Here is a 44,230-nt window from a genome sequence, read left to right as displayed (position 1 = left end):
TTCCGCAGATCCTCGCGACGAAAGAGCTTGCCGATCCGCCGGCGCCTGTCGCGCGCCATGTCGTTGGCGGTCATCGCCCAGTAGCCCTCGGCATCGGGGAATTCCTGATCGTGCCAGTAGTTGCGTTTGATCTCCCGGGAGATGGTCGCACGGTCCCGGCCGAGGCGTCTGGCGATCTCAGACTGGCTAAACTTCTGATCCAACATCCTGGAAATCGATCGGCGTTCGTCAAAACTCAAATGGGAAAAGGTACGGATCAAACTATGGCCCCCGAAAAGCAGGCAGCTTACGCCTTTGTTGCAGTTCGAGATAGAATGTACCCCTCTTACAGCCATTGATCGGATAAGATAGATTATGGAACCATTGCGTATCTAGATCTGCGAAGGAGCTCATAACTATCAGCCGTACGCCAACATCGCCAAATCGCTTTTTCTTTCGGCGCTTATCGCTGGATGCTGATGTGCCGATTAAATCACTTCGCGCTTTCAGCGCCAGCGAAACAACAAAAACCGCGACACCTCAACAACAGGCAAACTGCGATCATTACGCCGCGCGACATCATGCAGGTCGTCAGCCGCTTTCCAGTTCGACCAGTTCGATATCGAAGCTCATCTGATCATAAGCCGGAACCACATGATCGGGCGTTTCGGCCATGACCGTGTCATAGTCGAGCGGCGTATGCATATGGGTCAGGATCGCCCGTTTCGGCTTCAGGCGCTTAATCCAGTCGAGCGATTGCTCGAGCGACAGATGGCTCGGATGATAGCGATATTGCAAGGCATCGATGATGAGGACGTCGAGCTCTTGAAGTTTTTCGACAGTTTCAGGCGGAAAGTCACTGATATCACTGCAATAAGCGACGTCGCCAACGCGAATGCCAAGCGAGTATATGTCGCCATGCTGCTGCAGGTGCGGTCGGATCGAGATCGTTCCGCCCCCGCCGCTGATCCGCACCGGGACGTCGAGGCTTCCGATGACCTTTGCTTCGACGATCGGCGGATAGTTGCTGCCGGGCGGCGTTTCAAGGCAGTAGCCGAACCCTTGTCGAATGCGGTCCATCGTCTCACGCGTGGCGTGAATCGGAACCCGCTGCTGCGCGCCATAGAAATAGCCACGCAGATCGTCGAGGCCATGGATGTGGTCGGCATGGGCATGAGTATAGAGGACGGCGTCGATGTGAGTGACGCGGGCCGCGATCATCTGCTCGCGAAAATCCGGCCCGGTATCGATGACAACGGTCGTGACGCCGCCGTTGTCATCATATTGCTGGACCATGAACGCCGCGCGGGTGCGGCGATTCTTCGGATTGGTCGGGTCGCAGGCACCCCAATCGCCAGTGATGCGTGGAACGCCGGGCGACGACGAACAGCCGAGAATGGTGAAACGCCGCCTGTAGCCCACGCTGTCAGATCCTCGGCATCTTTGAGAAAATGCGGAATGCGTTTTCGGTGGTGATCCGCGCCATCTCGGCATGGCTGAGGCCGAGCGTCTCGGCCAGAACCTCGGCCGTGTTCACGACATAGGACGGTTCGTTGCGCTTGCCGCGCCAGCGCTTTGGCGCAAGGTAGGGCGCGTCGGTCTCGACAAGAAGCCGATCCTGCGGCACCGTTTTGGCGATATCACGAAGTTCCTCCGACTTCGGGAAGGTCAGGATACCGGAGAAGGACACGTAGCCGCCCAGGTCGACGCCGATCCTTGCGAGTTCAGCGCCAGACGAGAAGCAATGGAGGATAAAGGGAAACGCCCCCTTCCCCATTTCCTCTGTCAGGATCGCAGCCATGTCTCCGTCGGCGCTGCGGCTATGGATTACGAGCGGCAGCTGCGTCTCGCGCGAAGCGTCAATGTGGCGCCGCAGCCCGGTCTGCTGGTCCTCCGGCTTTTGCGTATCGTAGAAATAGTCAAGGCCGGCCTCGCCGATCGCGACAATCTTCTCGTGGGCATTGGCCAGACGCACGAGATCTTCCGTCTGGATATCGAGCTCATCGCCCGCATTATTCGGATGCGTGCCGACGGAACAGAAAACAGACGGATATTTCTCGGTGATGGCCAGCAGCGCGTCCAGCTTGCGCACCCGCGTCGAGATCGTCACCATCTGCTTGACACCCGCGTCGTGGGCGCGCTTGACGATCTCGTCCCGCTGCTCCTCGAAGTCGGCGAAATCCAGATGGCAATGCGTATCGATCAGCATGAGGTCCTCACGCTTCCGGCGCGACGTAGCGCGGGAACACTGGCTTCGGCGCTTCGAGCGCCGTGCCTGCGATGAGGCGGCCGGCTTCGCCGAGCGCCGCGAAGTCGCGCTTGTCGGCAGGAGCCGCAACCAGATCAAGCAGCTTGCCGGCCGATTCAGGCACGAAAGGCTGCAACAGGATGGCAATCTGGCGGACGACCTCGGCCGTGACGTAGAGCACGGTGCCCATGCGTGCCGGATCGGTCTTCTTCAGCGCCCAGGGCTCCTGGCCGGCGAAGTAGCGGTCGGTCTCGGAAACGACAGCGATGATCGACGCGAGCGCGCGATGGATCAGCTGCTTGTTCATGTCGTCACGCGTCGACGCGAGCAGCGCGTCGGCCTGCGCCAGCATGGTCTTGTCCTCGTCCGTCAGCGGACCGCATTCCGGGACCTTGCCGTCGCAGTTCTTGACGATCATCGACAGCGAGCGGCTGGCAAGGTTTCCGATGCCGTTGGCAAGGTCGGAGTTGATGCGCGTGCCGATCGCCTCTTCGCTGTAGCTGCCGTCCTGACCGAAGGAGACTTCGCGGAGGAAGAAATAGCGCACCTGGTCGAGGCCGAAATGGTTCACCAGATTGACGGGATCGACGACGTTGCCGAGCGACTTCGACATCTTCTCGCCCTTGTTGAGCAGGAAGCCGTGCGCGAAGACGCGCTTGGGAAGCGGCAGCTTGGCGGACATCAGGAAGGCCGGCCAGTAGACCGCGTGGAAGCGGATGATGTCCTTGCCGATGATATGAACGTCCGCCGGCCAGTACTTGGCGCGGGGACCGTTGCGATCCTCGATGTACCCGGTCGCCGTAATGTAGTTGGTCAGGGCATCGACCCAGACATACATGACGTGATCAGGGTCGTTCGGCACCTTGATGCCCCAATCGAAGGTCGTGCGTGAAATCGAGAGATCCTTCAGTCCCGACTTGACGAAGGAGATGACCTCGTTGCGCCGCTCGGCAGGCCCGATGAAGTCAGGGTTGGCTTCGTAGTGCGCGAGCAGCTTGTCCTGATATTCGGAAAGCTTGAAGAAGTAGCTGGCCTCTTCTACCCATTCGACAGGCGTGCCTTGCGGTCCGTAGCGCACGCCATCGGCGCGCAGCTCCGTCTCGCTTCCCTGATAGTAGGCTTCGTCGCGAACCGAGTACCAGCCGGCATAAGAATCCTTGTAGATGTCGCCATTGTCAGCCATCAGGTTCCAGATGTTCTGCGACGTCTCGTGGTGACGCTCCTGCGTCGTGCGAATGAAGTCGTCGTTCGAGGCGTTGAGGAGCTGCCCCATCGACTGGAACGCACTGGAATTGCGATCTGCAAGCTCCTGGGCCGACATACCCTCGGCTCGGGCCGTCTGCTGCATCTTCTGGCCGTGCTCGTCGGTACCCGTCAGGAAGAAGACATCCTTGCCGTCGAGGCGCTGGTAGCGCGCCATTGCGTCCGTCGCAATCAGCTCGTAGGCATGGCCGATGTGCGGCTTGCCGTTCGGGTATGAAATCGCGGTGGTGATGTAAAACGGTGTCTTCTCTGTCATGGCGGCCATTCGTGTCCGGCTTACTCTATAAAATTTGTCAGCCGCTCTTAGCGCAAGTCATGGCGAAGCGAAACAGCAAGTTTCGAAAGCAGGCGATTTGCCGTTCGCCGGCGTGCTGCACTTGACTCGATTCTGGGCGCATTCTACCCAAAGAAAATTCAAAGGGCGGGCATCAGCGACGTGACATATTCAGCACTCGGCAGCACCATTCACGCGCAGGGCTCGAGGTCTCCTATTTGACCGACCTTTTCAGCTTCAATCCCCTCTATTCCCTCTCCGGGCTTCTTGTCGGCGCCTTGGTCGGCATTACGGGTGTCGGTGGCGGGTCGCTGATGACGCCGTTGCTGGTACTTCTCTTCGGGGTTCATCCAGCGACAGCCGTCGGAACCGATCTGCTCTACGCAGCTGTGACCAAGACAGCCGGAACAGCAGTTCACGGCATGCATGGCAGGGTGAATTGGCGCATTGTAGGCTGCCTGGCTGCCGGAAGCGTCCCGGCCGCCCTGCTGACGCTCTGGCTGATGGCGGGAGTCGATCGTAGGAGCGTCGAGGTCGCCCACACGATTACAATGGCCCTTGGTTGGTTGCTTGTCATGACCGCGTTTATGCTGGTCTTTCGCAAGCAAGTCCTCGCGCTCGCGCTTCGCTCGATTGGAGAGCGCTCTCCGCCCAAGCCGCTCACGATCGCCATCTGGACAATGGTCCTCGGGCTGGTGCTAGGCACCCTCGTGACGCTGACGTCGGTGGGCGCAGGGGCGCTCGGCGTGACGGTACTGCTGGTCCTCTACCCGCGCCTCGATGTTCGCGAAATTGTTGGCTCCGATATCGTTCACGCCGTCCCGCTGACACTGATCGGCGGGATGGGCTACTGGGTGATAGGCGAGATCAACTGGGGAATGCTGTTTGCCCTGCTGGTCGGCTCGATCCCCGGGATTATCGCGGGCAGCCTGATCGCACCTAAGCTCCACGAACGGACAATCCGCATCGTGCTGGCGCTGACGCTTGCCGTCGTCGCATGGAAGCTGCTGGCAACCTGATCAGGGGCCGGGCTGCTTGATATCTCCAAGGATGCTGAGGATCGTCTGCTTGCGATCCAGATTGTAGGCATCCGAAACGGTCAGCCGCTCGCCAATGTCTGAATGCAGGCGGGCCAGCCTCTCCGCGGCAGCCACCTGCCCTGCCATCGCCGCAGCCCGTGCCTTCTGCATCAAGTCCTCGCCGACGTGGCCGGTGAAAAATTCAAAGATTGTGTCACTGTCCTTCCCGGAAAGCGCATCCGCCAGCCGATGCATAGCCCTGCGGGCAGATGCCCCCTGCGCACCCAATACATCGTTGTAAGCAGCGATGATATCGCTGCCGCCGTAGTTCACCAGCTTCAGCGCCTCGCCTACGCTGCCATTTGCCGCCGCAAGCAAGTCGCGGTTGGCCTCGATACCGAGATGGGCGAGCGCCGCACCGAGAGCACTGTCGTCAAGCGGCGCGAGCTTCAGCGGCAGGCAGCGCGAACGAATGGTTGGAAGCAGCTTGCCGGGCGCATGGGAGATAAGCAGGAACAGTGCGCGTTTCGGCGGCTCCTCGAGGATTTTCAGGATCGCATTCGCGGCATTGCGGTTCATGTCATCGGCAGGATCGATGATGACAATGCGCCAATTGCCGGTGCCCGACGTCTGCGAGAAGAAGCGCCCTGCCCGCCTGACCTCATCGACCGTGATTGCGGATTTCATCTTCCCCGTCTTTTCATCGACGGGCCGCGCCAGGTGCAGCAGGTTATGCGAGGCGCCCGAGGCGATCTGGCGGCTGACAGGAGAGGCCGGATCCGGATCCTCCAACCGATCCGGCGCGCTGGCCGGATCCGGATGCGTCAGGACATGATTGGCGAAGCGGAAGGCAAGCGTTGCCTTGCCGACGCCCGGCGGTCCCTCGATCAGGATCGCATGGTGGCCCTTGCCCGACCGATACGACTGCGCGAGGAAGGCCTCGGCGTCATCATGGCCGAATAGCTTCATGTTTTCGGCTGGCCAGATGGCACCGTCAAGCAATCCCGGTCGTTCATCGTTCATGAGTTGCTTCCGCTAACTTGGTCGCTGTCGCATGCGGCAGTTGCCGCCAGACGGTCTCCAGAACCTCGGCGGCAATGACCTCTTCGGACCGCGTCGCATCGATGACGTGGCAACGGTCAGGCTCCCGGGCGGCGATATCGAGAAACGCTTCTCGGCGCTTCTCGTGGGTTTCGAGCTCCTCCTTCTCGAAACGGTCCGGGGCGACGTCGCCAGCAGCGCCTCGCCTCCGGGCGCGCTCGAGACCCGCCAGCGCCGGCAGATCGAAGACAAGCGTGCAGTCGGGAACGATACCATTGACCGCGACGCGCTGCAGCGCCTCGATGAATTCCGACTCAAGATTCCCGGTCACGCCTTGATAGACCCGCGACGAATCCATGAAGCGATCGCAAAGGACCACCTTGCCGGTCATCAAAGCCGGCCGGATGACTTCCTCGACGTGATCATTGCGTGCCGCTGCGAAGAGGATTGCCTCCATGCGGGTTCCAAAGGCTTCGGCAGCACCCGACAGAAGCACGTGACGCACAGCCTCGGCGCCCGGAGAACCGCCCGGCTCCCGTGTCAAAAGCACGTCATGACCGCGGGCACGGAGAGACTCAGCAAGGCGGCGGATCTGCGTCGACTTGCCCGCGCCCTCCCCGCCTTCAAACGTTACAAACAACCCAGTACCGGATGGCAATGACTAATTCCTGCATTACGGCGGTCACCCGCACCACTGCCGTACATTTAACGGAAGGCAGCGAAAAGCGAAACCGCTCGACGGTAACTCTCACCCTGAATAGCGAATTCGGCGATCAGGTGGGTTCGGGCTTATCCCACAGCCAGGAGAACAACAGCGTCTCGCCGAGTTCCATCAGCGCGTCGACGGCACGGCTGCTCAAAGAGCCAACCTCCACGGTCTCCTTCGTATAAAGGGGTACCTCACGCAACAGGCGACCGCCCGCGAAGATGCGCAGCGTCCCTATTTCATGGCCGGCCTCCACGGGAGCCATCAACGGCCAATGGTAGACGATGCGCGCCGACAGTCGCTCGGGATTGCTGATCGGTACATAGACACTCACGGGCGTCTTTGCGACGAGATCAACGCTTCGCGAGGTTCCACCGTAGACGCTTGCTTCGCCGATCACCTCGGCGTCGGCGAAAATCTGACGGCTTTCGAAGGCGGTCAGCCCCCATTCGAGCACGCGCTTGGCCTCTTCGGTGCGCTCCTTGTCGGAGGCAATGCCGCCCAGGGCCATGAAGAGCCGCCGGCCATCGCGTTCGGCGGAGGCGACGATGGAATAGCCCTCTCCCTCGGCAAAGCCGGTCGCCAGGCCATCAACACCCATGCCGAAACCAAGCAAAGGATTGCGGTTGCGCTGGAAAATCCTGTTCCACTCGAAATCAGGCTGCGCAAAATAGGAATAGAGGTTCGGATAGGACATTTGCAGTTCCGCCGCCAACGTCACCATGTCGAGCGCCGTCGTCCTGCTTTTGCCGTCAGGCAGCCCGGTCGAATTCCCGAAGATGGACCGCTCCATACCGAGCGTTTTAGCACGCCGCGTCATGGCAGCCGCAAAGGCCGGCTCACTGCCGCTCATGCCTTCAGCGAGAACGATGCAGCTGTCGTTGGCGCCCTGAATGGCAATGCCTTTGATCAGATCCTCGACGCGGACGTTCGACTTGAGCGCGGCAAACATCGTTGCCGTGCGCGACGGCGCCCCCCCAGTTCGCCAGGCGTATTCCGAAACCGGATACTGCGTGTCGAGGGTGATCTGGTTCTTCGAAAGGGCGTCGAAGACGAGATCCACCGTCATCAGCTTCGCGAGTGACGCCGGCGAGAAGGTCTGATTCTCGTTCTTGGCAAGAAGCACGGTCCGGGTAGATGCCTCGACCATGTAGGCTTGGGCCGCCTTGGTCACGAATGAAGCGTTGGCATCACCGCTCGCGGCAGCGGCAACCGTTGCGAAAGGCAGAAGGCAAACACAGAGGCCAACGAAACGCTTGAACACCGAAAAACCCCACAGCTCGGTCGAGCTCGACGATGCTAACAACGGACCTGGACCGACGCAATGGCCGCCGTTACTCGCCGCGCGCGGCGGCTGTCTTTTGACGCTTGACGGATGCCAGGATCGAGTCCTGCGTGAGGCCGTCGTTGCGAACCATCACGGCGTCGAAAGCGAGTTCGACGGTAACAGTTTTGGCGCCCTCTTCCTGATACCCCATTGCGAGAGAGCGCTGCCCTCCATAGGGGCGTTCATATGGGAAAGGACCAAATTCCGGGAGGACGATCATCTGAGCGGCCGCCGGCTCCGCCAGCGGCGCGACGCCGCCAAAAGACGGTGACGGCATCGGCGTCGGGACAGGCGCAGCATTGTAGCGCGCGCTCGGAGTCGAGCCGGCATAGGACGTCGCCGAGACCGGCACAGGAACATTCTCCGGCTCGGGCGCGAAACCGCCGAAGCTCTGGAGCTGGTCTGCGGTTATGCGCTTGCTGTTGGAGGCGACCATGACACCGGTGGCAATCTGCCCGCCACCCGGGTTGATGCCCGGAATGCGGCTGCCCTTCGGCACATAGGAGGCCATCAGATAAGGCATATCATGCCCATCCATCCGGGCACGCCCCACATACTGGACGCGGACGTTTCCGGTACCACTGTGCTGCAGGTCAAGCATATCCGCCGTCTTATTGGACAGGTCGATAATGCGCCCTTCGTGATACGGACCACGATCGTTGACACGCACGATAATGGACGCGCCGTTTTCCGTATTCGTCACGCGTGCATAGCTCGGCAGCGGAAACGTTGGATGCGCGGCGGAAAGGTGCATCTGGTCATAGACTTCGCCGTTCGCCGTCAAACGGCCATGAAAGGCCGAGCCGTACCACGACGCAACACCAACCTTGTTGTAGGAGAAATCTTCCTTCGGGTAGTACCACCTCCCCTTCACCACGTAGGGGTCCCCGACCATATAGCGGCCGCCGCCCTTCGGGATGTTGTTGCCGGTGGCAACACGGGGGCTGGCCTTGACGCCGTATTCCTTCTCCGAGAAATACTCCTTGCCGTGAGTGCGCTTTGTGGGCGTAGGCGAGGAACCGCAAGCCGTAACCGTTGCGCAGATCAGCGACAGCCCTACCCATCGCATTCCCGTTGCGAATGACGCCGCCCCGTACTCTCGTTTCATATGTCCCACGCCGCTCAAGACCGTTATGGTTAAGAAATCTGCCCGATCCGGGCAAGACACCCCTAATCCCACCAACCTAACGAGACTTTAATCATGCGGCCTTCATGGCAAATTTGCGAAGCATTTCGCCAAGATAGGGACAATTCTAATTAATATGGTTAATAATTCACTAATTTAAGATTCTGAATAACGCAGTCGGTTCAGCCCGGCTGGGCGTTTCAGCAACGGGGAGCTTCTCCCCTCCGCGGCCCTTCGGGTACCGTACAGAACCAGTTGACGCTGCCGCCGAACGGCTTTAAACGCTGCATAGCCTGAGCTGATGGCGTCAGGCAACCGCAGGTGCGCGGGTTTCGAGCCCGCTTCAAATCAACTGCATGGAAGAGTGTCCGAGTGGTTTAAGGAACCGGTCTTGAAAACCGGCGTGCGGGAGACCGTACCGTGGGTTCGAATCCCACCTCTTCCGCCAAGTTTTTTATTCATAACACTGATATCAGACGAGTTTCATCGATAGCTCGTTCTCGCTTGCTATCTTAGATTGCGCCATGCTGGGAATGAGAGGAGAAACCCATACGGGTGACCGAGGCTCGGCGATCCATAGGAGAATTCAACGCAGTAGCCGCGGATGATCCACAGGACTATCATGTCTTACCGATGAGAAGAAATTACTGCGATGAACCGACGCCGCGCGACTATCTGGGTCCTGTCTGTCATCGTTGCCGTTAGTCTGATGCTCGACGGATCATCCGCCGTTGCTCATTATCAGGCTGACCGCAGGGACAATAGCTTCGTCATCATCGCAAATGAAAGTGTGGTCGACGCTCTCAACGAGCTTCAGGCACATGCTCTGAGCGGCCCGATACTCGCGAGCGTAATCACTGCGAGCCGCGATGAGGCCATCCACAAGGCTTTGCCGATACCTGCACACATTCGCCGTCAGTTGACCGGCTATGCCAGCGAAGACTCAATGAATCGCGTCAGATACAAAATCAATAACGACAGCTCCTTCAGCCTTGCCTACTTGCTGGAGCATGGCGGTTTTGCAGATGCAGTTACCCTAATCGATGTCGTTGTGTTCAGAGACCCGCGTGTAGCCGCGAGTCCCTGTGCGTGGGCCCATGAGTTGACGCATGTCGACCAATTCCGGGAATGGGGGGTGGAGGGTTTTGCCGTCCGATATGCGCGGGATTGGCGGACGGTCGAAAGTCAAGCTTATGCCAAAGGTGACGGCTACGACCGTTGGAAGCATCAACAGAAAGAATTCCCCAGCCTTGATGTCGATCACAAATGCAGCCTGAAATGATCGGAGTCGAGCGCCAGGCAAACGCTGCCCAAGGAGCGAGGCGCTTGGGCTAGCCAGACAAACATTCCACTGATGATCCAACCTCGACCCTCCTGAGAACTCTCTGAATTTCGAGGATCTTGTCCTTCATCAGGACCAGGAAATGGAGTTCATCCAGGCGCGAGCCGCTCTTGGTGCGCACCTAACTCTCGGTAATTCGCCGCTCCTCGTCCAAAGCCACGGCAAGCTGCTTCCAGTCGAGATCCTCCTGCAGTTCAAGATACTGGCTAGGACCGACACGATCCGCGTCGCGCAGTTCGTCGAGGCGTTTGCGTTGCGCCAGTACAGCGGCAAGGGCCAGATCACGACGGCGTGCTGGCAAAGACCCAGGGCCACTCTCGCAGATTTCTCGATAGGCTAGTCTGATGGCCTCGACCTCCGGGCCCTTCTCGCCTTCAAGGCGGCCAAGGGCAGCCTGGGCAAGAGACTTGCGTGCCATGTGGATTTCCTGCCTCGACTTGTCCTCCCTCCCGAGCTTCAGGAGGCGGATCATGGGCGCGAGAGTTGCGCCCTGGATGACCAGTGTTGCGAGCACGACCGAGAAGGCCGTCAAAACCACGAGGTCTCGTTCGGGGAAGTCCGCGGGCAACACGAACGCGGTGGCAAGGGTAACCAGTCCGCGCATACCCGACCACCCAACCAGCAGCGTTTCACCATGTTCAAAGGGTGCGAGTTCATGACCGCGCCGATGCCGATAGCCAACAACCGCGTGAAAAAAGAATGCAATCGCCAAGCGCGACGCAATAACGCCTACGACGACGATCGCAGCGAACCCGATCGCCCTCTCCAGCTCGGCCGCCGACATGGCGCCAACAATGCGGCGGGCCTGCAGTCCCATCAGCAGAAAGGCAACCACGTTCAACAAGAAGACCACGGTCGTCCAGACGGCAAACGAGTGGACCCGCATGCGCGGAGGATCGTCGACCTTGGCAAGGGTAGCGAGTGTCATCGCACTTGCCACTGTTGCCAGCACGGCAGAGAGGTGCAGACGCTCGGCAATCAGCCACGTCGCGAATGCATAGACGAACTGAAGCAGCGTGCCGCCAACCGTATTGTCGGTGACGGGACGAAGTCGTGAAACCAGAAACCCGAAGGCAATTCCGAACAAAACTCCGCCCGGCGCCGCAAAAGCCATCCGCGCTACGGTTTCAGTATCGAACCCACCCCTCGCCTGGATGGTCAAAGCCGCGCTGAACAGCAGCAGCGCCGTAGCATCGTTGAACAGGCTTTCGCCTTTGAGAAGTGCGTCGACCCGGCGGTCGACCGGCAGATTGGACAGGACCGCGGTGGCCGCAGCTGCATCCGGCGGTGCGACGATCGCACCGAGAGTCACTGCCACCGCGATGGGCAACCCGACGGTAAGTGCACTGATCGACACCACGACTCCAACCGTGAACAGCACTGCCACAACCGCGTAGACGAACAGCGGCACCAGCATGCGCCGCGCCGCGCCGAGCGGGAAGTCGTAGGCGGAATCGACAAGTACGGGGGCGATGAACAATGCAAGGGCGGTTGGAGGGTCGATGGGTATATCTGGCGCACCCGGCAACACTGCGACGGCAACGCCGGCTGCGGCGAGGATGCCGGGATACGGCAGCCGCATTCGTCTGGTTACCTGCAATAGCAGGATTGCGACAGCAAGCAGTGCAACGAGTGTTTCGAAGAATGTCATGCCCCGAATAGTAGCAGTCTTTAGCGCGCGTTGAAGAGGGATCGATTCCCTTGTAGAACCAGTCAAAGACGAGCGACGAGCGCCTCAAGGCGGAGCGGCGACCATGGATTACGACGTAGCGATTGTCGGTGCCGGCGCTGCTGGAATTGCGGCGGCACGGACCCTGTCCAGCGCCGGCTCCTCGGTCATCCTCCTGGAAGCGAGTGACCGCATCGGCGGTCGCGCCTGGACAATTGAGATCAGCGGAATGCCGCTCGACATGGGTTGTGGTTGGCTTCATTCGGCCGAACGCAATCCACTCGTCGAGATGGCTCGTGCTGCCGGGCTTACCATCGAAAGCGGCCCGACGGCATGGCGACGGCAGTGGCGCGATTTGGGCTTCACGCCGGAAGATCAGAAGGCGGCGGAAGCAGCGTGGGACGCATTCCAAACCCGCATTCGCAGCGATCGCCAACCAAGCGACCGTGCTTCCGATGCGCTGCCGGCAAACGCGGAATGGAATGCCTATTGCGACGCGACAAGCGGATACATGAATGGGACACCGCTCGAGCGGCTGTCGATCAAAGACTTCCTTGCATACGACAATGCCGCATCAGATGCCAATTGGCGGGTTCACGAAGGCTACGGCACTCTGATTTCTTCGAGCATTCCTGATGTTGCATTGCGACCCTCGACACCTGTGCGCCGTATCGCGCTGTCCGATCGTGGAGTCCAGCTGGAGACCGACCGCGGTGCGATCAGCGCCCAGAAGGCTGTGATTACGTCGTCGACCAACGTCCTTGCCAACGGTATGATCGCGTTCGATGCGGCAGTTGACGATCATCTTCACGCATCAAGCCAATTGCCGCTTGGCCTGGCAGACAAGCTATTCCTCGAACTGCACGGGAACCATGGCCTCGAGCCCGAGACCCATCTTCTCGGCGATCCCCGCAACGCCGAAACTGGCAGCTACTATATCCGTCCGCTTGGCCGACCGATTATCGAGGGCTTCTTCGGAGGCGCAGGTGCCCTGGTCATTGAGCGTGCGGGGCTGCTGGATGCGTTCGCTTTCGCGATTGAACAGTTGTCGTCCCTGCTGGGTAGCGGCATACGACGGCATCTGCGGCCACTGGCCGCGACTTCGTGGTGTCGTACCGATTGGATACGCGGTTCCTACAGTCATGCGCTCCCAAATCACTCCGATGCCCGCAACATATTGGCGCGCCCAGTCGATGATCGACTGTTCTTTGCGGGCGAGGCCACCCACATCTCGGATTTCTCAACGGCGCATGGTGCCTGGGAAAGTGGTATCCGGGCAGCCAACGAAGTCTTGCGCGGCTGACTTGAAGATGTCGTAGACGCCCTGCGTTGTTTGGGCGCTCAGGATTGATTGCGGCTTGAGGTCGTCATCGATATCGCGGCGAGCGTCTCTGCATCACGACCGTAAATGTCATCGAAATAGTGCACGACGCCGTCTGCAGTTGGCCATGCTGTAAAGTATGAGACATATACCGGAACTTCTTCCGGTGCCGGCATCTCCTTCTTTTCCCCATCGGCTATCTGTTGTGCAACAAATTCAACGGATGTTTTCAGAACCGCAGCCGCCATTGCGCGTGGGTTTTCCAACCGTACGCATCCGTGACTGAACATTCGATCCTGCGCGGCGAACTTTCCGCGCGCCGGAGTATCGTGCATGTATATGTCGTGAGGGTTCGGGAACAGTATCTTTAGCTGTCCGAGTGCATTGTCCGGCCCCGGCGGCTGAACAACGGAGATGTTCTCGAGAGGCTGGGCCCAATCGACCTTCGCGGAGGACATCGGCTTTCCATTTACAGAAACCTTGTAACCTTCCCTGTCGAGATATGCGGGGTCGCGCTTCAGATGCGGTAGCATCTCGTTGCGAATGATCGATTGCGGCACGCCCCAGTCGGGATTGAACTGAACAGTCTTGATCGAAGCATCGAAGAAGTTCGTCTGATGATCCTGTTGCCCGATTACGGCCTTCATCGAAAGTGCCAACTGACCCTGCTCATAGTAATACGCCATGTAAGCTGGTTGATTGATGAAGACATAGCGATCAGGAAACTCCTGAGGCAGCCAACGGATTTCCTCCATCGCAACAATGACCTTATCAATGTTGGCGGCGCTATCGCCTCCCTGACCCGACGATCGCAGCCAATGAAGTTCCGCTGCAAGCTGGGCGAACTTCGGATTGCTCGGCATAAGCCGGTCGACGACCGGCATCAGATCCGGATGGGCAGACAATTGGTCGATGGCCGCCTTCAGATCAACTTGCTTCCGCTTGAAGTCATAGTAGTTGGAGAGCTGGTTGGGATCGATCCGCCCGCGGTAGTTATCCTGCAGAAACATCAACAACTCGCCGGACAGCGACGCTTCAAATAGGGCCAAAGACTTCGCGTATTCGGGCGAGCCCCGCGGAACCGTCTCAAACGTCGTGGCGACCGCATAGTCACTGGTGCTCAGGCCCCAATCATCCGCCTGCTTCAACAGGTTCATCGCCTGCACTGCCTTGGCGGTGGGACCTCTGCCATCGACCCAGATAAGTTTTGCTTTCGGATTGCCGTAATAGGCCTCAACTGCGTCCGCTATATCGTTGTTCATCACGATCGAGACGCCGCCCATCTCGCGCAGTACCCTTGATTGATTACCTCCCACAGTCTCAAACAGTGTCGAGAACGAACTGGCTCCCTGCCGAGAAATATGGACAGCCCGGCGCACAGGAACCGCGTAGGCATTTTTCGGGCTGGCCTGCTCGGCAAGCGCCGGCTGCGGCTCGGCCCTAACCTTGCCTTCCAACGCGGCAAACAGAACTAGACCGGCGAGCGCACCCGCGAAGAGTGTCAGTGTTCTCAGGGCCATCGGGTGTCCTCGAAACATTAAAGCAAGATCCGTGCGCTGCTACCGTTATGTTCTATGAGCCAGACTACAGCGCCGACAATCGGGCGGAAGATGGGCGGTATGGACCTCGGCATGCTGCCCCTTGTCTTCCTGCTTCTGAGAAGGGCCGACATGCAACAGCGTCGTAACCGGCCGATTGCTACCGCGGAGATTTTGCCTTGACGCGAGCGATGAGTTCTTCGTCGTCGACAAAGCTGTCGAGGAATTCGTTCCAGGCTTCGGGCGAACGGCGCGCAGCTGAGAGCATCTGGTTAAGCTCATCGATGCCATCGTCGGTCAGTGCGGTAATTGCCTCATCGTCACCGGTTACGACGCTGATGATATTTCCATAGGTCAGATTGTCGGAGTTTCTGACGATCACCTGAAGGAGTTGCAGGTCTTCGCCAAGCATTTCGGCGACATGGTTGATTGTGAAGACGTAGGTGATCGTTGCCATCAGGCAGCCTCGGCGCAGACGGTGACGACCGGTGTCCAGTTCCAGGGAAGCAGTTCGTCGAGCCGATTGATCTTGTGATCGTGGATGCGGTCGAGGAGATCGGCCAGATAGGCCTGCGGATCTAGGCCATTCATCTTGGCCGTTTCGATGATCGTCATGGCACGCGCCAGGGTCTCTGCTCCCGTGTCAGCGCCTGCGAAGAGCCAATTGCAGGGCTCGCTCAGCGGCATTGTTGTCGATGGCGACACGACCGTCGTCCAAGAATAGGCAGAACGAGGACCACCTGCTCAGGCCATATCGGAAAGCTTGAGCCAAATCGCTCTTGCCCGGAACACGGGACAATTGCGCCTCGGCCCAGACACGCAATGCTTCTACCTTTGGCTTGCTAAGCTTCTGACGCGCGGCAAGGCGGACATCGGCCGGCTGACCGGCAATGTCGCGTTCGATGTCGTAAAGCGCGCCGATACGGTCGAGAGCTTCGCGCGTGATCTCGGATTTGCTCGAGGTCCAGATATCATGAAAGTCACGTCGCCAATGCGCCCAGCAGGCCGCCTCACGGAAGCGCCGTTTTCCGTCCGTATTGGGTTCGTATAGTTTTCCGTAGCCTTTGTAGCCGTCTGCCTGAAGGATGCCACTTGCCTGCTTGAGGTGACGGTGGACGTGCTCTTCCTTCCAGTCGGGAGCAAAATAGTAGACCGCACCAGGCGGGGCTGCGCCCGCCCATGGACGCTGATCTCGAACATACGTCCAGATCCTGCCCTTCTTCACGCCTTTGCCTAACCCCTTGTCTCGTAGCGAGCGATCCAGCACCCGGACCGGGGTATCGTCGGCATGGAGGAGATCACTACCCATGATCGCGGCCTCAATCCGCTCGATCAGCAGCTGAAGCACTTGCATGGCACGACCACACCAATCGACCAGTGTGCTATCGGGGATATCGGCGCCCATGCGAGCAAAAATCTCGTTCAGGCGATACAATGGCAGATGGTCATCGAACTTCGAGACCAGGATGTAAGCCAGAAGACCGGCGCCCGCCATGCTGCCCGGTATCGGGCGGCTGGGTGCCGGCAACTGCACCATCTTCTCGCAGCAACGGCAGGACTTCTTCAATCGAGCGACCTCGATGACCTTCATCTGCGCGGCGATCATGTCGAGGATTTCGCTTACGTCTTCGCCAACGAGGCGCAGTTCACCACCGCAATCGGGGCAGCAGGTGCCAGGATCGAGTTCTCTACGCTCACGAACCGCCGTTTCCGATACCCGCGGACGACGGCGCATAATCCTTTCGGGCGTGCTTGCCACAGGTGCGGCAGGCACGGCCTCATCTCCCTCAGCGAGCGGCTTGGTGCTGCTCTCGGCCGCGGCGATTAAAAGATCTTCCAGCGCCAATTCCAGCTGCTGGATTTCTCGTTCGATCTTTTCCGAGGACTTGCCGAAGACCTGTTTCTTCAGCTTGGCGATGCGCAGCCGCAGTGACTGGATCAACTGGTCATGCACCTGCAACGTCGCCGACATCTTCGTATTTTCCGCCAGCAAGGCGGCGATCATTGCCTTCAGGAAGGCCGGATCATCGGGAAGATTTTGGGTCGCGCTCGACATGAACCTGACTACCACAGGTCAGGGCGAGTATCCATAAAAACAAGCAGATTCAGTGAGATAAATTCAACCGACACGCGCCGGCGGGGCGCCCCAGTTCGGACGTCGCCAATCGATCCCTTCCCAAAGCATGGCCATTTGCGCCGCTGTCAGCCGGGCTGTTCCATCTGCCGCTGAAGGCCATGGAAACCGCCCCTTCTGCAAAATTTTGTAGTACAGGCAGAAGCCCTGGCCATCAAAATAAAGAAGCTTCAAACGGTCGCCACGTCTGCCGCGAAAGGCAAAGACCGCGCCGCCTGTCGGCTTCTGGCGCAATACATCCTGCGCAAGCGCAGACAGGCCCTCTATTCCTTTGCGCATGTCCGTGATCCCGCAGGCCAGGTACACCCGCACGCCGGTCCCTGGTCCGATCATGCCGCCTCAACCGCCCGGATGAGCCTTGCCAGGACGGTGGCATCGACGCCACTGTCGAAGCGAAGGCAGCGACCGAAGTTCAACTGCAGCTCGATCATCCCAGGCGGGTCTTGACGGTCTCCGCAGACCTCGGTCTGCACGGCGTTCATGTCCACCGGGACAAACACCGCATTCGCGGAAGACGGCAACCGTCCCTGCTTCTTCAGCTCACTACGCCAGGTGTAAATCTGCTGCCGCGTCACATCGTGTCGCTGCGCAACCTCCGTAACCGTCGCTCCGTCGATCCCAACCGACAGGACAATCTCGAGCTTCTGTTCGTCGCGCCACCGGCGCCGACGTTCCTGCCCAAGAATCTCGACACGCATCACATACCTCACCCAAGACACGTCGCTAACGACGTCGTTAAACACGTGTCTTAGGCCATTGCGGCCCTATCCGGCAGGCGGTGCCAATCGGGTGCTTACACAGCGTCAGCACCTGCTTCCTGACGCCGAAGACACCGGGTCGCGCGAGCATTCTGGTAATCCCACCCTATTTCCTCAAGGGCGAGTGTACTGACATCGTGGCACCGCTGGCGCCATGGGCGCGGCGCGCTCGCATTGTTCATGCAGTTCTGGCAGCCGAGGCGGATACGGCGAGAAGATGGCGCTCCCCCGATATCAGCGAAATGGTGGTTGCTGACTAACGGAGGTCATGTCCTCTCGCCGCCGCAGTGCCGAAAGGCCAGCCAGCTTTCGGTAAGGTCGCAGCCACGTCCTCGGCGCAGGATCGGGCGCGTTCATAGGGCTCGGCTATCATAAGCCCACTGAAGTAGTGCCTGTCGCTGCCGAGGACGGCAGAACCAGTCGTGGGGCTCGCAGTGGCGCCGTAGCTGCGATGCATGTCGCTTCATAGACTTCCAACGCCCAATCTGGCGTTCATCCTCGCCGGGTAACCTGCGGCCTAGGAAATAGCGGCAGTACCATTGAAACCACCCGCGGGGATCGTCCGGATATATCCAGCCTTTGGCTCGCCAGACGCTAAGTGGTTGGCTGGCACCCACTCCGAAAAAATTCAAACTCGGATCATACCAGGATGAAATCTTGGCCGCGGCGAACCATTCTTTGGGGAATTCGTCCGCGCAATCGGTCATGTATTTGCCCCCGAATACACCTAGCCTTAGCATCTCCGCAGGTGTCAGTTCCGGTGCAAAGCCCTGGTGGAAGTCTTGGCCCGTGGGCGCGGTCAGAGGATATCGATAACCCTGCTGCATCCGATCTTTCACTTCAACCCACGAAATGACCATCGGTGATCTCCCTACTCGCATACATCATCGACTGATCTTCATAATGGGACAGGCGAGTGATTCCTGCTACTTTAACTGAAACATTTCGATGTGGGCTTGCTCGTATCGAGGTTGAGGCGCGGCTGAGACCAGCCACAACATTTCGCGGATATCGCCGTTAGATATCGATTTGCGCCACCAGAACTGCCTGCCTGCATTAAAGTTCCCTCGCTCAACGTCGAGGTTCAAAGACGGAGAACTTGCTTCGGACAATCATAAGCCATGGTGGTCAGACTGGTGGAAACGCCGAAACCCTTGGCTCCATGGGCGACGAGATCTGCGTTGTTCCGAAGATTGACGGCATCGATGCTCTTCGTCGCAAAAGCCATCTGCGACTGATAGTCGATCATGATCAGCGTGTAATCCTTCGGCGTGAGGAACTGAGGCCTGGCAGCCGTAGCGGAGCTAATGAATTTGCCGGCTGGCGACGCCGAGGCAAGGCGCAGGGCTGCGAGCGGTCACAACGGCTGGAATTGCGACCGCAGATTTGTCGTTACGCAGTTCGCATGGCCAGTTACGCAGCCGTGGAACTTGTCTGCTCCGTTGCGCCTTTCAGAAGCTTGACGAGGGCCTGCGCACCTGAGGTGGACGAGGCAGGGTTCTGGCCGGTGATGAGCCGACCGTCGGTGATGGCAAAGGGTTGCCAGTTGTCTTTCTTCTCGAAAAGTCCGCCGAGCCGTTTCAGTTCATCCTCAACAAGGAATGGCACGACGTTGGTCAGTTGAACCTCCTCCTCCTCGGTGTTGGTGAACCCTGTGACGCGCTTTCCCTTGACGATCGGCTCCCCCTTGTAGGTCACGCGATGCAAGACGCCAGGCGCGTGGCACACCGCCGCGACAGGCTTTCCGGCGTTATAGAAGGATTCGATCAAGGTGATTGAGTCCGGATCCTCGGCAAGATCCCACATCGGCCCGTGGCCGCCAGGATAGAAGACCGCGTCGAAATCGTCCGACCGCATATCCTTCAGCTTTTTCGTCGTCGCGAACACCTGCTGCGCGTCCGGATCTTTCTTGAAGCGAGCCATCGCGGCGGTCTGGTTTTCGGGCAGATCGCTCTTCGGGTCGACTGGCGGTTGACCGCCCTTCGGCGAGGCGAGCGTCAGATCGATGCCGGCGTCGCGAAAGACGTAATATGGTGCTGCGCCTTCCTCGAGCCAGAAGCCCGTCTTGCGGCCGGTGCTTCCGAGTATGTCATGCGATGTGAAAACCATCAGGATCTTCATCTGTCGGCTCCTTCCTTTGCCGTTACGCAGCGAAACCGGCTGCATTAGGAAAGTATGCCGACGATTGCCAGGAAGCGCACTTGCACGTTGGTATTGGCAACACCTTGGTATTGGGTAACACCGTGCGCTGAAAACCCTCGTTCGCGCAGTACCTGAAGCGAAGCCAGACGACGGTAACCGCGATCCACTAGCCAATGGCCAAACCGGAGCGACGATGTTCTCAGGTTGGCTGCATCGATCGGAACCATAGCGGACAGAGCTGAATACGAACATCCAAACGTGCTCTCGATTCCACTATACGAAGGTGTCGCCGATACCTTAGTTCAATGGCTGCATTTCCTCTTTGGTGACTTGTTACTCGCCAGCAAACTAACTCCAGGAGGCTCTCATGTCCCATAACCAACCGGCGGTTTCGCGCCGTACACTTCTCGCAGTGGCAGCATCAATCAGTGCATTGGGCGTGCTTCCTGAAGCGTTTGCCGCGAGTGGCGATCCAAACGCGATCAAACCATTTCGATTCTCGGCTAAGGATGCGGAGCTATCCGATCTTGCCCGGCGGGTCGCGGCGACCAGGTGGCCTGACCGGGAAACGGTCGAGGATCACTCGCAGGGCGTCCAGCTCGCTACCATCAGGAAGCTCGCCGACCACTGGGCCAAGCACTACGACTGGCGCAAAATCGAAACGAAACTGAACTCCTACCCGCAGTTCACCACGAAGATCGAAGGGTTGGACTTTCACTTCATCCATGTGAAATCTAAGCACGCAAATGCCCTGCCGATCCTTGTCACCCATGGATGGCCCGGTTCCATCATCGAACAGCTAAAAATCATCGAGCCCCTGACCGATCCGACCGCGCACGGCGGCAGCGCCGACGACGCCTTCCACGTCGTCATCCCATCGCTTCCGGGTTACGGCTTCTCCGGCAAACCGACAGAGCCCGGATGGAGCCCTCCCCGCATTGCCAAGGCATGGGCTGTACTGATGCAGCGCCTCGGCTACCCAAAATACGTCGCGCAGGGCGGCGACTGGGGCAACGCCGTTACCGAGCTGATGGCTGTGCAAGAGCCTCCGGGATTGCTCGGCATCCATACCAACATGGCAGCAACCGTTCCCGCCGACATATCCAAGGCGCTGTCAGCCGGCACGCCGCCTGCCAACCTCACGCCTGATGAAAAGCGCGCGTGGGACCAGCTCGACGATTTCTACAAGAATGGTCTTGGCTACGCCATCGAGATGAACAACCGCCCGCAGACGCTTTACGGCATCGTCGACTCACCGATCGGTCTTGCCTCATGGATGCTTGACCATGACATCCGCAGCTATGACATGATCGCTCGCGTCTTCGACGGCAAAACGGAAGGCCTGACGAAGGACGATATCCTCGACAATATCACGCTCTACTGGCTGACCAATACGGCGATCTCTTCCGCCCGCCTGTACTGGGATAACGCGCACTTCCCTTCGGGTGGTTTCTTCGATCCGCGCGGCATCAAGATATCGGTCGCGGTCAGTGCCTTCCCGGACGAGATTTACCAGGCTCCCCAGAGCTGGGCCGAGAAGGCATACCCGAAGCTCATCTTCTACAACCGGCCTCCCAAGGGCGGCCATTTCGCAGCCTGGGAGCAGCCGATGCTTCTCACGGCCGATCTGCGCGCCGCCTTCAAGCCGCTCCGCAAATCGATGTGACGGCGTCTGCGGCGTTCCCTGGTGCCGCAAAATTCCCACCCATTGGATGAAGGAGAAAGACAATGTCAGACAAGCAGATCGTCGATTCCAGCTTCACGGCCATCATCAACGCGTCGATCGAGAAGATCGACATCCCGACGTGGTGCTTCACGCTGCCCGAAAAGGAATACCAGGGCTGTTCGCCCGCCCATATCGCTGCTGGCTTCACTACCGCTCCAGACGGTACGCGCATGTCGATCAACGTCGAAACGATCGGCGGCAGCCTGATGGTGCAGCACTACGTCGAAACGCTCGGCGAAAAGGATCATCTGATCCTTGATTCCGACTCTGATGTGTTCACGCCGACGGGCCGGGTAGCCATTCACGTGACCTGGGAACTAAGCGTCAAGGCAATCGACAAATATCACTGCGAATTTACCAACCGGGTTCAGTCCTTCGCGACCCCGGACATGCTCGCCTCTCTCGACCGGCAGGGCATTCCTTTCGAGATCTTCCGCACGCAGCGCCAGCCGATGTCGATCGCCCATAACAAGGGCGAGACGCCACTGTTCGCAGCCAGCATCGAGCGCCACGCGCTTCGCAGCCAACAGCCGTCGAAAGCAGCCTGAAGCCCAAAGGAGCCGATAATTATGCATCTGTCCTACGAGCGCGGCATCACCGGTCTTCTGGTGGTCGACCCGTACAACGACTTCATCTCTGAAGGCGGCAAGATCTGGCCACGCATCAAGGAAGTCGCCGAAGCCAACAATTGCGTGCCGCACATGGAGCAAATCCTCAGTACGGCACGACAGGTCAAGATTCCCGTCTTCTTTGCCATGCACCACAGGTACCGCGAAGGCGACTACAAGAACTGGAAGTACATTGCGCCTATTCAAAAGCTTGCGTGGAGCCGTAGGAGTTTTGAATACGGGACCTGGGGCGGAGAGTTCAAGGCCGAGTTTGTACCCGCGTCCCGCGAGATTGTCGCCTCGGAGCATTGGTGCTCCAGCGGCTTTGCCAACACCGATCTCGATCTGCAGCTCAAGAGGCAGGGCATTCACAAACTCATTGTCATCGGGCTGATCGCACACACCTGCATCGAGGCGACCGTGCGTTTCGCGGCAGAGCTTGGATACGACGTGACAGTCGTGAAGGACGCCGTCGCCGACTACTCCGACGAGATGATGCACGCGGCGCTGGTGATCAATATGCCGAACTATGCGAGCGCGATCGTAACCACTGAGCAGATTGTCGATGCGCTGAAAACCACGGAGCCCGTGGCCCCTGCCACCTGAGACAACCAGTCATAGCGCCTGCCCACAGACGCCGGCGCTGCTCGTCGGTCGTGCGGGACCGAAAACGACGTCCGTCACATGGCAGCTTCACACAGCCGATGCCTCGATCAATGCCTTTGCCTCGAGAAGCCTCGGACTGCTGAAGCCCTCAGTGAATCGCCGATAGACAGGAAGCAGAACACTCGGAACGCTTGCCTGGCGGAACGCACCAAGGCTGACGCCCGCGTTCAATTCCCAATACAGTGCTCCCTGCTTCGCCGCTTCCGCCATCGCCTGTTGAAAGAGACCTTCGATCAGGGACGTCTCGCTTGAGCCTTGCGCCTTGAGCACTTCTGCTTTCCGCCTCAGGATTTCGGGCACCATCCAACGGTAGCCTTTCTCTTCCGAGAACAGCAACGCGTTGGCGACCTCGTTCAAAGCCTCGTTGAAACGCCCCATTGACTGTAGCGCAGCTGCGAACTCACAGAGGTAGAAAGGATAGAACAACAGGTAGGCCCCACTACGCAGTTCCACGAGGCCGGTTCGAAGAGCCTCGATACCCTCTGCCGGGCTACCCGTTCGATAGGCGAGACTGCCCTTGATGCACAAGCCGGCGGCATGGAAGGGTCGAAGACAGTGCTTGGATGCCTCCGCTAAAAGCTCCTCGCCCCATTCCTGCGCGCGGTCCAGATCGTTAAGCGTTAACGAAACGAAGGAAGCCGACCATGCGAGCGCGACGCAGAGGACGAAAGGCTGCCGTGTCTCTCGGGCCTCCTGTATGGCGACCTCTGCCGTAAGTGTTGCGGCGTCCAGTCGGCCACCTGCGATCAGGTTCACTGTGTTGTGAGCCAGAGAAGACGTTCGTACGTCCGCTTCCAATCGCAGCAAGTCTGTCCGGCGGTTCACCAGCGGATAGTGTGTGGCCGCCCATTCAAGCCTCTCGCCGGCTTCTTGATGGAGCGCCTGATAGGTCTGGGGAATGCCTACAAGCCATGAGGCCGTTGCGCGTCCGCGCACATCGTGTTCTTCAACTGCCCCCTCATATTCGCGCGCATAGGCTAGAGCGTCGCTCAATTCCGCCGAGCGGGCGGAGAAGAGCCACAGGGCGCAGGTTAGGCGCTGGCGATAGTCGTAATCGTTCAGATCCCTGGCAAGTGCCAGCGCGCCGGTGAGTACTTCCTTTCCGCGCTTGTTCATTCCCTGAGTGTAGATGAGCGCGTATCCCAGAGCACATCGCAAGACCATCTCGGTGCGCGAGCCGTTTTCTTCCCCGATGTTCTCCAGCGCGCGCTCAGCCCAGTCGCCAGCTTCGGAGACCAGCGATATTGCCGTCCAAAAGTCGCTTGACGCGGCAGCAAGCTTCGCGCCGAGCACGCCATCGCCGCTTTCCGAGAACGCCCATCTCAAGGCCGCACGCACGTTGTCGGTCTCCTTTCGGTAGCGACCGATATTGTCGAGCGCCGTCTGAAGGGAGCGCTCCTCCGAAAAAGGTTTAAACAGCTTGAGGAAGTATTTCGTAACTCGAGACATTGTTCGCCGAAACTCGTCCCGAGCTCCCAGCTTTTCCAGCGAGTAGACCCGCACAGTCTCAAGAAGGCGCCAGCGCGGAGCAGCGTCGAAACCGTCGAATGCGATCAAAGATTTTGAGACGAGATTTGATATCACGAGCGCCGTTTCCGCTTCCCCGTCGCCGCTGACCGCTACCGCCGCGTCCAGAGTAAAGCCGCCGGGAAAAGTCGCCAGGCTACAAAGCAATTCCCGTTCCGCGTCCGGCAGAAGTTGATAGCTCCAGTCCAGGGTAGCGCGGAGCGTCTGATGACGAGGCAGTGCCGTCCGGCGCCCGCCAGTGAGCAGCACGAAACGATCGTCGAGCCGGCCGGCGATCTGCTCTATTCCCAGCGTCGCAGCACGTGCCGCTGCAAATTCGATTGCCAGCGGTATGCCGTCGAGATGCCGACAAATCCCGGCAATGGCCAAGAGCTTCTCCGTGTCGTCCGCGAAATCCCGTTGCAGCGCTCGAGCGCGCGCCACGAAGAGTTGGATGGCGCTGTGCTCCAGAGCGCTGGTCGCCTCCTCCCTAGCTGGCACCTCCAAAGGTGGGACGCGATAAGCGAACTCTCCCTCGATCCTCAGCAATTCTCGACTTGTCGCAAGGACCGTCACATTTGGGCACGTGCGGACAAGTGCCTCGATCATCGCTGCCGCAGCATCGATGACGTGTTCGCAGTTGTCGACAACGAGCAGCATCGTTCGCCCACCAATGCAACGCGCGACGACCTGGGCCGAGATTTCGTCACCTTGAAGTTGCAGGTCGAGAGTTTGAGCCAAGGTTGTCGGAACTAGGTTGGGGTCCTGCAGCGAAACCAGCTCGATGAAGAAGGCGTCTCCTTCGACGCTGGGCAAAAGACTACGGGCGATTTCGGATGCAAGTACCGTCTTGCCGATCCCGCCAGGGCCTGTCAGCGTCACGACCCGATAAGCGGATGCGAGCGTAAGAAGCTCAGCCACGGCATTCTCACGACCGATAAGATCAGATATCGACGCCGGGATCTTGGAAACGTAACGGGCGTCGGCTGAATGAGTTTTCACCGACGGCGCCGTTCCGTTGAGCGATGGCGCGCCAGATTTCCAGTTGCCAAGAAGTCGGTATCCACGGCCGGAGATCGTCTTGAGCAGATTCCGGTCTTTTCCCAGAGCCTTTCGAATGGCCGATATGTGGACCTGGAGTGTATTCTCCTCTACGACGATCCCAGGCCATACGCGGCGCATCAGATCCTCCTTCGACACGGCGTCTCCACCGGCCACAACGAGGACCTCGAGGATGTCGAATGCGCGGCTTCCGATCGGAACGGGTGCGCCGAGAGCCCTGAGTTCCCGCTTTGCGAGATCCATCTCCCAGCCGCAGAATTCGAAAAGGCCCCGTTCGATCTGTCCCAAAGCGATCCGATCTCTCTTGCCAATGCCAAATAGTTCAGCGGCATCTGTAACCGCCGCGGCGATTCATGACGGCGGAGACGCCGCACCGGATACTTCAGGATATTTCAGATTCTCTCAACCCACTTAAGTCGCTTCACGGGCGGTATTGGCTTAGACAATAGCCATTCTTGTTGGCGAGCTTCGCGCTGTCGGCGCATTCTAAGCATAGATACCACTTCGACGTGAATTCATCTTTGAACCGGAGGAGAATGGCATGTACAATGGCGGTCTGCCTCAGACATTCCCAAGTAACAAGATATCGACGTCGGACGCGCCGTCCGTATCCGTCGTGAGCAACAATGATGAGATCGGCGAGATCCTGCCCGACGAGTTGCGGTCGTGCGGCTGGCGACCTGACATCTTCGGATCAGCAGTTGAATTTCTCTCCGCCCGACGCGTTTCGAGCTTCGGTTGCATCGTTCTCGATGCTGATCTGCCCGATCTGGATGTCCAGACTCTCACCCGGATCATCTGCTTTTATGCGATGCATTGCCCGGTCATTCTGCTAACGAGCCACGACCATCGCGGCATGACCATGACGGCATCTCGGTTCAACTTTACAATCATGTCGAAGCCGGTGAACACGGTTGCTCTCCTTGAAGAGATACAGGCCGCCATTGAATCAACCATCAAGGTCAATGAACTCGACCGGCGTTATCGGTCCCTCTCGGTGCGCGAGCGCCAGGTCATGCAGTTCGTGGTGGCTGGGCTACTCAACAAGCAGGTCGCCTATGAACTGAGCCTCAGCGAAATCACGATCAAGGCCCACCGCGGGCAGGTGATGAGGAAGATGCGTGCACGATCGTTGCCAGAGCTCGTAAACATGGCTGCCAAACTCGAACTTGGCGCTGCACCGCTACACTAAACACGGATCCAGCCGGGGCACCACTCTTTGCCGCCGGCTCCGACGGGACGCCGAGAACTGTCAGCGAAAGAGGTCGGAGGCGTCCTCGCCGATCCATTTTTCTCCGACTGCCTTCGACGGAGATCATTGGACCCGTGCTACCGCCCGAGACGTTTGTCCTTAGCCCTCGGATGCTTCCTATCAATCTCTCGGGTGATTGCCGAAATTGCCATCAGGTATATTCGGGCAATACCTAAGTTTACTTACCAGAATGGCCGTCACGGCTTAGGCTATGTTTTATCGCCTCCCTAGTTGGCGATAAGCTTGCGCAGCAAGCGCTCCAGTGTTCCTCCCGCCGCTGGAGCTCGCGGATCCCCCTCCCACGATCCGCCAAGGCCGTCTCCAATCCGCCTGGAGACGGCCTTCCCTGCATTGGAGTGTGGGTCGCCGATGGTTGATTGTACGGAGCTAATCGTGCGGGTGATGTAGGGCACATCAGGCTGGCGGAGTTCGCGGGTAATCTCGAAGGTCCCGGCTTTATCGATTTATGGCCATGGCCACACGTCGTGAACGAGACAGCGCCGACAACCGCCGGCTCTGCCCCTTGGTCATTTGCGTTCGCTAAAGATCAACCGTTGGTAATCGGCAAGCATCTTTGGGTCCTCGACCGATCCGTGATGGTGGAGCAGCCGCCAGGCATCGTCCTTTCGGACAAACCACCGCGTCGTCCGGAAAGCAACGTCGATCGTCTCACGCGGCGTCTTGCATTGGCCTCGCTCGCGACCGACGAAGAGATGCCAGTCGGCGCCACCCTGGCTCGTGAAATCGTGAAAGGTGACGCGGACCTCAGCCTGGCCCTCGAAAAGCCTGGAATAGCCTTGGGAGATCGAAGGCCACCCTCGGCGGATGCCGCCGATGGGATTGTCCATGCTTGGAGCCTCCCCGTCGAACCAGACCGACTCCAGCCCGGCCATGTCTCCGCTGTTGAAGGCTCTATAAAACTCTATCAGAGCGTCGAAAGGGCTACCGTCGCCGGCCTTGGCTTCGCTTCCACTGATTTCAACGAAATGCCGTTCCATCGCGAATCCTTTCGTTTCTTCAACAGCGACCGTTGGGAAATAGAAGCCAGCCCATCAACCTTCCGCGTGCCACTCGACTGCGGCCCCCGTATCAGAAGCGCGATCCGACACACTTCCCAGGCTCAGCCTTGCGTCCGTCCTTCGATGACTTTGAGGGCATCCTGATACAGGCGCCGGGTCAGATCGCCGGCGGACAGCCTCGGTGCGAGCTTCGCCGCCTGCCCTGACCAAAGATTCGTGAAGTCGTTCCTGGACGCCTCCTCCGCTTTCGCCTTGATTGCGGCGAGAGCGGCCGCTGCGGTTGGAAACGGTGGAGCGCTTTCGGAGAGCGGCCCGAGCTCGCGCATGATGCGATTGACAACGCTTCTGGCGGGCCTGCCGGTGAAGACGTTGGTGATCGCGGTGTTGTCGTCGCGCGCATCACCGAGCGCCTGCGCATGAACGGCAGGAATCTTTGCTTTGGGGCAGAAGAGGTACGCAGTTCCGATCTGAACCGCAGAAGCACCGAGCATCAGGGCGGCCGCCACGCCTCGGCCGTCAGCGATGCCTCCTGCCGCGATGACGGGGACCTTCACCGCGTCAACGACCTGCGGGACCAGCGCCATCGTTCCGACCTGCGTGGACATGTCATGCGTCAGGAAATTTCCGCGATGACCGCCGGCTTCAAAACCCATTGCCACGACAGCGTCGACGCCGTTTTCTTCTAACCAGACGGCCTCGGCGACAGTAGTGGCCGACGAGATGATCTTCGCGCCGGTCGCCTTCACTCGCTGCACCAAGGACTTCTCCGGCAGGCCGAAATGGAAGCTCACGATCTCCGGCTTGAACTCCTCCACCACCTCGCAGAAAGCGGAGTCGAACGGTGCACGTCCGGCTGCCGTCACCGGCGCCGCTGGATCGAGGCCGGATTCGACGTAATATGGCGCGAGCAGCGCCCTCCACCGCATCTGCGCGGCTGGATCGGAGGGCGGCGTGTGATGCGCAAAGAAGTTCACGTTCAAAGGAGCCTTCGTCGAGCTGCGGATGCTCGTCAGAGCCGCCTTTAGCTGATCGATGCTCAACAACGCGCTTGGCAGCGACCCGAGGCCGCCCGCCTGTGCAGCGGCAATGACCATCTCGTTCGTGGTCGAGCCAGCCATGGGCGCTTGAATGATGGGGATTTCAATCCCGAATAAGTCGAGGATTCGGCGGTCGGGCCAGCGCGTCATGTCGGACTCCATTTCGTATCCTGTGTCTGACCGTCATATCTCCGGTGCTCGTTGCGGTCCATTGCACCTTGGTGTCTACGCGCGCCAATCGATCCCAAAGTATCGGGGACACCTTGGTACAATAGCGCCTCGAGGAAATCGGCGCGATGGTTGCGGAGAACGCAGGGCGTAAGCGCCTTCGTTCCCGGCACGGTCGGCATCAGCGCATCAATTTCGAAACAAGCCGACCTGCCCCCACGGCAGGCGAATGGCTCTTTGCATCAAAACGGAGGCATACATGAGTGTGCAGAAGACAGTGGTGGTAACCGGTGCCTCGCAAGGGATCGGAGCCGGCATCGTGCAGACCTTCCTCGACAAGGGCTACAACGTCGTGGGAACCTCGAGACGCATCAGCGAGACGACGCCATTCGACCGCGCCGACCGTCTGGAACTCGTCGACGGCGACGTCAGCGATCCCGACACCGCCGAACGGGTCGCGCAGCGGGCAATCGACCGCTTCGGATCCGTCGACGCCCTCGTCAACAACGCCGGAATCTTTTTTACGAAGCCCTTCCTAGAATACACGGTCGACGATTTCCGGAAGCTCTCCGCGACCAACGTCGAAGGCTTCATCCTTTTCACCAATCACGCGATCAGGCAGATGCTTCGCCAGAAGTCTGGCGGAAGCATCGTCACCATCACGTCGTCCCTTACGGATCACCCGATCGCGGGCGTGAACGCGTCATTGCCGATGGTCGCAAAGGGTGGACTCAACGCGATAACCAAAAGCCTCGCGCTGGAATTTGCGGCAGACAATATTCGCGTCAACGCAGTGTCGCCAGGCGTCGTCGACACGCCGCTTCATGCGTCCAACCCGAAGGACTTTTTGAAATCGCTGTCGCCGATGGGAACGATCACCGCGGTGCAGGAGATCGTCGACGGCGTCGTCTATCTGACGGAGTCCGCAAATATCACCGGGGAGGTGCTGCACGTCGACAACGGCGCACATCTCGGCAAATGGTAGCCCGCGGCCCAGAAGCGCGACTGGAGGAACTGGCCATTGCCTTGCCTCCTCCGCCCACCCCATTCGGCGCCTACGTCGAAGCTGTCCAGTGCGACACCCTGTTATTCCTCAGCGGCATGTTGCCAGTGGTTGGACACGATCCGGTTTATCATGGGCGCGTCGGCGAGGAATTGTCTGTCCTCGAAGGTTATGACGCGGCGCGGACGGCCTGCCTCAGCGGTCTTGCCGCTGCCAAGGCGCAGCTCGGATCGCTGGATCTCATTCGTCGCATCGCCAAGCTCGGCGTCTACATCGCTACGCCGGGAGATTTCCGTGAACATCCGAAGGTCGCCGACGGCGCCTCGGAACTGCTGCTCGATGTCTTCGGAGCGGATCGGGTCCCACCGCGTATCGTCCTCGGCGTCGCCAGCATACCACTCGGCATGCCGGTCGAAGTCGAACTCGTTTTCGAGATCGAGCCCTAGCAAACCTTTCTCTTCCAATCTGAACGATGGAGTAAGTCATGAAGATCAAGCCAACGGATGCGAGGAACGTCGTCATTGTCTCGTCGAAGTTTCTGACGGCCACCGCCCTTCTGATGCTGCCCGCCCTTGCGCTTTCCGGCCAGGCGGGCGTCGCCGAAAAGACGGCCCGTCCGGCGGGCGAGCAAGCTCAGCCTGCAAGCGAGCAGACACAGATCAAGGTCGACAAAAGAACCCCGGCGTACTGGCGGGTGACCTTCGACAACCCGCCCTTCAACATCTTCGGGCCGGAGACCATTCCGCAGATGGAGAAGGTCGCCGCCGAGATCGAGTCGGATCCCGATTTGCGCGTCGTTGTCTTCGACAGTGCGGTGCCGGGCTTTTTCCTGACCCACTACAACTTCACGCCCAAGCTTTCCGAATCCACCAGCCTGCCATCAGGGACGACGGGACTTCATCCGCTTCCGGACATGCTGGTTCGCATCAGCAAGGCGCCAGTGGTGTCCATCGCACTGATACGCGGACGCGCAACGGGGGTCGGTAGCGAACTTGCGCTGGCCAGCGACATGCGCTTTGCGAGCCGGGAGAAGGCAATCCTTTCCCAATGGGAGGTCGGCGCAGGCTTCGTACCCGGTGGTGGTCCTATGGCCCGGCTTCCCCGTCTGATGGGCCGGGGCCGAGCGCTTGAGGTTCTGCTCGGCTCCGACGACATCAATGGCGATCTCGCCGAGGAGTACGGTTACGTCAACCGGTCGTTCCCCGACGACAAGCTTGACCCGTTCGTAGACGCCCTCGCCACTCGCATCTCCGGCTTCGACCGGCAGGCGATTGCCGACACCAAACGTCTCGTCGACTATGCAAGCCTGCCGTCCAACCCCGAGATCGGTGCCGGGTGGGACGCGTTCATCACCTCCGTACAGCGCCCGGTCGCACAGAAGAACATTGGCAAGCTGATGGACATGGGCCTGCAGACCAATCCGGACATCGAGGCCAGACTTGGCCACTACACAGGGACTTTGGCCGACAAATAGGTAAACAAGTGTCCGTACAGTCCATGGCAAATCGCACGGACACCTCACATGATTCGTGCGAGCACGGGCAAACAAAATCAGGAAGCGTGCGCCGCTTCCTCGACGAGATAAAGTCGGCCTCCACGTCGAGGCGATACGCCCATCACGCGCTTGAAAGCGGTGCTGAAGGCCGCCTCGGAACCATATCCGACTGAGGCCGCAACCCTGGCGATAGAACTGCCCTCCTGGCGAAGCGCGCGTTCGGCCTGGAGCATTCGCCATTCAGTCAGATAGTTGAGCGGCGGGCGTCCGGTCACTTTACGAAAGTGAACCGCGAAAGCCGTCCGAGACATTCCCGCCGCACGGGCGAGTTCAGGAAGCGTCCAGGAACGGGCAATGTCGCCGTGCATGAGGTTGAGCGCTGGGGCGAGTTTTGGATCGCAGGCGGCGCGAAGCCAGCCGGGACGAACCTGGTCTCCTGATGAAAGGTGCCGACGTAGGATCTGGATGAGCAGCAAATGGGCTAGACTTGAACACGCCATTTCGGCCCCTGGAGCGCCGCCTGCCGCCTCTTCGACGAGTTCGCCGATCAATGCTCCAAGTCGGCTCGCTCCACTTTCGGCCGCCGGAAGATGAACAAAATCCGGCAGGCTTTCGATCATCAGGCGTCCGCCGACATGGTGTGTATCGATATGACCTCCGAGAAGCAGGAAGTCGTCGCCCTGCCCGACTGGAATGATGGACTTCCCGGCGCCCCTGAAGATCTCGGCCGCCGGCTGCGGAGCAAGCGCCAGATCGCTCGCGACCACAAACCCGACGTCACGCGTCAAGATGAAGATGTCGCCGGCCTCGAGCCGGAATCTTGCGACTGTGCCGTCAAGGGCAAGGAAACAGTGCCCGCGACCGACAACGAAGAACTTGATCTTGCGCGGTGGTTCGAAACGGATGGCCCAGTCGCCGCCACCAATAAAGCCGCCGGCATAGATCGTACGAGCGTCAAAGACCTTGAGGGTATGTGATAGCGGATCGCGTGTCATTTTGAACTTTGGCGAAAGAAACTGGAACTTCTGAATATTCAAAGTACGGCAATCGGAGAGCATATCCAAGGGCGAACAGTCACCGAAAGGAACTCACCAAATGCCTACGACGCAGACGCCACTCGGATCCGGCTTCCATGCCTCCAGCACGACGCTCGACATCATCGCCGGTATCGACCTCACCGGAAAGTTGGCGATCGTGACAGGCGGCTATGCGGGCCTTGGGCTAGAAGCCGCGCGGACGCTGGCGTCGGCTGGAGCCCGGGTGATCGTCCCGGCGCGAGACGTAGATCGCGCGCGACGTGCTATCGCGGAGATTGGTGGCGGGATCGAAGTCCGGCCGATGGACCTCACCGATCCAGCCTCGATCGACGCCTTTAGCTGTGACATCGTCCGGTCGGGGCTTCCGTTGCACATTCTCGTCAACAGCGCGGGCATCATGGCGCTGCCGGAACTGAGCCGCGACTCCCGAGGCAACGAGCTGCAGTTCTCGACCAACCACCTCGGTCATTTTCAGCTCACGCTCCGCCTGTGGCCTGCATTGGTTCGAGCTAGAGGCGCGCGCGTCGTTTCGGTCTCCTCAATGGGTCACCGCTTTTCCGACATCGTCTGGGACGACTTCAATTTCGAGCGCCGCCCATATGATGGCTGGAGCGCGTACGGACAGTCGAAGACAGCCAACATCCTCTTTGCTGTCGAACTTGATCGCCGAGGGCGCGACTTCGGGATCCGCGCGTTCTCGTTACACCCCGGCGGTATCGTGACTGGTCTGGCGAAGCACATCTCGACCGAACGCCTGAAGGAAATGGGAAATCTCGACGAGAAGGGTGTGCCTGTCATCGATCCTGACAGGGACATGAAATCGATTCCGCAAGGTGCGGCAACCCATGTTTGGTGCGCAGTCAGCCCTCAGCTCGCCGGCCTCGGGGGCGTGTTCTGCGCGAATTCGGACATAGCGCTTCTCGAGGACGGGTCCATCGTCACCTCGCTCGATGGGCGGGACCGGCGAACGTCGAAAGTCGCGCCTTATGCGGTAGATCCTGCTTCTGCTGAGCGCCTCTGGATGATGAGCGAGAGGGAGACCGACACTCAATTGTCGATTTGAACCGTCTTACTCCTCCCGTTCCTCACCCGCTGGATGCCAGAGTCAATGGGGGCGTTGGCGGCGACACCATTGGATAATGGACGGTCCCCCGAGGCGAGCGCATCGTGTGCCTGGTCGCGGGAAGTTCCCCGCGGCAATTTTACCGAGGGATGACAAGATGACCATTCAGGAGCGTAGCACGACCGCGACAAAGACAGTGAAGGATGCCGACATGAAACTGGAGGTCGTCGTGATCCCAGTTTCGGACATCGACCGCGCCAAGGCATTCTATACGGGACTTGGATGGCGTCTCGACGCCGACGTGCCCGGCAAGGACGGCTTCCGCGTCGTTCAAGTCACGCCGCCGGGATCTCCCTGCTCGGTGATCTTCGGATCGAACGTCACATCCGCGGCGCCGGGTTCCGCTCAGGGACTGCATCTTATCGTATCGGACATTGAGATGGCTCACGCGGCACTGGCCTCACATGGTGCTGAAATGAGCGGCGTCTTCCACGACGTCGGCGGCGTCTTCCACCACAAGAACACCGATGGACGGCTGCCCGGCCCACACCCTTCGCGCGCCAGCTATGGATCGTTCGCATCCTTTAGCGACCCGGACGGCAACGGATGGCTCCTCCAGGAGATTACGACGAGGCTACCGGGTCGAAAAGAGGCCAACGGCGCGACGTTCACCTCCGGCAGCGATCTGGCAGCAGCCCTTCGGCGCGCTGCGGCTGCCCACGGCGAGCATGAGAAGCGAAACGGGGGCAAGCATGACGATGACTGGCCCGATTGGTACGCCGCATACATGCTTGCCGAGCAAGCAGGGGCCGATCTTCCGGATTGACACGATCAAACTGCGCGCTTGCCGCCCCCAAGCGGACTAGGTGCCCTTGGCGGCGGCGAGCTTTCGATATTCCGCGGTCGGCAGCCCGCCCCATCCCCAGTTGTCGAGGTCCACTTCTTCGATCACCACGTAAGTGGATTCGAGCGGCTTGTTGAGGACCTCGAGCAGCACCTGGCTCACGCCCGCAATGAGGCGGGCCTTCTCTTCCTCCGTAACCGACTGGCGGCCCGGCGCAGTTCCTTCACGAGTGACCTGCACGTTTACAATAGGCATCGTTTGGTACTTTCCAATTGTCCGTCTGCCTTCAGAAGCCCAGCGCCGACAGGTGCTGCTCGAGCGCGTCGACGTGTGCATACCCCGAGCCAACCCTGGCCAGCCCGGCATCCTTCCTGACGAAAAGTGTCGGGAAGCTCGAAACGCTCATTGCTCGGGCGGTGGCGAAGTCGGTCGCCGCTTCCGCGATCGTGCTGCCTCGCTTCCACGTCTCCAGGAACTCTTCAGCAGTTGTGGGGTGGCCCAAAGTCGTCAGGGCACTGCTTCCGACTTTTGCGAGGACGACGCCATCGGTGGTATCAAGCGCGTCGACGTAGAAGGCATGCTGAAACGCCCTGAAGACCTTGAGAAGGTTGGCTTCCGGACGCAGGATGCGAGCGGCGACGACCGCGCGGCAAATCGGTTCGGTATCGTAGACGAACCCTTGTCTCGCCAGCAGCCCTTCACGATTGAACGGAAGACCGCTTGCCTCTTCGACCCTAGCCCAGTGATGCAGCCTGAATTGCTTTCCGGCATCGTCGAGAACGTCGGTCGCGCCGGCGCGGAGACCGCCAAGTATGATCTGCAGAGAGGCTTCCGGGCGCCGTTCGAGCAGCAGTTCCATTTCCTTTCCGAACCCATAGCACCACGAGCACATCGGGTCTGCGGCCAGTACCAGTTCCATCGTTGTTCCAATCGTTGTCGTCTGGGAGACCTGACGCACTTGCGTCAGGCCGTTCGGTCCGAAGGCGTGTTACCAGCGACCGGCGTTCTGACCGCCGTCCACGTGCAGGATCTCGCCGGTCACAAAGCTGGCGTTCTCGAGGTAGAGAACGGCGTCCACGATGTCGCTGATCGCGCCCATGTGGCCGATCGGGTGCAGGGCCGAAAGGAACTCATGCGTTTCAGGGGCGTGCATGGGGGTCTTGATGATGCCGGGCGATACGGCGTTCACCCGAACCCCGGTCTTGGCATACTCAAGCGCGAGTCCCTTGGTGACGGCATTCAGACCGCCTTTCGTCAGCGAAGCAAGGGCCGCGGGGACGCCAGCGATCGGCTGGTTGACGAGGCTTGTGGTGATCGAGACGATGTGACCGGATCCCTGCTTCAGCATCTCCTTTGCGGCGCGCTGCGTGATATGAAAGAAGCCAGCGACGTTCACGGCGAAGTTCAGATCGTAGTCTTCCTGCGTGAAGTCGACGAACGGCTTGGCTGTGAACACGCCGGCGTTGTTGACGAGAGTGTCGATGCGGCCGAAGCGCTCAATGGCTTCGCGAACGACGCGCTCAGCGGTCTCGACCTTCGAAATGTCGCCGGCGACAGCGTGAACGCCGGCATCGGAACCAGCCTTGATGGAACGCGAGGTAGCTACGACGTTGTAGCCCTTTTCCCGGTATCCACGGACGAGGCCCTCGCCGATGCCTTGGGACGCGCCGGTGATGATGGCTACCTTCTGATGACTGCTCATGATTGCATCCTTTCGATTGCGACGGCCGATCCCTCGGTCCGTCCAACGCCAGCGGCGTCGGTGCAATTGATTTAGATGTCTGCGTGTCTCGGGAGAATTGGCGATAGAAGGATGACACCCATCCGCCAAGCGGCATAATCACCGTATGCTTCCTGCCTCCCGGAGATCCGTCGGAGCTCACTCAGAAGATGGGGAGCGGCGCAGCATGTCGGCTTCGCGGCGGTCGTAGCACCCGGCCTGCGCTTGCGAGGAGAGTCAAGGCCAACGGCGATCTCTGCTATATGCCGGAACTTCTGCGTGTAAAGGCGAACCTGTTGTTGTCGATGTCGGCGTCAGATGAGGTGCACACGTGCCTGCTGCAGGCCCTCGACACAATCCGGAACATGGGTGCCCGCGGCTGGGAATTGCGTGCCGCGACCGACTTGGCTCGTTTCTTAGCGGCTGAGGGTCGCATAAGCGATGCGGGAGCGCTGCTTCAGCCGATCTTGGATAAGTTTGACGAAGCGCTTGATACCGAAGACCTCAAGATTGCGGGCGGCGTTTTGCGATGAACGAAAGTCCGCTGGTTCCACCCGTCACGAACCTAAGAGAGGGCATATTGCGGCCGGACAACATTTTCAGGGATGATCGGCGGTAGTGAAGATCCTGCAGAACCAAAACAGAACGCTGCCGTCCCTTTGCGGTAAACCTTCCCAATCAGTTGGCGAGTCTCGGCTGCCTGGCTAAGGACAGCAAGCAGGAACCCGAAGGCTGAGGAAATGCTCGGCTCCGCGTTCTCGTTTTTGGCCTTGCGCCCAAGCGGGATAGGGCTAGGTTCGCTACGAACAGCTGCTCGGCTGATTGTAAACATTCGTAGGAGGTTCGTTATGGAATATCGTCGTCTCGGCAAATCGGGCCTGAAAGTCAGCGAATTCTCCTTCGGATCATGGGTCACCTTTGGCAAGCAGGTTGATGGCGGCGATGCGGTCAGCCTAATGAAGCTCGCTTATGACAAGGGGGTGAACTTCTTCGACAATGCCGAAGGCTACGAGAGTGGAAAATCCGAACTTGTGATGGGCGAAGCGCTCAAGACGCTCGGCTGGAGCCGCGATAGCTTCATCGTCTCCAGCAAGGTGTTCTGGGGCGGGGAGAAGCCGACGCAACGCGGGCTGTCGCGCAAGCACGTAACCGATGCTGCCCACGCCGCGCTCAAGCGGCTGCAGGTCGAATACCTGGACCTCTATTTCTGCCACCGGCCGGATATCGATACGCCGATCGAGGAGACCGTTCGGGCGATGCACGATCTCGTGGCGCAGGGGAAGATCCTTTACTGGGGAACCTCGGAATGGTCGGCGCAGCAGTTAACCGAGGCTTACGCCGTCGCGCGGGATCTTCGCATCACGCCGCCGACGATGGAGCAACCCCAATACAACATCTTCGAGCGCCAGAAGGTGGAAGCCGATTATCGGCCGCTCTACGACCTTCTCGGTCTCGGAACCACGATCTGGTCGCCGCTTGCATCAGGCGTCCTCACCGGCAAATATAACGACGGCGTGCCGGCTGACAGCCGAATGAACCTTCCCGGATACGAGTGGCTGAAGGAGAAGCTATCGAGCGACGCTGGCCGCGCCCAGATCGCGAAAGTCCGCGAGTTGGCGAAGCTCGCAGACGAGATCGGGATCTCGATCACGCACCTTGCTCTGCTGTGGTGTCTGGCCAACAAGAATGTCTCAACTGTCATCCTTGGCGCGTCGCGCACGAGTCAATTGGAGGACAATCTTGCGGCCCTTTCGCATAGGGACAAGTTGACTTCCGACGTGCTCGATCGGATCGATGCAATTACCGGAAACAAGCCGGCGGCGGCGCAGCGGTTCTAAATTAGCTGCGAGGATCCACAGGCAGCAACGTGTGACGTACTTCTTTTCGTTCGCCTCTAGGACGGCTTAAGATTGAGCCGACATCGGCGCTAGTGAACCTGCCCGGCAGGTGGCGATTTCGTCAGACCATCCGGACGATCGGGAACATAATAGATCCGGTCCATCCAGGAAATTCCGACTTCTTCGGCCGCATCAATGAGGGCCAGCTTTGCATCGTCTGCCGGGAGCAAACCTTCCATAACTGCCGCGCAAACGGCAAGCGCACGCTCAAATGCCGGCCCAAAGGTTACCGGCCACTTGTCAGCTAGTAATGCGGAAGCTTCGCCAGTTCCTTTGATATCGATGGGTTGCGGAAAGTCAGGCAGCCAGATTTCCAGACCAAAGGTCCAATCGCTCCTTGAAAGCATGTGCGTGCTCCTCCCCTGAGTCGCTACGGGCAAAGACTCCTATCGGATCGCGGCGCTTTCATGGTCTCGAACGGCCCATGGCGTGTCGCCCGGACGATTTTACGACACTCTTGAAATTAGACCGCCAATCATGATGTCTACTTTGGATCCCAGCGGCCCGGCCCTAGAGCTTGCCGCCGCAGCCTCACCAGTGTCGTTACGTGCGTCGTTTACGGTAACATACTTCACTGCGCTGTTGGTTTCAGGCACCATCAACCCGGCACCCGCCCCGCTAAAGCGCCTCTTCATGCAACACGCGGGACCGTTAGCTCGACCTTTGAGCGCGTGAAAGACGGCATGGCACTGCGATGGCTCGTAAACCAATCCCGAAGATCGTGACCGGCAGGTTCGGAGGCATGGAATGGCAGACGACCAGGAAACATCAGCCCAAGCTCCTGAATTGGAGGCGACGGACTCCATTCCCTCGCAATATGATTGCGGCCCCCTCAAGCTAAGTGGCAGCAGCAACGCGTTGTACGAACGTCATCTTCTGTTCGACAACGTGCGGGCATCGAGCGAGATAGGAAACCGCGAGCGGTATGAGGCAGTCGCACGGTCCGTTCGGGATATTCTTTCCCAGCGCTGGGAAAAGACAGAAGAGGTCTATGATCGCGAGAACCCCAAGCGGGTCTATTATCTCTCGATGGAGTTCTTGATCGGTCGTTCCCTTAACAACAACGTTGTCAACCTGGGGCTAGGCCCTCTTGCGGATCGCTTCTTTCAAAGACATCAGCTGGACGAATTGGCCTTGCTTTCCGAAGAGCCCGACGCCGGGCTCGGCAATGGTGGTCTTGGACGCTTGGCAGCATGCTTTCTCGAGTCCATGGCGACGATGCAATTGCCTGGAATGGGCTATGGCTTGCGCTACGAGTACGGGATATTCAAACAGTCGATTGTCGATGGCTGGCAACGCGAACAACCGGACAATTGGTTGCGCAGGCCTGATCCCTGGGAAGTTGCCCGACCTCACTTGGCCGTGCCGGTCGAGCTTGGATGTTCGTTCGAAGTGCGCGGGGGAAGCCTGAGAGCGATCGCCGGCGTGCCTTCAAGCTTGCTCGGAATCCCTTACGACAGGCCTGTCGTCGGCTACGGCGGAAAAACGATAAACACGTTGCGGCTATGGGCTTCCGCAACTCCCCACGTATTCGATTTCCAGGAATTCAGCGCAGGTGACTTTGTTGGCGCACTGGCCGAACGGCTGACAGCGGAAACCGTGACACGTGTTCTTTATCCGGACGATTCCACCAGCATGGGACAGGGCCTTCGCTTCGTGCAGGAATATTTCCTTGTAGCGTGCTCATTGGCCGACCTGGTTCGACGCTTCCAAAAAAGCAACAGTAATTGGGACGATCTGCCGACGAAGGTGGCTATCCAGCTCAATGACACCCATCCGAGTCTCGCCGTTGCGGAGCTCATGCACATCCTCCTGGATACGGCAAAACTTGACTGGGAGCGTTCATGGGACCTCACGAAAAGGACCCTTGCCTACACAAACCACACCCTCCTCCCGGAAGCGCTGGAAAAGTGGCCGGTGCGCTGGTTTGAGTTGATGCTTCCACGGCACTTGGAAATCATCCTGGAAATCGATCGCCGCTTGCGGGAAGAGGTGCAAACTCGCTGGCCGGGCGACAATGGCCGCATCGAGCGTATAGCCATTGTCGAGCAAGGCAATCACCTGGTGCGGATGGCTCACCTCGCAATAGCCGGCTCCCACAGCACGAACGGTGTCGCGGAGATACACTCGAAGCTGCTCCGAAACGTCACCGTGAGCGACCTCGCAGAACTCTATCCTGACCGTTTCAACAACAAGACAAACGGCGTCACGCCACGCCGTTGGCTATTGCTGTCAAATCCGGGTCTTGCCGAATGCATCTCCGAAGCTATCGGCGACCGCTGGATAGCGAACGCGACGGACCTCGAACGTCTGAGGTCGCTTGCCGATGACAGCGGGTTCATTTCCGCCGTCCAAACCGCAAAACGCAAGGCCAAAGTCCGTTTTGCCGATTGGCTCAAGGCGCAGGCGGGAGTTCTGGTTGATCCTGACACGATTTTCGATAGCCAGGTGAAGCGCATCCACGAATACAAGCGACAGCTCCTGAATGGGCTGCGAGTCGTCGCCCTTTACCATCGGCTGCGGCAGAATCCTAGTCTCGATATGCCGCCACGCACCTTCATCTTTGCAGGAAAGGCGGCTCCTGCCTACCACGCTGCCAAACTGATTATAAAGTTCTTGAACAATCTTGCCGCCACGATCGACCGCGATCCGTTGGTGCGGGGTCGCCTTCGGCTACTATTCCTGCCCGACTACTGCGTGTCACTCGCCGAGCAGCTCATTCCTGCCAGCGACGTATCCAACCAGATATCAATGGCGGGATACGAGGCAAGCGGCACGAGCAACATGAAGTTCATGATGAACGGGGCGTTGACCATCGGCACGCGTGACGGCGCAACGATCGAAATGGCCGAGGCCGCGGGCGAAGAAAATTTCTTCCTGTTTGGGCTGACCGCAGACCAAGTTGCAAACAGCCGCTGCTGGTATAGCCCCGGCTGGCACTATGAGAACGAGCCAGAGATACGCGCTGTCCTCGACCTGATCTTCTCAGGCGAATTCTCGCGAAATGAGCCGGCAGTCACCGACGCGCTGCGCAACATACTTCTGGTCGGTGGCGATACTTACATGCATTTGGCCGATTTCACCTCCTACATGGATGCAGATTCCAATCTTCAATCACTCTATCGGAATCCGGAAGCTTGGAGCCGCAAGGCGATCATGAACATCGCGGCTTCAGGAAGGTTCTCGAGCGATCGCACGATCGCCGAATATGCCCGCGACATCTGGGAGGTAGCTCCATGTCCGTTGCCATCGGCTTAGTCTCATGACTGGATCGATGTATCGGTCCCGGCTAGACCAGCGGGAGTTGGCTCAGAAGTTTTCTGGTTTCGATCGCATCCCAGGAAATGTATTCGGTGATGGCCATCCCCACGATTTCGCAAGCAGCAGACACATCCCGAAGGAGCCGCACCACGTGCTCAGGTTCCAGGCGCCCCCTGGGGACACCGGATAGAAACGTTTTATCAGTACCCGGTTTATTGAAAAGAATTGGCGGGAAACGGCCGGGCAGGATCGCATCGACGTCGAGATGCACTGCAAGCTGCTTGATGTCCTCGTCCGCAATCCACTTCAGGATTGCGTTACTGTCGCCGTACAACTTACGCGAGGATGTGTGTCGGAGGTTCAGGCGATCAATGACCTTCTGCTCATTAGCAGACCACTCGTCCAGCCCCGCATACATGACCTTGGACGGTCGAACAGGGATATCAACCTCGCCGACGAAATCGCGGTCGGCCCTCGCCAAGGAGCATACCGAGCACCTGCGCGTGCGCGTGACCGGTGTCCTTCAGCGTCTGGATATCTGGATGTGCATCTATCCAGAGCACTCCGACGTCCCCACCGTATCGCTTGTTGAGATACGCGATTGGGGCCAGATCGACGAGACAGTCGCCTCCGATTGTAAGGATGCGATCCGGTGCGTGCTTTTCGATCGCGGACCGCGCTGACCGGGCTTGTTGCAGCAAAGCGCTCTTAGCGACAATTCCATCCTCCAGGGGCAGTTCCGCCTCACCAGGCGACGAAACGTCGATTGTTTCCTCGGGGCCCTGAGATCTCGGCGGAAGCCACGACAGCAAGCGCGAGCTGACGTAATACTCGGCGAGGTTCTCGCCTTGCCACTGGGGCAAATGTAATCTGAGGGTGTGGTCAACTGTGGCATGAGCAAACACTCCTTCGCCATCGCGTGTGCCACTGAAGTAATCAAGCCACCGAGCGCCAGGGCGGACATTCGAGGCGTGCAAACTTCCCTAGTGAGAATGCGGCGGTTACCAAGCAATCATGCTTAGACTATGCAGAATGATCTGCAGTCCCAGAGCGGCTTGGGTAACCCCGAGCACAACCGCCAAAACCTGCAATGACGTTCCGATCCATCTGAGGATGGATTCAGCAAACATCATGGCCAGCCAGTCAAGCGTCAGGATCAGCAATACGATCGCTGCCACGGTGACGCCTTCCGCTTGCCGGTCACCCGCCAACGTAGCGAAGACGATGACGGCAGCTATACCATAGGGCGTCACAATTGTTGGAAACGCCAACGGTGCCAGAGCAAATTTCAAGTCTATCTGGCCCTGCTCCGTTGGCCGTATCATTGGGTCCGCGGTCGGCTGCAAAACGGTTCGCAAAGCCACCATGAACAAGATAATGCCGCCCGTCATCGCCAGCACCGGCAACGAAATCTCCAGATTTTCAAGCATGGTGCGTCCGAGAAATCCGGCGATGGCGAGCGCCGCCGCCGAGAACAGGATCGCTCTGGTGGCTAATTGTCGCCGAACGCTGGGCTCGTAGCTGCCCGCAAGGACCTTGAATGGCACCAGTATCTTAATTGGGCCGAGCATCAAAAAAAGCATCAGGAATATCTTGCGTGAGCCGAATTCCACCTCTGGGAACTCCGGCAGGGGCAAGGATTGCGCAACGGATTGCACCGGAACGCTCACCGCCCAAACCATAGCCAGTACAGACGCCAGGAGATATCGCCGCACGGGTTCCTTTGCTTTTGTGGTATGGGTCGCCTGGTGTTCGTCAGCCATATCAGCGGAACCGGGTTGCGATCCCGCCCCATACCACTTTCCGTTCTCGACCGCCATTTCGCCTTGGGGTCGAAGCGGTCTCTGGCTTCAGTGGCTTCCCCACGCCCGGTCGGCCATTTGAAGACAAAGTCCGGCCCAGGATTGGACCATGTCCCAATACACGACGGGGTTGGGAACCAACCCGATAGCCGCTTGCATTTCGGCAGCGCTCGTTGTTCAGTTCAGCAGCATGCATGTTTCATGGAGGGAGACATGGGCGCGACGATCGTCGAGCGCCTCGCAGAATGCGCCGCGATGATAGAAGATCTCTCGCAACGCATTTCCCGGATCCAAACGGGCGAGGTGCAGCATCAGGCCAGATTCGCTGGTGGGTCCTGGGAGGACATTACGCCGGAGATGCTCGTTCTCTATGAGCGTCTGCTCGAAAACCAAAAGTTCCTTGCTGAGGATCTGCACGGCCGTTTGAGTAGCGGCGATAGCTGATCTCACCTCCCGTGGCCTCACAAGAAGGCGGGCCACCGTGGTTCGAACATTCGGCGCTGTTCAACTTCCGTTTCCGCGCCCATCAGCGATGACTTAGATCGCTGTGACACATGACAGTTCATCGTAGCGCCCGTGACTGCTTGATCAACCCGATCTGACTAGCTCGTCCGGCGATCACGAGCGCGCTATTTCGCACGATCGGCATGAATTTGCATTCCAACTGCACGTCGACAGCAATTCTCCACATTGGACAGCCATGACGGGCATAGATCGGCTCCCGTAATTTACCGTAACGTACGTGCGGCCGGAGCTGATTGCTGCTAGCCTGTCTTCATGGAGTTGCGAGGGGCCTCCGCATCCGCAAGTATTTTTCGCTCGACCGGCGGCTGCATTTTCTGCGGGTGCAAGCGAGGCTGCCCAGACGTCCAGTGGAGACGGTGATCCGTCTTCCACCAAAGAAAGAAAAGGTGCGATCATGACAAGGTTTCTTGCTTGGTGTGCAACTTGGCTGGCGGCGGTGTCCTGGCTCGTCATTCCGACAGAGCTACCGACTGCCTACGCGCAGCAGCCAGCGCCCGCACCCGCTTCTGCTTCAGCCGCCGCGCCGGCACCGAGTACCGCCGAAACAGCAGCGGCGCCTCAGGCCTTGACGGAGGACGAACTCGAGACGCTTGTCGCGCGCATCGCACTTTATCCGGATGACCTCGTGGCACTGATCACGGCTAGCTCGCT

At 59.2% G+C, this 44,230-nt stretch carries 41 protein-coding genes, 1 tRNA gene and 3 pseudogenes; 18 read left to right on the top strand and 27 right to left on the bottom strand.

Features of this window, described 5'->3' with window-relative positions; all coding sequences use genetic code 11:
- From AF71_RS28565 to metG, 4 genes are all read right to left on the bottom strand, one after another.
- On the bottom strand, nucleotides 1–206 hold a 206-nt coding region (locus AF71_RS28565; protein ID WP_246733854.1), incomplete at its 3' end, for a helix-turn-helix domain-containing protein.
- Between the two features lie 364 nt (nucleotides 207–570).
- Entirely contained in the window at nucleotides 571–1,401 is an 831-nt protein-coding gene (locus tag AF71_RS28560; protein WP_169684036.1) for an MBL fold metallo-hydrolase, read from the bottom strand.
- 4 nt (nucleotides 1,402–1,405) lie between these two features.
- Nucleotides 1,406–2,188, bottom strand: coding sequence for a TatD family hydrolase (locus AF71_RS28555; protein ID WP_113472155.1), 783 nt, complete (start codon nucleotides 2,186–2,188; stop codon nucleotides 1,406–1,408).
- 7 nt (nucleotides 2,189–2,195) lie between these two features.
- Entirely contained in the window at nucleotides 2,196–3,746 is a 1,551-nt protein-coding gene (metG, locus tag AF71_RS28550) for a methionine--tRNA ligase (RefSeq protein WP_026371503.1), read from the bottom strand.
- Nucleotides 3,747–3,982: 236 nt separating this feature from the next.
- Between metG and AF71_RS28545 the strand changes: the two genes are divergently transcribed.
- Entirely contained in the window at nucleotides 3,983–4,783 is an 801-nt protein-coding gene (locus tag AF71_RS28545) for a sulfite exporter TauE/SafE family protein (protein WP_018855060.1), read from the top strand.
- On the opposite strand, the gene AF71_RS28540 is transcribed toward AF71_RS28545, so the two are convergent.
- The 4 genes from AF71_RS28540 to AF71_RS28525 all read right to left on the bottom strand — a co-directional run bounded on the left by AF71_RS28540 (nucleotide 4,784) and on the right by AF71_RS28525 (nucleotide 8,965).
- Nucleotides 4,784–5,806 carry a DNA polymerase III subunit delta' gene (locus AF71_RS28540; RefSeq protein ID WP_169684035.1) on the bottom strand — a complete coding sequence of 341 codons (1,023 nt, stop codon included), beginning with the start codon at nucleotides 5,804–5,806 and terminating at the stop codon, nucleotides 4,784–4,786.
- On the bottom strand, nucleotides 5,796–6,482 hold the full coding sequence (tmk, locus tag AF71_RS28535) for a dTMP kinase (protein WP_026371504.1): 687 nt from the start codon (nucleotides 6,480–6,482) through the stop codon (nucleotides 5,796–5,798). Before tmk ends, AF71_RS28540 begins: the two co-directional genes overlap by 11 nt.
- A gap of 115 nt (nucleotides 6,483–6,597) precedes the next feature.
- Nucleotides 6,598–7,794, bottom strand: a complete 1,197-nt coding sequence (locus AF71_RS28530; RefSeq protein WP_169684033.1) for a D-alanyl-D-alanine carboxypeptidase family protein — start codon at nucleotides 7,792–7,794, stop codon at nucleotides 6,598–6,600.
- A 70-nt stretch (nucleotides 7,795–7,864) separates the two neighbouring features.
- Complete coding sequence (locus AF71_RS28525; protein ID WP_169684032.1) at nucleotides 7,865–8,965, bottom strand: septal ring lytic transglycosylase RlpA family protein; 1,101 nt, start codon at nucleotides 8,963–8,965, stop codon at nucleotides 7,865–7,867.
- 376 nt (nucleotides 8,966–9,341) lie between these two features.
- On the opposite strand from AF71_RS28525, the gene AF71_RS28520 reads away from it, so the two are divergent.
- Together AF71_RS28520 and AF71_RS28515 are read left to right on the top strand one after the other, a co-directional pair.
- Nucleotides 9,342–9,431: transfer RNA gene (locus AF71_RS28520), tRNA-Ser, on the top strand.
- 204 nt (nucleotides 9,432–9,635) lie between these two features.
- Complete coding sequence (locus tag AF71_RS28515; protein ID WP_246733851.1) at nucleotides 9,636–10,265, top strand: DUF4157 domain-containing protein; 630 nt, start codon at nucleotides 9,636–9,638, stop codon at nucleotides 10,263–10,265.
- A 181-nt stretch (nucleotides 10,266–10,446) separates the two neighbouring features.
- Here AF71_RS28515 and AF71_RS28510 read toward each other — a convergent pair whose 3' ends face one another.
- Entirely contained in the window at nucleotides 10,447–11,976 is a 1,530-nt protein-coding gene (locus tag AF71_RS28510) for a cation:proton antiporter (RefSeq protein ID WP_169684029.1), read from the bottom strand.
- A gap of 103 nt (nucleotides 11,977–12,079) precedes the next feature.
- Here AF71_RS28510 and AF71_RS28505 point away from each other — a divergent pair, with 103 nt between their 5' ends.
- Entirely contained in the window at nucleotides 12,080–13,297 is a 1,218-nt protein-coding gene (locus AF71_RS28505; protein WP_018855068.1) for an NAD(P)/FAD-dependent oxidoreductase, read from the top strand.
- A 38-nt stretch (nucleotides 13,298–13,335) separates the two neighbouring features.
- Here AF71_RS28505 and AF71_RS28500 read toward each other — a convergent pair whose 3' ends face one another.
- The 8 genes and pseudogenes from AF71_RS28500 to AF71_RS28470 form a co-directional block, all read right to left on the bottom strand.
- Nucleotides 13,336–14,835, bottom strand: a complete 1,500-nt coding sequence (locus AF71_RS28500) for a L,D-transpeptidase family protein (protein WP_169684027.1) — start codon at nucleotides 14,833–14,835, stop codon at nucleotides 13,336–13,338.
- Between the two features lie 178 nt (nucleotides 14,836–15,013).
- The gene (locus AF71_RS28495) at nucleotides 15,014–15,310 is read right to left on the bottom strand and encodes a hypothetical protein (protein WP_169684026.1); all 297 of its coding nucleotides are present in this window, start codon (nucleotides 15,308–15,310) and stop codon (nucleotides 15,014–15,016) included.
- A pseudogene (locus tag AF71_RS28490) lies at nucleotides 15,310–16,909 on the bottom strand (IS66 family transposase). The gene AF71_RS28495 and the pseudogene AF71_RS28490 overlap by 1 nt, the downstream one beginning before the upstream one ends.
- 63 nt (nucleotides 16,910–16,972) lie before the next feature.
- A complete protein-coding gene (gene tnpB / locus AF71_RS28485; RefSeq protein WP_113113709.1) occupies nucleotides 16,973–17,320 on the bottom strand; it encodes an IS66 family insertion sequence element accessory protein TnpB in 348 nt (115 codons plus the stop codon).
- A complete protein-coding gene (locus tag AF71_RS28480) occupies nucleotides 17,317–17,685 on the bottom strand; it encodes a transposase (protein WP_112645087.1) in 369 nt (122 codons plus the stop codon). Before AF71_RS28480 ends, tnpB begins: the two co-directional genes overlap by 4 nt.
- 413 nt (nucleotides 17,686–18,098) lie before the next feature.
- On the bottom strand, nucleotides 18,099–18,605 hold the full coding sequence (locus AF71_RS31960; protein WP_018855071.1) for a hypothetical protein: 507 nt from the start codon (nucleotides 18,603–18,605) through the stop codon (nucleotides 18,099–18,101).
- Nucleotides 18,606–18,862: 257 nt separating this feature from the next.
- Nucleotides 18,863–18,994, bottom strand: a pseudogene (locus tag AF71_RS28475) (hydrolase); the annotation flags it as partial.
- Nucleotides 18,995–19,158: 164 nt separating this feature from the next.
- On the bottom strand, nucleotides 19,159–19,866 hold the full coding sequence (locus tag AF71_RS28470) for a type 1 glutamine amidotransferase domain-containing protein (protein WP_018855073.1): 708 nt from the start codon (nucleotides 19,864–19,866) through the stop codon (nucleotides 19,159–19,161).
- Nucleotides 19,867–20,254: 388 nt separating this feature from the next.
- Here AF71_RS28470 and AF71_RS28465 point away from each other — a divergent pair, with 388 nt between their 5' ends.
- The 3 genes from AF71_RS28465 (at nucleotide 20,255) to AF71_RS28455 (ending at nucleotide 22,827) form a co-directional block, all read left to right on the top strand.
- Entirely contained in the window at nucleotides 20,255–21,553 is a 1,299-nt protein-coding gene (locus AF71_RS28465) for an epoxide hydrolase (RefSeq protein WP_169684024.1), read from the top strand.
- A 62-nt stretch (nucleotides 21,554–21,615) separates the two neighbouring features.
- Nucleotides 21,616–22,161 carry a hypothetical protein gene (locus AF71_RS28460; protein WP_169684022.1) on the top strand — a complete coding sequence of 182 codons (546 nt, stop codon included), beginning with the start codon at nucleotides 21,616–21,618 and terminating at the stop codon, nucleotides 22,159–22,161.
- Nucleotides 22,162–22,179: 18 nt separating this feature from the next.
- Nucleotides 22,180–22,827 (top strand): isochorismatase family cysteine hydrolase, encoded by a 648-nt coding sequence (locus tag AF71_RS28455; protein ID WP_169684040.1) that lies wholly within the window; start codon nucleotides 22,180–22,182, stop codon nucleotides 22,825–22,827.
- Nucleotides 22,828–22,914: 87 nt separating this feature from the next.
- Here the strand turns inward: AF71_RS28455 and AF71_RS28450 are convergent, their stop codons facing one another.
- Nucleotides 22,915–25,743 (bottom strand): winged helix-turn-helix domain-containing protein, encoded by a 2,829-nt coding sequence (locus AF71_RS28450; RefSeq protein ID WP_169684021.1) that lies wholly within the window; start codon nucleotides 25,741–25,743, stop codon nucleotides 22,915–22,917.
- Between the two features lie 253 nt (nucleotides 25,744–25,996).
- Here AF71_RS28450 and AF71_RS28445 point away from each other — a divergent pair, with 253 nt between their 5' ends.
- Nucleotides 25,997–26,647, top strand: a complete 651-nt coding sequence (locus AF71_RS28445) for a LuxR C-terminal-related transcriptional regulator (protein WP_025658973.1) — start codon at nucleotides 25,997–25,999, stop codon at nucleotides 26,645–26,647.
- A 587-nt stretch (nucleotides 26,648–27,234) separates the two neighbouring features.
- On the opposite strand, the gene AF71_RS28440 is transcribed toward AF71_RS28445, so the two are convergent.
- Entirely contained in the window at nucleotides 27,235–27,705 is a 471-nt protein-coding gene (locus tag AF71_RS28440; RefSeq protein ID WP_169684019.1) for a nuclear transport factor 2 family protein, read from the bottom strand.
- Between the two features lie 122 nt (nucleotides 27,706–27,827).
- Nucleotides 27,828–28,913 carry a nitronate monooxygenase family protein gene (locus AF71_RS28435; RefSeq protein WP_025658975.1) on the bottom strand — a complete coding sequence of 362 codons (1,086 nt, stop codon included), beginning with the start codon at nucleotides 28,911–28,913 and terminating at the stop codon, nucleotides 27,828–27,830.
- A gap of 277 nt (nucleotides 28,914–29,190) precedes the next feature.
- Between AF71_RS28435 and AF71_RS28430 the strand changes: the two genes are divergently transcribed.
- The 3 genes from AF71_RS28430 to AF71_RS28420 are packed head-to-tail and all read left to right on the top strand — an operon-like array spanning nucleotide 29,191 to nucleotide 31,408.
- Nucleotides 29,191–29,916 carry an SDR family oxidoreductase gene (locus AF71_RS28430; RefSeq protein WP_169684018.1) on the top strand — a complete coding sequence of 242 codons (726 nt, stop codon included), beginning with the start codon at nucleotides 29,191–29,193 and terminating at the stop codon, nucleotides 29,914–29,916.
- Nucleotides 29,910–30,380 (top strand): RidA family protein, encoded by a 471-nt coding sequence (locus tag AF71_RS28425; RefSeq protein ID WP_018855082.1) that lies wholly within the window; start codon nucleotides 29,910–29,912, stop codon nucleotides 30,378–30,380. Before AF71_RS28430 ends, AF71_RS28425 begins: the two co-directional genes overlap by 7 nt.
- A gap of 38 nt (nucleotides 30,381–30,418) precedes the next feature.
- Entirely contained in the window at nucleotides 30,419–31,408 is a 990-nt protein-coding gene (locus AF71_RS28420) for an enoyl-CoA hydratase/isomerase family protein (RefSeq protein ID WP_169684017.1), read from the top strand.
- 77 nt (nucleotides 31,409–31,485) lie between these two features.
- On the opposite strand, the gene AF71_RS28415 is transcribed toward AF71_RS28420, so the two are convergent.
- On the bottom strand, nucleotides 31,486–32,424 hold the full coding sequence (locus AF71_RS28415) for an AraC family transcriptional regulator (RefSeq protein WP_169684016.1): 939 nt from the start codon (nucleotides 32,422–32,424) through the stop codon (nucleotides 31,486–31,488).
- A gap of 100 nt (nucleotides 32,425–32,524) precedes the next feature.
- Here AF71_RS28415 and AF71_RS28410 point away from each other — a divergent pair, with 100 nt between their 5' ends.
- Entirely contained in the window at nucleotides 32,525–33,529 is a 1,005-nt protein-coding gene (locus tag AF71_RS28410) for an SDR family NAD(P)-dependent oxidoreductase (RefSeq protein WP_018855085.1), read from the top strand.
- Nucleotides 33,530–33,686: 157 nt separating this feature from the next.
- On the top strand, nucleotides 33,687–34,355 hold the full coding sequence (locus AF71_RS28405; RefSeq protein WP_018855086.1) for a VOC family protein: 669 nt from the start codon (nucleotides 33,687–33,689) through the stop codon (nucleotides 34,353–34,355).
- Between the two features lie 36 nt (nucleotides 34,356–34,391).
- Here AF71_RS28405 and AF71_RS28400 read toward each other — a convergent pair whose 3' ends face one another.
- The 3 genes from AF71_RS28400 to AF71_RS28390 all read right to left on the bottom strand — a co-directional run bounded on the left by AF71_RS28400 (nucleotide 34,392) and on the right by AF71_RS28390 (nucleotide 36,075).
- Entirely contained in the window at nucleotides 34,392–34,628 is a 237-nt protein-coding gene (locus tag AF71_RS28400; RefSeq protein WP_018855087.1) for a 4-oxalocrotonate tautomerase family protein, read from the bottom strand.
- Between the two features lie 31 nt (nucleotides 34,629–34,659).
- Nucleotides 34,660–35,292: a DsbA family protein gene (locus AF71_RS28395; RefSeq protein ID WP_169684014.1), complete on the bottom strand. Its 633-nt coding sequence runs from the start codon at nucleotides 35,290–35,292 to the stop codon at nucleotides 34,660–34,662.
- A 69-nt stretch (nucleotides 35,293–35,361) separates the two neighbouring features.
- On the bottom strand, nucleotides 35,362–36,075 hold the full coding sequence (locus AF71_RS28390) for an SDR family oxidoreductase (protein WP_018855089.1): 714 nt from the start codon (nucleotides 36,073–36,075) through the stop codon (nucleotides 35,362–35,364).
- 281 nt (nucleotides 36,076–36,356) lie between these two features.
- Here AF71_RS28390 and AF71_RS28385 point away from each other — a divergent pair, with 281 nt between their 5' ends.
- Nucleotides 36,357–36,626: a hypothetical protein gene (locus AF71_RS28385; RefSeq protein ID WP_018855090.1), complete on the top strand. Its 270-nt coding sequence runs from the start codon at nucleotides 36,357–36,359 to the stop codon at nucleotides 36,624–36,626.
- Nucleotides 36,627–36,941: 315 nt separating this feature from the next.
- Nucleotides 36,942–37,931 (top strand): aldo/keto reductase, encoded by a 990-nt coding sequence (locus AF71_RS28380; RefSeq protein WP_113471303.1) that lies wholly within the window; start codon nucleotides 36,942–36,944, stop codon nucleotides 37,929–37,931.
- Between the two features lie 89 nt (nucleotides 37,932–38,020).
- On the opposite strand, the gene AF71_RS28375 is transcribed toward AF71_RS28380, so the two are convergent.
- On the bottom strand, nucleotides 38,021–38,338 hold the full coding sequence (locus AF71_RS28375) for a DUF982 domain-containing protein (RefSeq protein ID WP_018855092.1): 318 nt from the start codon (nucleotides 38,336–38,338) through the stop codon (nucleotides 38,021–38,023).
- Between the two features lie 400 nt (nucleotides 38,339–38,738).
- Here AF71_RS28375 and AF71_RS28370 point away from each other — a divergent pair, with 400 nt between their 5' ends.
- Nucleotides 38,739–41,249, top strand: a complete 2,511-nt coding sequence (locus tag AF71_RS28370; protein WP_169684013.1) for a glycogen/starch/alpha-glucan phosphorylase — start codon at nucleotides 38,739–38,741, stop codon at nucleotides 41,247–41,249.
- A gap of 31 nt (nucleotides 41,250–41,280) precedes the next feature.
- On the opposite strand, the gene AF71_RS28365 is transcribed toward AF71_RS28370, so the two are convergent.
- Both AF71_RS28365 and AF71_RS28355 read right to left on the bottom strand, forming a co-directional pair.
- Nucleotides 41,281–41,733 carry a hypothetical protein gene (locus AF71_RS28365; protein ID WP_169684012.1) on the bottom strand — a complete coding sequence of 151 codons (453 nt, stop codon included), beginning with the start codon at nucleotides 41,731–41,733 and terminating at the stop codon, nucleotides 41,281–41,283.
- Between the two features lie 520 nt (nucleotides 41,734–42,253).
- A complete protein-coding gene (locus AF71_RS28355; protein WP_169684011.1) occupies nucleotides 42,254–43,072 on the bottom strand; it encodes a MarC family protein in 819 nt (272 codons plus the stop codon).
- 195 nt (nucleotides 43,073–43,267) lie between these two features.
- Here AF71_RS28355 and AF71_RS28350 point away from each other — a divergent pair, with 195 nt between their 5' ends.
- Together AF71_RS28350 and AF71_RS28345 are read left to right on the top strand one after the other, a co-directional pair.
- Nucleotides 43,268–43,498, top strand: a complete 231-nt coding sequence (locus tag AF71_RS28350; RefSeq protein WP_169684010.1) for a hypothetical protein — start codon at nucleotides 43,268–43,270, stop codon at nucleotides 43,496–43,498.
- 475 nt (nucleotides 43,499–43,973) lie between these two features.
- Nucleotides 43,974–44,230 (top strand): annotated as a pseudogene (locus tag AF71_RS28345) (DUF3300 domain-containing protein); the annotation flags it as partial.

The sequence above is a fragment of the Rhizobium sp. 57MFTsu3.2 genome, from assembly GCF_012932765.1.
Taxonomy (GTDB): Bacteria; Pseudomonadota; Alphaproteobacteria; order Rhizobiales; family Rhizobiaceae; genus Rhizobium; species Rhizobium altiplani.
The sequence above is the reverse complement of the archived record's forward strand: the minus strand, read 5'-3'. Positions and strand labels throughout refer to the sequence as shown.

What these genes read in the sequence shown, in the direction of transcription:
- AF71_RS28430 (WP_169684018.1), top strand. Translation starts at nt 29,191, where the DNA reads ATGAGTGTGCAGAAGACAGTGGTGGTAACCGGTGCCTCGCAAGGGATC.
- AF71_RS28355 (WP_169684011.1), bottom strand. Translation starts at nt 43,072, where the DNA reads ATGGCGGTCGAGAACGGAAAGTGGTATGGGGCGGGATCGCAACCCGGT.
- AF71_RS28425 (WP_018855082.1), top strand. Translation starts at nt 29,910, where the DNA reads ATGGTAGCCCGCGGCCCAGAAGCGCGACTGGAGGAACTGGCCATTGCC.
- AF71_RS28505 (WP_018855068.1), top strand. Translation starts at nt 12,080, where the DNA reads ATGGATTACGACGTAGCGATTGTCGGTGCCGGCGCTGCTGGAATTGCG.
- AF71_RS28410 (WP_018855085.1), top strand. Translation starts at nt 32,525, where the DNA reads ATGCCTACGACGCAGACGCCACTCGGATCCGGCTTCCATGCCTCCAGC.
- AF71_RS28380 (WP_113471303.1), top strand. Translation starts at nt 36,942, where the DNA reads ATGGAATATCGTCGTCTCGGCAAATCGGGCCTGAAAGTCAGCGAATTC.
- AF71_RS28400 (WP_018855087.1), bottom strand. Translation starts at nt 34,628, where the DNA reads ATGCCTATTGTAAACGTGCAGGTCACTCGTGAAGGAACTGCGCCGGGC.
- AF71_RS28375 (WP_018855092.1), bottom strand. Translation starts at nt 38,338, where the DNA reads ATGCTTTCAAGGAGCGATTGGACCTTTGGTCTGGAAATCTGGCTGCCT.
- AF71_RS28445 (WP_025658973.1), top strand. Translation starts at nt 25,997, where the DNA reads ATGTACAATGGCGGTCTGCCTCAGACATTCCCAAGTAACAAGATATCG.
- AF71_RS28470 (WP_018855073.1), bottom strand. Translation starts at nt 19,866, where the DNA reads ATGAAGATCCTGATGGTTTTCACATCGCATGACATACTCGGAAGCACC.
- AF71_RS28510 (WP_169684029.1), bottom strand. Translation starts at nt 11,976, where the DNA reads ATGACATTCTTCGAAACACTCGTTGCACTGCTTGCTGTCGCAATCCTG.
- AF71_RS28390 (WP_018855089.1), bottom strand. Translation starts at nt 36,075, where the DNA reads ATGAGCAGTCATCAGAAGGTAGCCATCATCACCGGCGCGTCCCAAGGC.
- metG (WP_026371503.1), bottom strand. Translation starts at nt 3,746, where the DNA reads ATGACAGAGAAGACACCGTTTTACATCACCACCGCGATTTCATACCCG.
- AF71_RS31960 (WP_018855071.1), bottom strand. Translation starts at nt 18,605, where the DNA reads ATGGTCATTTCGTGGGTTGAAGTGAAAGATCGGATGCAGCAGGGTTAT.
- AF71_RS28495 (WP_169684026.1), bottom strand. Translation starts at nt 15,310, where the DNA reads ATGGCAACGATCACCTACGTCTTCACAATCAACCATGTCGCCGAAATG.
- AF71_RS28500 (WP_169684027.1), bottom strand. Translation starts at nt 14,835, where the DNA reads ATGGCCCTGAGAACACTGACACTCTTCGCGGGTGCGCTCGCCGGTCTA.
- AF71_RS28415 (WP_169684016.1), bottom strand. Translation starts at nt 32,424, where the DNA reads ATGACACGCGATCCGCTATCACATACCCTCAAGGTCTTTGACGCTCGT.
- AF71_RS28395 (WP_169684014.1), bottom strand. Translation starts at nt 35,292, where the DNA reads ATGGAACTGGTACTGGCCGCAGACCCGATGTGCTCGTGGTGCTATGGG.
- AF71_RS28350 (WP_169684010.1), top strand. Translation starts at nt 43,268, where the DNA reads ATGGGCGCGACGATCGTCGAGCGCCTCGCAGAATGCGCCGCGATGATA.
- AF71_RS28460 (WP_169684022.1), top strand. Translation starts at nt 21,616, where the DNA reads ATGTCAGACAAGCAGATCGTCGATTCCAGCTTCACGGCCATCATCAAC.
- AF71_RS28515 (WP_246733851.1), top strand. Translation starts at nt 9,636, where the DNA reads ATGAACCGACGCCGCGCGACTATCTGGGTCCTGTCTGTCATCGTTGCC.
- AF71_RS28405 (WP_018855086.1), top strand. Translation starts at nt 33,687, where the DNA reads ATGACCATTCAGGAGCGTAGCACGACCGCGACAAAGACAGTGAAGGAT.
- AF71_RS28465 (WP_169684024.1), top strand. Translation starts at nt 20,255, where the DNA reads ATGTCCCATAACCAACCGGCGGTTTCGCGCCGTACACTTCTCGCAGTG.
- AF71_RS28480 (WP_112645087.1), bottom strand. Translation starts at nt 17,685, where the DNA reads ATGCGTGTCGAGATTCTTGGGCAGGAACGTCGGCGCCGGTGGCGCGAC.
- AF71_RS28525 (WP_169684032.1), bottom strand. Translation starts at nt 8,965, where the DNA reads ATGAAACGAGAGTACGGGGCGGCGTCATTCGCAACGGGAATGCGATGG.
- AF71_RS28435 (WP_025658975.1), bottom strand. Translation starts at nt 28,913, where the DNA reads ATGACGCGCTGGCCCGACCGCCGAATCCTCGACTTATTCGGGATTGAA.
- AF71_RS28385 (WP_018855090.1), top strand. Translation starts at nt 36,357, where the DNA reads ATGCCGGAACTTCTGCGTGTAAAGGCGAACCTGTTGTTGTCGATGTCG.
- AF71_RS28420 (WP_169684017.1), top strand. Translation starts at nt 30,419, where the DNA reads ATGAAGATCAAGCCAACGGATGCGAGGAACGTCGTCATTGTCTCGTCG.
- AF71_RS28440 (WP_169684019.1), bottom strand. Translation starts at nt 27,705, where the DNA reads ATGGAACGGCATTTCGTTGAAATCAGTGGAAGCGAAGCCAAGGCCGGC.
- AF71_RS28370 (WP_169684013.1), top strand. Translation starts at nt 38,739, where the DNA reads ATGGCAGACGACCAGGAAACATCAGCCCAAGCTCCTGAATTGGAGGCG.
- AF71_RS28555 (WP_113472155.1), bottom strand. Translation starts at nt 2,188, where the DNA reads ATGCTGATCGATACGCATTGCCATCTGGATTTCGCCGACTTCGAGGAG.
- tnpB (WP_113113709.1), bottom strand. Translation starts at nt 17,320, where the DNA reads ATGATCGGACCAGGGACCGGCGTGCGGGTGTACCTGGCCTGCGGGATC.
- AF71_RS28540 (WP_169684035.1), bottom strand. Translation starts at nt 5,806, where the DNA reads ATGAACGATGAACGACCGGGATTGCTTGACGGTGCCATCTGGCCAGCC.